General features: G+C 65.5%; 50 protein-coding genes (2 of these 50 only partly in view). 32 read left to right on the top strand and 18 right to left on the bottom strand.

What is annotated here, in order from left to right; translation table 11 throughout:
* On the bottom strand, positions 1–51 hold the beginning of the coding sequence (locus FHW81_RS17315) for an alpha-amylase family glycosyl hydrolase (RefSeq protein WP_071535968.1). The gene continues 177 nt to the left of window position 1, outside the view; the window shows 51 of its 228 coding nt (coding positions 1–51); it begins with the start codon at positions 49–51; its stop codon lies beyond the left edge, outside the window.
* A 236-nt stretch (positions 52–287) separates the two neighbouring features.
* Between FHW81_RS17315 and hcnA the strand changes: the two genes are divergently transcribed.
* The 9 genes from hcnA to FHW81_RS17270 all read left to right on the top strand — a co-directional run bounded on the left by hcnA (position 288) and on the right by FHW81_RS17270 (position 9,069).
* Positions 288–602, top strand: a complete 315-nt coding sequence (hcnA, locus tag FHW81_RS17310; RefSeq protein ID WP_003113684.1) for a cyanide-forming glycine dehydrogenase subunit HcnA — start codon at positions 288–290, stop codon at positions 600–602.
* Entirely contained in the window at positions 599–1,993 is a 1,395-nt protein-coding gene (gene hcnB, locus FHW81_RS17305) for a cyanide-forming glycine dehydrogenase subunit HcnB (protein ID WP_003089027.1), read from the top strand. Before hcnA ends, hcnB begins: the two co-directional genes overlap by 4 nt.
* Before the next feature lie 2 nt (positions 1,994–1,995).
* Entirely contained in the window at positions 1,996–3,249 is a 1,254-nt protein-coding gene (hcnC, locus tag FHW81_RS17300; RefSeq protein WP_003132105.1) for a cyanide-forming glycine dehydrogenase subunit HcnC, read from the top strand.
* A 153-nt stretch (positions 3,250–3,402) separates the two neighbouring features.
* Positions 3,403–3,987, top strand: coding sequence for a TetR/AcrR family transcriptional regulator (locus FHW81_RS17295; RefSeq protein ID WP_003113688.1), 585 nt, complete (start codon positions 3,403–3,405; stop codon positions 3,985–3,987).
* Positions 3,988–4,117: 130 nt separating this feature from the next.
* Positions 4,118–5,155 carry an NADP-dependent oxidoreductase gene (locus FHW81_RS17290; protein WP_016253460.1) on the top strand — a complete coding sequence of 346 codons (1,038 nt, stop codon included), beginning with the start codon at positions 4,118–4,120 and terminating at the stop codon, positions 5,153–5,155.
* Positions 5,152–5,496 (top strand): putative quinol monooxygenase, encoded by a 345-nt coding sequence (locus FHW81_RS17285; protein ID WP_003113690.1) that lies wholly within the window; start codon positions 5,152–5,154, stop codon positions 5,494–5,496. The genes FHW81_RS17290 and FHW81_RS17285 overlap by 4 nt, the downstream gene beginning before the upstream one ends.
* 5 nt (positions 5,497–5,501) lie before the next feature.
* Positions 5,502–6,377 (top strand): NAD(P)-dependent oxidoreductase, encoded by an 876-nt coding sequence (locus FHW81_RS17280; protein WP_003113691.1) that lies wholly within the window; start codon positions 5,502–5,504, stop codon positions 6,375–6,377.
* A gap of 87 nt (positions 6,378–6,464) precedes the next feature.
* Positions 6,465–8,060 (top strand): EAL domain-containing protein, encoded by a 1,596-nt coding sequence (locus FHW81_RS17275; RefSeq protein ID WP_034072040.1) that lies wholly within the window; start codon positions 6,465–6,467, stop codon positions 8,058–8,060.
* A gap of 124 nt (positions 8,061–8,184) precedes the next feature.
* Positions 8,185–9,069, top strand: coding sequence for a DUF1911 domain-containing protein (locus FHW81_RS17270; RefSeq protein ID WP_003113693.1), 885 nt, complete (start codon positions 8,185–8,187; stop codon positions 9,067–9,069).
* Between the two features lie 15 nt (positions 9,070–9,084).
* On the opposite strand, the gene FHW81_RS17265 is transcribed toward FHW81_RS17270, so the two are convergent.
* The 8 genes from FHW81_RS17265 to FHW81_RS17230 all read right to left on the bottom strand — a co-directional run bounded on the left by FHW81_RS17265 (position 9,085) and on the right by FHW81_RS17230 (position 16,327).
* Positions 9,085–9,762, bottom strand: coding sequence for an amino acid ABC transporter permease (locus tag FHW81_RS17265; RefSeq protein ID WP_003113694.1), 678 nt, complete (start codon positions 9,760–9,762; stop codon positions 9,085–9,087).
* Between the two features lies 1 nt (position 9,763).
* On the bottom strand, positions 9,764–10,480 hold the full coding sequence (locus FHW81_RS17260; protein ID WP_003089046.1) for an amino acid ABC transporter permease: 717 nt from the start codon (positions 10,478–10,480) through the stop codon (positions 9,764–9,766).
* Between the two features lie 80 nt (positions 10,481–10,560).
* Entirely contained in the window at positions 10,561–11,367 is an 807-nt protein-coding gene (locus FHW81_RS17255) for an ABC transporter substrate-binding protein (RefSeq protein WP_003089047.1), read from the bottom strand.
* A gap of 298 nt (positions 11,368–11,665) precedes the next feature.
* Positions 11,666–12,142: a hypothetical protein gene (locus FHW81_RS17250; protein WP_003089049.1), complete on the bottom strand. Its 477-nt coding sequence runs from the start codon at positions 12,140–12,142 to the stop codon at positions 11,666–11,668.
* A gap of 81 nt (positions 12,143–12,223) precedes the next feature.
* Positions 12,224–13,171: a LysR family transcriptional regulator gene (locus tag FHW81_RS17245; RefSeq protein WP_003089050.1), complete on the bottom strand. Its 948-nt coding sequence runs from the start codon at positions 13,169–13,171 to the stop codon at positions 12,224–12,226.
* A gap of 67 nt (positions 13,172–13,238) precedes the next feature.
* Positions 13,239–14,759 carry a tripartite tricarboxylate transporter permease gene (locus FHW81_RS17240; protein WP_012614192.1) on the bottom strand — a complete coding sequence of 507 codons (1,521 nt, stop codon included), beginning with the start codon at positions 14,757–14,759 and terminating at the stop codon, positions 13,239–13,241.
* A complete protein-coding gene (locus FHW81_RS17235; RefSeq protein WP_004349699.1) occupies positions 14,756–15,286 on the bottom strand; it encodes a tripartite tricarboxylate transporter TctB family protein in 531 nt (176 codons plus the stop codon). The genes FHW81_RS17240 and FHW81_RS17235 overlap by 4 nt, the downstream gene beginning before the upstream one ends.
* A 27-nt stretch (positions 15,287–15,313) precedes the next feature.
* Complete coding sequence (locus FHW81_RS17230) at positions 15,314–16,327, bottom strand: Bug family tripartite tricarboxylate transporter substrate binding protein (protein ID WP_003089055.1); 1,014 nt, start codon at positions 16,325–16,327, stop codon at positions 15,314–15,316.
* A gap of 266 nt (positions 16,328–16,593) precedes the next feature.
* Between FHW81_RS17230 and FHW81_RS17225 the strand changes: the two genes are divergently transcribed.
* The 11 genes from FHW81_RS17225 to FHW81_RS17175 all read left to right on the top strand — a co-directional run bounded on the left by FHW81_RS17225 (position 16,594) and on the right by FHW81_RS17175 (position 30,880).
* On the top strand, positions 16,594–17,919 hold the full coding sequence (locus FHW81_RS17225; protein ID WP_003111001.1) for an MFS transporter: 1,326 nt from the start codon (positions 16,594–16,596) through the stop codon (positions 17,917–17,919).
* On the top strand, positions 17,912–18,871 hold the full coding sequence (locus FHW81_RS17220; RefSeq protein ID WP_003113699.1) for an amidohydrolase family protein: 960 nt from the start codon (positions 17,912–17,914) through the stop codon (positions 18,869–18,871). The genes FHW81_RS17225 and FHW81_RS17220 overlap by 8 nt, the downstream gene beginning before the upstream one ends.
* On the top strand, positions 18,868–19,881 hold the full coding sequence (locus FHW81_RS17215) for a 4-hydroxythreonine-4-phosphate dehydrogenase PdxA (RefSeq protein WP_003123450.1): 1,014 nt from the start codon (positions 18,868–18,870) through the stop codon (positions 19,879–19,881). The genes FHW81_RS17220 and FHW81_RS17215 overlap by 4 nt, the downstream gene beginning before the upstream one ends.
* Before the next feature lie 172 nt (positions 19,882–20,053).
* On the top strand, positions 20,054–21,304 hold the full coding sequence (locus FHW81_RS17210) for an OprD family porin (protein WP_023084281.1): 1,251 nt from the start codon (positions 20,054–20,056) through the stop codon (positions 21,302–21,304).
* A 185-nt stretch (positions 21,305–21,489) separates the two neighbouring features.
* On the top strand, positions 21,490–22,812 hold the full coding sequence (locus FHW81_RS17205; protein WP_009876400.1) for an MFS transporter: 1,323 nt from the start codon (positions 21,490–21,492) through the stop codon (positions 22,810–22,812).
* 30 nt (positions 22,813–22,842) lie between these two features.
* Positions 22,843–24,018, top strand: a complete 1,176-nt coding sequence (locus FHW81_RS17200; protein ID WP_003113703.1) for an L-lyxonate dehydratase — start codon at positions 22,843–22,845, stop codon at positions 24,016–24,018.
* A 27-nt stretch (positions 24,019–24,045) separates the two neighbouring features.
* A complete protein-coding gene (gene araD1 / locus FHW81_RS17195; RefSeq protein WP_003123447.1) occupies positions 24,046–25,041 on the top strand; it encodes an AraD1 family protein in 996 nt (331 codons plus the stop codon).
* 128 nt (positions 25,042–25,169) lie between these two features.
* Positions 25,170–26,753, top strand: a complete 1,584-nt coding sequence (locus FHW81_RS17190) for an aldehyde dehydrogenase (NADP(+)) (protein ID WP_016851648.1) — start codon at positions 25,170–25,172, stop codon at positions 26,751–26,753.
* Between the two features lie 648 nt (positions 26,754–27,401).
* On the top strand, positions 27,402–28,022 hold the full coding sequence (locus tag FHW81_RS17185) for a paraquat-inducible protein A (RefSeq protein ID WP_003089139.1): 621 nt from the start codon (positions 27,402–27,404) through the stop codon (positions 28,020–28,022).
* Positions 28,015–30,318: a PqiB family protein gene (locus FHW81_RS17180; protein ID WP_023086271.1), complete on the top strand. Its 2,304-nt coding sequence runs from the start codon at positions 28,015–28,017 to the stop codon at positions 30,316–30,318. The genes FHW81_RS17185 and FHW81_RS17180 overlap by 8 nt, the downstream gene beginning before the upstream one ends.
* Before the next feature lie 58 nt (positions 30,319–30,376).
* Positions 30,377–30,880, top strand: coding sequence for a hypothetical protein (locus FHW81_RS17175; protein WP_003089145.1), 504 nt, complete (start codon positions 30,377–30,379; stop codon positions 30,878–30,880).
* Positions 30,881–30,945: 65 nt separating this feature from the next.
* On the opposite strand, the gene FHW81_RS17170 is transcribed toward FHW81_RS17175, so the two are convergent.
* On the bottom strand, positions 30,946–32,898 hold the full coding sequence (locus tag FHW81_RS17170; RefSeq protein ID WP_016851647.1) for a sigma-54-dependent Fis family transcriptional regulator: 1,953 nt from the start codon (positions 32,896–32,898) through the stop codon (positions 30,946–30,948).
* 196 nt (positions 32,899–33,094) lie between these two features.
* Here FHW81_RS17170 and FHW81_RS17165 point away from each other — a divergent pair, with 196 nt between their 5' ends.
* From FHW81_RS17165 to FHW81_RS17135, 7 genes are all read left to right on the top strand, one after another.
* A complete protein-coding gene (locus FHW81_RS17165) occupies positions 33,095–34,150 on the top strand; it encodes a phosphotransferase family protein (protein ID WP_016253453.1) in 1,056 nt (351 codons plus the stop codon).
* A complete protein-coding gene (locus FHW81_RS17160) occupies positions 34,147–34,503 on the top strand; it encodes a DUF6285 domain-containing protein (protein ID WP_003089151.1) in 357 nt (118 codons plus the stop codon). Before FHW81_RS17165 ends, FHW81_RS17160 begins: the two co-directional genes overlap by 4 nt.
* Before the next feature lie 50 nt (positions 34,504–34,553).
* Entirely contained in the window at positions 34,554–35,726 is a 1,173-nt protein-coding gene (locus tag FHW81_RS17155; protein WP_003123439.1) for an acyl-CoA dehydrogenase family protein, read from the top strand.
* On the top strand, positions 35,726–36,493 hold the full coding sequence (locus FHW81_RS17150) for an SDR family NAD(P)-dependent oxidoreductase (RefSeq protein WP_106120663.1): 768 nt from the start codon (positions 35,726–35,728) through the stop codon (positions 36,491–36,493). The genes FHW81_RS17155 and FHW81_RS17150 overlap by 1 nt, the downstream gene beginning before the upstream one ends.
* Before the next feature lie 86 nt (positions 36,494–36,579).
* Complete coding sequence (locus FHW81_RS17145; RefSeq protein WP_029770929.1) at positions 36,580–38,226, top strand: AMP-binding protein; 1,647 nt, start codon at positions 36,580–36,582, stop codon at positions 38,224–38,226.
* 56 nt (positions 38,227–38,282) lie between these two features.
* The gene (locus FHW81_RS17140) at positions 38,283–38,606 is read left to right on the top strand and encodes a DUF485 domain-containing protein (protein ID WP_003089157.1); all 324 of its coding nucleotides are present in this window, start codon (positions 38,283–38,285) and stop codon (positions 38,604–38,606) included.
* Positions 38,603–40,261, top strand: coding sequence for a cation acetate symporter (locus FHW81_RS17135; RefSeq protein ID WP_003158805.1), 1,659 nt, complete (start codon positions 38,603–38,605; stop codon positions 40,259–40,261). Before FHW81_RS17140 ends, FHW81_RS17135 begins: the two co-directional genes overlap by 4 nt.
* A 303-nt stretch (positions 40,262–40,564) precedes the next feature.
* On the opposite strand, the gene FHW81_RS17130 is transcribed toward FHW81_RS17135, so the two are convergent.
* From FHW81_RS17130 to FHW81_RS17095, 8 genes are all read right to left on the bottom strand, one after another.
* Positions 40,565–41,485, bottom strand: a complete 921-nt coding sequence (locus tag FHW81_RS17130) for an NAD(P)-dependent oxidoreductase (protein WP_003122778.1) — start codon at positions 41,483–41,485, stop codon at positions 40,565–40,567.
* Between the two features lie 88 nt (positions 41,486–41,573).
* Positions 41,574–42,827, bottom strand: coding sequence for an aspartate aminotransferase family protein (locus FHW81_RS17125; RefSeq protein ID WP_003089166.1), 1,254 nt, complete (start codon positions 42,825–42,827; stop codon positions 41,574–41,576).
* 45 nt (positions 42,828–42,872) lie between these two features.
* Entirely contained in the window at positions 42,873–44,297 is a 1,425-nt protein-coding gene (locus tag FHW81_RS17120; protein ID WP_021205588.1) for a gamma-aminobutyraldehyde dehydrogenase, read from the bottom strand.
* A 78-nt stretch (positions 44,298–44,375) separates the two neighbouring features.
* Positions 44,376–45,707, bottom strand: a complete 1,332-nt coding sequence (locus FHW81_RS17115) for an APC family permease (protein ID WP_023105329.1) — start codon at positions 45,705–45,707, stop codon at positions 44,376–44,378.
* A gap of 12 nt (positions 45,708–45,719) precedes the next feature.
* On the bottom strand, positions 45,720–46,877 hold the full coding sequence (locus FHW81_RS17110) for an iron-containing alcohol dehydrogenase (protein ID WP_003144185.1): 1,158 nt from the start codon (positions 46,875–46,877) through the stop codon (positions 45,720–45,722).
* 230 nt (positions 46,878–47,107) lie between these two features.
* Positions 47,108–47,983, bottom strand: a complete 876-nt coding sequence (locus tag FHW81_RS17105) for an alpha/beta fold hydrolase (protein ID WP_004349746.1) — start codon at positions 47,981–47,983, stop codon at positions 47,108–47,110.
* Positions 47,980–49,506: a flavin-containing monooxygenase gene (locus tag FHW81_RS17100; protein ID WP_004349748.1), complete on the bottom strand. Its 1,527-nt coding sequence runs from the start codon at positions 49,504–49,506 to the stop codon at positions 47,980–47,982. The genes FHW81_RS17105 and FHW81_RS17100 overlap by 4 nt, the downstream gene beginning before the upstream one ends.
* A 383-nt stretch (positions 49,507–49,889) precedes the next feature.
* Complete coding sequence (locus FHW81_RS17095; RefSeq protein WP_003122773.1) at positions 49,890–50,471, bottom strand: TetR/AcrR family transcriptional regulator; 582 nt, start codon at positions 50,469–50,471, stop codon at positions 49,890–49,892.
* A 448-nt stretch (positions 50,472–50,919) separates the two neighbouring features.
* Between FHW81_RS17095 and FHW81_RS17090 the strand changes: the two genes are divergently transcribed.
* From FHW81_RS17090 to FHW81_RS17070, 5 genes are all read left to right on the top strand, one after another.
* Complete coding sequence (locus tag FHW81_RS17090) at positions 50,920–51,807, top strand: phytanoyl-CoA dioxygenase family protein (RefSeq protein WP_003158799.1); 888 nt, start codon at positions 50,920–50,922, stop codon at positions 51,805–51,807.
* 61 nt (positions 51,808–51,868) lie between these two features.
* Positions 51,869–53,236: an NAD(P)/FAD-dependent oxidoreductase gene (locus tag FHW81_RS17085; protein ID WP_003122771.1), complete on the top strand. Its 1,368-nt coding sequence runs from the start codon at positions 51,869–51,871 to the stop codon at positions 53,234–53,236.
* A 110-nt stretch (positions 53,237–53,346) separates the two neighbouring features.
* Entirely contained in the window at positions 53,347–53,994 is a 648-nt protein-coding gene (locus FHW81_RS17080) for a hypothetical protein (protein WP_031635453.1), read from the top strand.
* A gap of 555 nt (positions 53,995–54,549) precedes the next feature.
* On the top strand, positions 54,550–55,974 hold the full coding sequence (locus FHW81_RS17075; protein WP_060774236.1) for a DUF1329 domain-containing protein: 1,425 nt from the start codon (positions 54,550–54,552) through the stop codon (positions 55,972–55,974).
* A 23-nt stretch (positions 55,975–55,997) separates the two neighbouring features.
* On the top strand, positions 55,998–56,846 hold the 5' portion of the coding sequence (locus FHW81_RS17070; RefSeq protein WP_003089183.1) for a DUF1302 domain-containing protein. The gene runs 798 nt beyond the window's last position; the window shows 849 of its 1,647 coding nt (coding positions 1–849); its start codon is at positions 55,998–56,000; its stop codon lies off the right edge, out of view.

Below are 56,846 nucleotides of genomic sequence, written 5' to 3'. Positions count from 1 at the left end.
CAGGTCGCCGTCGCTGTCGGTGAACGAACGCGGGTAGACCTGGTAGATCACCGCGCGTTACCACCAGGGCGGTTGGAAGGATTGCAGCATGGGGCCTCCACGGGTGAGCCGGCTTTGCTGCTTGGCACCCTGGGGTAGGCGCGGGTTCGACTTTTCCGCGCGAACGCCTGCACCCCACCTACCAGAATTGGCAGGGGAAGATACCCACCTGTCATGGATCAATGTCCGCGCCCGGCCCGACTCCTAGTGTCGCCGGCTCCCGACTCTCTCTCACGGATGAAAGGGCAATGCACCTTCTTGAACGTCAACACGATATCCAGCCCCTCTCGCGGGCAGACATGACCATCCACCTCAATGGCCAGCCCGTCGCGGCGGCTGCCGGTGAGACCGTGCTCAACGTGCTCAATGCCGTGGGCCTGCGCCGGCTCGCGCGCAACGACCATGGCCAGGCCAGCGGCGCCTTCTGCGGCATGGGCGTATGCCACTGCTGCCTGGTCGCCATCGACGGCCGGCCCAAGCGCCGCGCCTGCCAGACCGTCGTCCGGCCGGGCATGCGGGTGGAAACCGAAAGCAACCGCTTCGACCAGGAGGAACGGCCATGAACCTGCGCCCGGTGATCGTCGGCGGCGGCTCGGCCGGCATGGCCGCAGCCATCGAGCTGGCCAGGCGCGGGGTCCCCTGCGTCCTCTTCGACGAGGCCTCGCGTCCCGGCGGGGTGGTCTATCGCGGCCCCTTGCGGGCCGGCGTCGATCCGGCCTACCTCGGCGCGCGCTACACCCGGATGCTGGAAAAACTGCGGCGCGATTTCTCCGCCTGCGCCGGGCACATCGACCTGCGCCTGAACAGCCGCGTGGTCGGTGGCGACGGCCAGCGCCTGATGGTCCTCGACGAGGCGGAACGGCTGCACGAGGTGGAGTATTCGCACCTGCTCCTGGCCACCGGCTGCCATGAGCGCAGCGTGCCGTTTCCCGGCTGGACCCTGCCCGGGGTGATGCTCCTCGGCGGCCTGCAATTGCAGATCAAGAGCGGCGTGGTGAAGCCCCTGGGCGATACCCTGATCGCCGGCAGCGGCCCGCTGCTGCCACTGGTGGCCTGCCAGCTGCATGCGGCCGGGGTACGTGTCGCCGGGGTCTACGAGGCCTGCGCGTTCGGCCGCATGGCCAGGGAAAGCCTGGCGCTGCTGAACAAGCCGCAACTGTTCCTCGACGGCCTGAGCATGCTCGGCTATCTCAAGCTCAACGGCATTCCGCTGCACTATGGCTGGGGCGTGGTGGAGGCCAGCGGCGAGGGGGAACTGACGGAAGTGACGGTAGCGCCCTACGACGAAGAGTGGCGGCCCGACCTGGAAAACGCGCGACCGGTGAAGGCCAGCACCCTGGCGGTCGGCTATGGCTTCATCCCGCGCACCCAGCTCAGCCAGCAGTTGGGTCTGGAGCACGGCTTCAGCGACGACGGATACCTGCGCGCGGAATGCAACGTCTGGCAGCAGAGCAGCCAACCGCACATCCACCTGGCCGGCGACATGGCGGGTATCCGCGGCGGCGAGGCGGCGATGATCGGCGGGCGCATCGCGGCCTTGTCGATCCTCCTGCAACGCGAGGCCATCGCGCCCGCCGAGGCCATCGAACGCCGAGAATCCCATCTCGCCCGCCTGGAGGCGATCAAGCGCTTCCGCGCCGGAGTCGAGCGCTACACCCAGCGCGGCGCCCGCCAGGTCGAACTGGCGCGGGCCGATACGGTGATCTGCCGCTGCGAACAGGTCACCCGTGGCGACATCGAGCGCGCGCTCGAACAGGGCGTGCAGGACATCGCCGGGCTGAAGATGCGCACCCGCGCCGGCATGGGCGACTGCCAGGGGCGGATGTGCATCGGCTACTGCAGCGATCGCCTGCGCCGCGCCACCGGACGCCACGACGTCGGCTGGCTGCGGCCGCGTTTCCCGATCGATCCGATCCCGTTTTCCGCATTCCAGAACCTCGGTACGGAAGCCTGAACATGAACAGAACCTATGACATCGTGATTGCCGGCGGCGGCGTGATCGGCGCGTCCTGCGCCTACCAACTGTCCAGGCGCGGCAACCTGCGCATCGCCGTGGTCGACGACAAGCGCCCGGGCAACGCCACCCGCGCCTCGGCCGGCGGCCTCTGGGCCATCGGCGAATCGGTGGGACTGGGCTGCGGGGTGATCTTCTTCCGCATGATGTCCTCCCGCAACCGGCGCGAGGCCCAGGGCGCGGCGGTGGCGGTGGACGCGAGCACGCCGCACATCCTGCCGCCGGCGTTCTTCGACCTCGCCCTGCAATCCAACGCGCTGTACCCGGAACTGCACCGAGAACTGATCGAACGCCACGGGATGGACTTCAAGTTCGAGCGCACCGGGCTGAAATACGTGATCCAGGACGACGAGGATCGCCAGTACGCCGAGCACATCGTGGCGCAGATCCCGCATCTGGCCGAGCAGGTGCGCTGGCTGGACCGCGAGGAACTGCGTCGTGCCGAGCCGGCGGTCAGCCACGCGGCCCACGGCGCGCTGGAATTCCTCTGCGACCACCAGGTCAGCCCGTTCCGCCTGGCCGACGCCTACCTGGAGGCGGCGCGCCAGAACGGCGTCGAGCTGTTGCTGGGAACCAACGTCACCGGTGTGCTGCGCCAGGGCCGGCGGATCAGCGGGGTGCGCACGGACAATGCCGGGGTGCTGCATTGCCGGACCCTGATCAACGCCGCCGGCGCCTGGGCCGCGGAACTCAGCGAAATGGCCACCGGCCGGCGCATCCCGGTGAAGCCGGTGAAGGGCCAGATCGTCCTCACCGAGCGCATGCCACGACTGCTGAACGGTTGCCTGACCACCAGCGACTGCTACATGGCGCAGAAGGACAATGGCGAGATCCTGATCGGCAGCACCACCGAGGACAAGGGCTTCGACGTCAGCAACACCTTCCCGGAAATCGCCGGCCTGGTGCAGGGCGCGGTGCGTTGCGTGCCGGAGCTGCAACAGGTCAACCTCAAGCGCACCTGGGCCGGCCTGCGCCCGGGCTCGCCGGACGAACTGCCGATTCTCGGTCCGGTGGCTGAAGTGGAGGGCTACCTGAATGCCTGCGGGCATTTCCGCACCGGCATCCTCACGTCGGCGATCACCGGGGTGCTGCTCGACCGGCTGGTCCACGAAGAGACGCTGCCGCTGGACATCGCGCCGTTCCTCGCCGCGCGCTTCCAGCCGGAGCCTGCCGCCGTGGCGGTCGCGGCCTGCTAGGTCCGCGAGGGGTAAATCCGCGGAGCGGGGCGGGCGCCGGACCGGCGTCCGTTCCGCACGGTTCCCGACAGCGGCGCAGTTGCCGTCGGCGCTATACTCATGGCTTCGAATTATTTCTAGACGACTGGTCTAATTCAAGCTACCGTGCGCCCCATGAAAACCAGCTACGACGACACCCGCCAGCATCTGCTCGATACCGGATACCGGATCATGGCGGTCAAAGGCTTCTCCGGAGTCGGCCTCAACGAAATCCTGCAGAGCGCGGGCGTTCCCAAGGGCTCGTTCTACCATTACTTCAAATCCAAGGAACAGTTCGGCCAGGCCCTGCTGGAGGACTACTTCCGCGTCTACCTGGCGGACATGGACCAACGCTTCTCCGCGCCAGGGCTGAATGCCCGCGAACGACTGATGAGCTACTGGCAGAAGTGGCTGGACAACGCCTGCCCGCCCTGCGACGAGCAGCGCTGCCTGGTGGTCAAGCTCAGCGCCGAGGTCGCGGACCTTTCGGAAAGCATGCGCATCACCCTGCGCGACGGCTCCGACGGGATCATCGAACGCCTGGTCGGCTGCCTCGGGCAGGGCCGCGACGACGGCTCCCTCGCGCCCTGCGATGCCCGGCACATGGCCAGCGCGCTGTACCAGTTGTGGCTCGGCGCGAGCCTGCTGAGCAAGCTGCACCGCAGCCCGGGACCGCTGGAGACAGCCATGCAGACCACCCGCAGCCTGCTGGAAATCTGAGGTACCGCCAGGAAATACCCGCCCCGCAAGAGGCGGGTATTTTTTCGACCCGTCAGTAGTTGACTGGTCTAATTTGCCCGGCGCACGGTATGAGCCGTTCGCCACATTCGTCAGACAGAGGAGTCTGGAAATGTCCCAATCCACGCAGGTCAACCGCCGCATCGTCCTCGCCTCGCGCCCCCACGGCGCCCCGACCCGGGATAACTTCCGCATCGAGCAGGTTCCGCTTCCTGAGCCCGGCGCGGGCCAGGTGCTGCTGCGCACCGTCTACCTGTCGCTCGATCCCTACATGCGCGGACGGATGAGCGACGCGCCGTCCTACGCGCCGCCGGTGGAGCTCGGCGCGGTCATGGTCGGCGGCACGGTCAGCCGGGTGGAAGCCTCGAACCATCCCGGGTTCAAGATCGGCGACTGGGTACTCTCGGCCAACGGCTGGCAGGACTACGCGCTATCCGACGGCAGCGGCCTGGCGCGCCTGGGCGAGTCGCCGGAGCATCCGTCCTACGCCCTGGGCCTGCTCGGCATGCCCGGCTTCACCGCCTACATGGGCCTGCTCGACATCGGCAAGCCCCAGGCCGGCGAGACCCTGGTGGTGGCCGCCGCCACCGGGCCGGTCGGCGCCACCGTCGGACAGATCGGCAAGCTCAAGGGCTGCCGAGTGGTCGGCGTCGCCGGCGGTGCGGAAAAATGCCGCCACGCCGTGCAGGTGCTCGGCTTCGATGCCTGCCTCGACCACCATGCCGCGGACTTCGCCGAACGACTGGCCGAGGCCTGCCCGGACGGCATCGACATCTATTACGAGAACGTCGGCGGCAAGGTCTTCGACGCCGTCTTCCCGCTGCTCAACGCCAAGGCCCGGATCCCGGTCTGCGGCATCGTCGCCCACTACAACGACACCGAGCTGCCACCCGGGCCGGACCGCTTGCCGGCGCTGATGGGCACGATCCTGCGCAAGCGCATCAAGGTGCAGGGCTTCATCATCTTCGACGACTACGGCCATCGCTACGATGAATTCCAGCGCGACATGTCGAAGTGGTTCGCCGACGGCCTCATCCAGTACCGCGAAGAGCGGGTCGACGGCCTGGAGAATGCCCCCGAGGCCTTCTTCGGCCTGCTCCAGGGACGCAATTTCGGCAAGCTGGTGGTGCGCGTCGGAGCCGACGCATGAACCAGGCGGTCCGTGTGGTAGCGCTGTTGCAGGCGCGCGAGGGCAGGGCGGCGGAGGTCGAGCGGCTGCTGCTGGCCTGCGTGCAGCCGTCGCGGGCCGAGGACGGCTGCCTGTCCTATGTCCTGCACCGGAGCCTCGACGAGGCCGGGCGCTTCGTCTTCGTCGAGCGCTGGGCCGACCGCGACGCCATCGAGCGGCACCGACGGATGCCGCACTACAGGGCGATGGCCGATGCCGTCGCCGATCTCCTGGCGGACCGCCAGGTGTTCCTCCTCGAGGAACTGCCAGCGGCCAGCCTGTCTCCGGTAGATCCGGAACCTACAAGACCCCATGAGGAGTGAAACGGATGAAAGTCGGATTTCTGGGCCTGGGCGGCATGGGCGCCGCCATGGCCACCCGCCTGGTGCAGGCGGGACTCGAAGTGACGGTGTGGAACCGTTCCGCGGCGGCCTGCGAGCCCCTGGTGGCGCTGGGCGCTGCCAGGGCGGAGGAGGTCGGCGAGCTGTTCGGCCTCGACGTGGTCATCAGCATGCTGGCGGACGACCAGGCGATTCGCGGCGTGCTGCTCGACAGCGGCGCGCTCGAACGGGCGAGGCCGGGTCTCATCCACCTGAGCATGTCGACCCTGTCGCTCGATTGCGTCGAGGCGCTCGACCAGGCGCACCAGCGCCAGGGCCTCGCGTTCGTCGCCGCGCCGGTGTTCGGCCGCACCGACGTGGCGGAGGCCGGCAAGCTGAACATCGTCGTCGGCGGTCCGGAGGAAGCCATCGAGCAAGTCAAGGCGCTGCTGGAAATTATGGGACAGAAGACATGGTTTTTCGGAAAAGACCCGCGCGGGGCAATGGCGGTGAAGATCTCTGGTAACTTCATGATCGCCAGCGCCATCGAAAGCATGGGCGAAAGCGTCGCCCTGGTGAAGCGCCTGGGCGTCGAGCCCGGCCGGTTCATGGAGCTCATGTCCTCGACGCTTTTCGATGCGCCTGTCTATCGCAACTACGGCCCGCAGATCGTCGAGCAGCGTTTCACACCGGCCAGGTTCCGCCTGGTCCTCGGGTTGAAGGATGTCGACCTGGCGCTGTCCGCCGGCAAGCGCCACAACGTGCCGCTGCCGCTGGCCAGCCTGTTGCACGACGTGTTGCTCGAAGCCATCGCCCATGGCGACGGGGAATCGGACTGGACGGCGCTGGCGAAGGTAGCGTTGTCACGATCGGGACAAATCTGAAAAGGTTCTGCGCACGGCCCGGCAGGGCCCGTGAAGCTGTTCGGCAATCTGGCGTGCTTTCCATGGATTCATTAGGCGGAAGAAGGTATGTCCGAGCGTGGAACGGCTGCAGAAGGCCGGATCAACTGGCGACGCATCCTGCCGATACTGCTCACCACCACCCTGGTGGGCGGTGTCTGTGGGATCTTCGTCATCAACGAACTGGATCGCCAGCACGACGGCGCGCACCTGCGCTCGTACACCGAGAGGGCGCTGGAGCGGGCACTGGAGATTTCCTCCGCGGCGGACCAGATGCTCCGCGAGATGAACGCCGGCAGCGCGCCGGCCTGCAGCGACCGGGATCTGGAAATGCTGCGTTCCATCGTGCTCGAGTCGCGCTTCATGAGCGACGTTGGCAGGATCAGCGGCGACCGGGTCATGTGCACGGGCGTCCGGGGCCGGCTGAGCGCGCCCTGGGGATTGTCCGCGCCCGACCGGGTAGATGCCGCCGGCACCCGCTTCTGGACGGAGGGCATGCCCCTGCCGTTGCAGGCGCTGCCCACCGGGCTGGTCAGTCGCGGCAACGCCGTCGTATTCATTGCCCCGCACGCCTATTTCGATGTCGACCACCCGGACCCGGGCATCTCGGCGGCGGCCGTCAGCAGTGGCGGCGACTACATCTACCACCGTTTCGCCTGGGACGACGACCAGCCCCTCGAGGCGCTCGGCCGGCCCGGCTGGCCGCGCTTCATCGGCGCCCGGCAGATAAGCCTGTGCGACCCGACGCAGGACATCTGCGTGGTCTCCCTTCTCCGCGAACGCGGCCTGCTTGGCACCGAGCCCGGACGCGCGGCCATGGCCGCGGCGATCGGCGGCGGGCTGTTGTTCGGCGTCATGCTGCTGCTCAGCTACCTGTTCGGCTTCCTCAACGACGAAAAACTGCCGGCCAGGCTGCTGCGCGCGTTGAAGCGCGAGGCCCTGGAGGTGCACTACCAGCCCATCGTGCGCCTGGCCAGCGGCCGCTGCGCCGGGGTCGAGGCCCTGGCGCGCTGGACCGATAGCAGCCTGGGGCGGGTTTCCCCGGATGTCTTCATCGGCGCCCTGGAGGAGAGCGGCGACATCGAACTGCTGACCCGTTTCGTCTTCCGCCGCGCCCTGAAGCAGCTCGGGCCGTTGCTGAGGGAACAGCGGAGCTTCTACGTCAGCGTCAACGTCACCGGCAAGGACATCGCCGACCCCGGTTTCATCGATTTCGCCATGCGCCAGATGGCCAGGGAAAGCGTGCGCCCGGAACAGGTCGCGCTGGAACTGACCGAGCGCACCACCGAGGCCCAGGGCTGCCTGCTGGCCGGGATGAACCGCCTGCGCGAACTCGGCCTGAAGATCTACGTGGACGATTTCGGCACCGGTCATTCGAACCTGGTCTACCTGGCCAACCTGCCGGTAGACGCGATCAAGATCGACAAGGTCTTCACTCAGTCCATCGGCGACAGCAGCGCCGTCGAACTGATCTTCGACAAGCTCTGCTCGATGGCCGAGCACCTGGAGATCGGCGTGGTCGTCGAAGGGATCGAGACACAGGCCCAGGCCGACCACGTGCTGCGCCGCTCGCCCGAGGCCCTCGGCCAGGGCTGGCATTTCGGCAAGGCACTGCCGCTGGAGGCCTTCCTCGACTACTACCGGAACCAGCCGGCGGGCCGCTAGAACGGACCTTCCGCGGGGCACCACGCTGCGCTAGCATCGGCCGTCCATACCGGATGCGGCCTGGACGGCCGCACTCCGGATCGCACGGAACGGCCGGAAACGGCCGCGATCACCACAGGCCGCCATGCACGCATTCCCCCTCACCCTGGACAACCGACTCGCCGAAGCCCTGCCGCTATGGCGCAACCTGGCCCGCACCGACCGGGCGCCGCGAAGGAACATCGACCTCGCCGACTGGAAAGCCGACTGGCGCGAACTGATCGCCGCGCTCGACAGGTTTTCCCGGAGCCACGGCTATCGCCAGCCGTTCGCCGCGCAAGGGCACGCAGCCCTGGAAAACGCCTGGGCCTGGGGCCAGGCCGCGGAAAACGCCAGTACGCTGCTGCTCAAGGCCATCGACCGGGGCCTGGCCGGCGCCGAACTGCGCTCCATCTACCTGGAGACCGCCGCGCTGTGGCTGGACTACAGCCGGCTGCTCGGCGCCGCCCGCGACAGCCTGCGCGAGCAGGGCGAGGTCGACTTCGAGACGGCGCCGGCCCTGGCGCCGCGCACAGGCCAGTATCCGTTCGCGCTGCAACTGCTCGCCATGGGCGTGCTGCTCGATGCCCAGGAGCTCATCCCGGCGCTGGTCGAGGAGGTCCTGCAGTTCGATACCGACCGCCTGCTCGACTATCTCGGCGCGGCCGCCCTCGGCCTGACTTCCGCCAGCGAGGAAACCTTCCATCCAAGGCCGTTCGGGCAGTTGCGGGCGTTCTTCGAAGAGGCGGACGGCAGCGACGCCCAGGCGCTGGCGCCTTACCTGCAAAGCCAGTACCGGGAGTTCTTCCAGCTTTCCCCCAAGGCGCAGAAGAAGACCCGCCGCCTGACCGGCCCCTACGCCTGGGGCTGGTGGGCCATGGAGGTGTCGGCGCTGGGCGTGCTCTACGGCTGGGACGATGGCGTCCTGCGCGCCTCGCCGCATTACCTCGGCGACCTGGTCGACTACGCGCGGGCGCGCGGCGACGCCTGAGCCACCGGCCGCCGCTCAGGCCCGCCGGCGGCGGGCGAGGAACGCGGCGGCCAGGTCGAGGCTGGTGCAGAGCAGGAAGTAGAGCAGGGCGACGAACAGGAAGATCTCCGTCGGGTGGACCATCACCCGGTTGCTCACCTGGGTGGCGACGAAGGACAGCTCGCCGACGCCGATCACGTAGGCCAGGGAAGTGTCCTTGATCAGCGACACCCACTGGTTGAGGAAGGATGGCAGCATCACCGGCAGCGCCTGCGGCAGGATCACCAGGCGCAATACCTGCCACGGCCGCAGTCCGAGCGCGCGGGCGGCCGCCCACTGCCCGGCGGGGAGGCTGTGGATGCCGGCGTACACCGAGTGGGCGAGGTAGGCGCCGCCGATCAGCGACAGCGCGCAGACCACGGTGGCCAGCGCCGGTACGTCGACATGGAAGACGATCGGCAGCAGGAAGTAGGTCCAGAAGATCAGCATCAGCACCGGGATCGCGCGGAAGAAGCCGAGCAGCGCCACCAGCAGCAGGCGCGGCTTGCCGGGCAGCACCGCGAGGGCCACGCCGAGGACCAGGCCGAGCACCGCCGAAGCCAGTCCGGAGAGCGACGCCAGCAGCAGGGTCAGCGCCGCTCCGCCGAGCGGGCCGTCCGGGTAGGCGCCGAGCAGCAGGTAGGACAGGTTGTCCGAGATGACCGAGAAATCCATCTCAGGCACCTCCCTGGCGGTAGCGGCGGGTCTGCTGCAACGCCTGGCCGAAAGCTTCGATCAGGGCGATGGCGCCGATGTAGAGAAGGGTGGCGATACCGAAGGCCTGGAAGGTCTTGAAGGTCTCGGTTTCCACCTGGCGCGAAGCGTAGGACAGCTCGGCCAGGCCGATGGCCATCGCCAGCGAGGAGTTCTTCAGCGCATTCATGTACTGCCCGAGCAGCGGCGGCAGAGCCGTGCGCAGGGCCTGCGGCAGCACCACCACGCGCCATACCTGGCGCTGGGTCAGCCCCAGGGCGAGGCCGGCGGCGCGCTGCTCGGGGCGTACCGAGGCGATGCCGGCGCGGAACTCCTCGGCGACGAAAGCCGAGGTATAGAGGGTCAGCCCCCAGGCACCGGCGAGGAACTCGAAGGACGGCCAGTCGAGCAAGGGCGTCTCGTGCGGCGTGTTCAGCCAGCTCACCAGCGCCTCCGGCAGCAGCGCGGGAACGCCGAAGTACCAGAAGAACAGCTGCACCAGCAGCGGGGTATTGCGGAACAGCGCCAGGTAGGCGCGCGCCGGCCAGGACAGCAGGCGCCGGCGCGACAGCCGGGCGATGGCCAGGGGGGCGCCGATCAGGGTGGCGAGCAGGCAACTGAGCAGGGCAAGACCGAGGGTCAGCAGGAAGCCGTCGAGCAACCAGCGCAGGTACTGCGGGGCGAGAAGTTCGCCGAACATGTGCGGGATTCCGTCGGGTAGAACGAAAAACGCGCCTCAGCGAAGTGAGGCGCGCGGGTCGTGCGGGCGAAGCGGGCCGCTCAGCTCTTGTCGCCGATCTTGTACAGGCGCGCCAGCGGGGTCTTGGTCTGCGGACCGAACCAGGTGTCGTAGATCTTCTGCGCCTGGCCGTCCTGCTCCAGCTCGCGCAGGCTCTTGTCGACGAACTCGGTCAGGGCCTTCTCGCCCTTGGGAATACCGACGCCGATCAGGTCGTTGGAAATGGTGAAGGGCGGCACTTCGTACTTGTCGCGGTCGGGCACGTTGGCCAGCAGGCCGATCAGCTTCGGACCGTCCTGGGTGATGGCCTGGACCTGGCCGTTGCGCAGGGCGGTGAAAGCGAAGGGCGTGTCGTCGTAGGCGATGACCTTGGCGCCGGGGAACTTCTCGCGCAGCACGCCTTCGTTGACCGTGCCCTTGTCCACGCCGACCCGCCACTTGTTGAGGACTTCCGGCGAGGTCAGGGTGCCTTTCTTGACGATGAACTGCTGTCCGGAGGAGAAGTAGGGGATGCTGAAGTCCACCTGCTGCGCACGCTCCGGGGTGATGGTGAAGTTGGCCAGGACCAGGTCGACCTTGTTCGCCGTCAGCAGCGGGATGCGGTTGGCCGGGTTGGTCGGCAGCACTTGCAGCCGGACGCCCAGCTTGTCGGCCAGGGCCTTGGCATAGTCGACGTCGAGGCCTTCGATCTGCTTGCTCTTGGCGTCGACGAAACCGAACGGCGGGTTGCTGTCGAAGGACGCGACGCGCAATACGCCGGCCTTGCGGATGTCCTCCAGGCGGTCGGCCTGGGCCAGGCCGGAGATCAGGGCGAGGGCGAGGGCGGTGATGGCGGGGAGTTTCTTCATGAAAGTTCCAGCTCCTTGTCGGCCGCGATCGACGATCAGGGCCTTGCAATGTGGGGCGGACATTCCGGATGGGAATGCCGCCATGTCGGCGCGGGGGTATCCCGTGGCGAGGGGAGTTTGGCAGGGGCCAAGGGTCGGGAGAAAAGAATGAATCGATCTATCTTATTTCCAGACGAAATAAGAGGTATGAAAACAAGGATTCAAGGAAATAAAAAACGATAGCGTAACGCCATGATCCGCAGGGCTTCCGCGTTGGGGGTTCGTCGTCGAGAAGGAAGGCCGGGGCCCGGCGGCCCCGTCAGCGGCTGTCCCGGCAGTCGATCACGCTGGCGTTGGTGATGATGTCCCGGCTGTCGGTGTACAGGGTGATGCTGCAGAAATAGTCGAGGATGGTCTCGTTCTCGTAGTAGCCGGTCTTGCGATAGACCGCCTCGCTACTCACCGGCGCCATGCCGGCGACCCCCTGGCCACCGACGCCGACCCAGGTCTCGCGCTGGCCGACGTACTCGGTGCCGGTCTGTATGAAGACCTTGTCCGGCCCCATGTGGGTCCGCACGCGGTTCCAGGCGTAGAAGCCGCCGCTACCGTAGGACGAAGGGCCGAGGCCCTGGTCGGGCTTGCCGAACAGTTCGAAGGCCTTGCCGGCGGGCTGGCCGATGAGCTTCTGCGCGGCGACCTTGACCTCGTTGTCGCGATTCCCCGACTGACCGAGGGAGGCGCAGGCGCTGAGACCGAGGACGAGCAGGGCGAGACCGAAGGGCTTGATCGAGGGCATGGCATTCACTCCGTTGAAATGCCGCAGGATGTTAGAGGTCCAGCCGGCTCGCGGCTATTAGCTCATTTGTGCTAGTGCCGCTCACTTCGCCAGGTGCCGCGCCTGTTCGGCATGTACGCTGGCCATGAAGGTCTGCATGGCCGAGGAGTGGACCCGGTTGCGTCGGGTGATCAGGCCGTAGGGCGGCAGGCGCGGCTCCAGCTGGATCGGCAGGATCGCCAGCAGGTGCTTGCCCGGGTAGTCCTCGATCACCGAGCGTGGAGTGATGCCGATCATGTCGGTCTGTTGCAGCAGGGAGAGCAGGGTCATGATCGAGGTGGTCTCGACGATACTGCTCGGCAGGTCGATGCGCGCATTGTGGAAGGCCTGGTTGACGATCCCGCGCATCGGGCTGGGGTGCTGCTGCAACACCCAGGTCAGCTCCTGCAACTCGCCCCAGTCCAGCTTGCGTGCCTGCGACAACGGGTTCTGCGCGCCGACCACCACGCAGAGTTCTTCCTCGCCGAGGCTGTCGAACACCAGGTCGTCGGTGCGCGCGCCGCTGGGGATGCGTCCGAGCACCACGTCCAGTTGGTCCTGTTGCAGGGCCTGGACCAGCACGTCGCTGGTGTCCACCTGGATGCTCATCGACAGCCGTGGATGACTCTGCTTCAGGGTGGCGATGGTGCGCGTCAGCAGGCTCGAGGCCAGCGCCGGGATCGCTCCGACGGTGACCCGGCCGAGGTTGCCGGACTCCAGCGCGACCAGTTCCTCGCGCATCCCGGACAGCTCGGCGAAGATCATCCGCGAGTAATAGATCAGCGTCTCGCCGAAAGGCGTCGCGCGCATGCCGCGCGGCAAACGCTCGAACAACTCGACGCCGAGCAGGTCTTCGGCCTCGTGGAGCATCTTGGTCGCCGCCGGCTGGGTCATGCCGATCTCGTCGGCGGCGCGGCGCAGCGAGCCGAGTTCCTCCAGGGCCAGCATCAGGCGCAACTGGCGCAGGCGCAGGCGGCTGTGGATGATGCTGGCGTCGGGAATCCGGGACATGGCGTATCTCGCTGGCGGCGGGGAGACCCAGGGTGACAAGAAATCCACCCCGCCGCCAGACGCAGGCTCAGGCGGCATGCCGGAGACTCCGCCGGCCACGCCGGAACAGCGCCCCGGCGCACCGCGCCAGCAACGGCCAGAGCAGCATCGCCAGCGCCGCGCCGGTCAGGCCGGCCACCAGCGGGTTGGACCAGAACACCGAGAGTTGCCCGTCGGAGAACAGCATCGACTGGCGGAACGCGTCCTCGGCCTTGTCGCCGAGCACCGCGGCGAGCACCAGCGGGGCGATGGGGTAGCCGAGTTTCTTGAACAGGTAGCCGAGCGCGCCGAACAGCAGCATCAGGACCACGTCGAGCATGGCGTTGTGCACCGAGTAGGCGCCGATGGCGCAGACCATGACGATGATCGGTGCGACGATGGCGAACGGAATCCGCAGGATCGAGGCGAACAGCGGCACGGTCGCCAGTACCACGATCAGGCTGACCACGTTGCCCAGGTACATGCTGGCGATCAGGCCCCAGACGAAGTCGTGCTGTTCGACGAACAGCGTCGGCCCGGGATGCAGCCCCCAGATCATCAGGCCACCGAGCATCACCGCGGCGGTCGCCGAGCCGGGGATGCCGAGCGTCAGCATCGGCAGCAGGGCGCTGGTGCCGGCGCTATGGTCGGCTGTCTCCGGAGCGATCACGCCTTCCACCTCGCCCTTGCCGAAGTTCTCGCGGTTCTTCGAGAAGCGCCGCGCCAGGCTGTAGCTCATGAACGAGGCGGCGGTGGGGCCGCCCGGAGTGACGCCCATCCAGCAGCCGACCAGCGCGCTGCGCAGCCAGGTCAGCCAGTAGCGCGGCAGCCTGGCCCAGGTACGCAGGATCACCATCGGCGTGATGCGTGCGCGCTCGCCGCGAAACACCAGGCCTTCCTCCACCGTGCAGAGGATCTCGCCGATGCCGAACAGGCCGATCACCGCCACCTCGAAACTCAGCCCGGAAAGCAGCCAGGGCTGGTCGAAGGTCAGGCGCAGGTCGCCGGACACGGTATCCATGCCCACGGCGGCCATGGCGAAGCCGATGGTCATTGCCACCAGGGTCTTCAATGGCGGGTTGCGGCTCATGCCGATGAAGGTGCAGAACGCCAGCAGGTAGACGGCGAAGAACTCGGGCGAGCTGAACGCCAGGGCGAAGCGAGCGATATGGGTGGACAGGAAGGTCAGCAGCAGCACGCCGACCAGCGCCCCGAGGAGCGCCGAGGTGAAGGCGGCGGTCAGCGCTTCGCCGGCCTGGCCGTTGCGCGCCATCGGGTAGCCGTCGAAGGTGGTGGCCACCGACGACGGCTCGCCGGGGATGTTGAACAGGATCGAGGTGATCGAGCCGCCGAACAACGCGCCCCAATACATGCAGGAAAGCAGGATGATCGCCGACACCGGCGACATGCTGAAGGTCAGCGGCAGCAGCAGCGCCACCCCGTTCGGCGCACCGAGGCCCGGCAGCACGCCGACCAGGATGCCGAGCAGCACGCCGATCACCATCAGGCCGAGGTGATGGGCGCTGAGGACCAGGCTCATGCCCTGCATCAGGGAATCGAATTCGCTCATGGCCTGGCGCTCCCGACGAAGGCCGCGAGGTCGGCCAGTATTCCGGCATCCAGCGGCACCTTGAACCAGACGGCGAAGACCAGGTAGCTGGCCAGCGCCGCGCCGCAGGACAGCGTGACGATCAGCGGCACGCCGTAGGGTTTGTCGCGGCTACGGTCGCGCCACATGAACCAGGCGATGAACAACGCGGAGGCGAGGTAGATCCCGGCGAACGGCATGGCCGCCACGTAGGCGGCGATCGGCAGGAACACCGCAAGCACCCGGCGAAAGGCCGTGCGGGCGACGAACGAGGTACCCAGCGCCCGCCAGCGGCACAGGGCCAAGAGCAGGTTGCCGAGGCTGGCGGCGCTCAGCAGCAGGCCGATGTAGAAGGGGAAATAGCCGGCCTCGGGGCCGCTGTCGCCCCAGCCGATGCCGATATCCTGGCTGCCGTACATGACGATCGCGCCGAGCGCGGCGGTGAACAGCGCCAGGCCGATCTCCACCCAGCGGGTGGCGACCAGCGGCGCATCGGATGAGCTGGACATGTTCGTCTCCTGGTCGCGCTACGCGGGTTACTGGCGAAGCCAGCCGGCTTCCTGGAACAGCGGGATGACGCGCTGGCGGTCCTTCTCGATGTAGCTCACCAGGTCTTCGCCAGCGAGGAAGGTCGGCGCCAGCGCCGAGCGTTCGACATAGTCCCTGAACTCGGCGGTCTGGCTGACCTTGCGCATCAACTCGACGTAGAAGGCGCGCTGCTCGTCGCTGACTCCGCCGGGCAGGAACACGGTGCGCGGGAAGCGGTACTGGTCGATGCCCAGGCCCTGCTCGTGGCAGGTGGGGATGTCCGCCCAGGACTGCTCGGCAGCGACCTTGGCGGTGTAGATCATGCGCTCGTGGCTGAACACGCAGAGCGGCCGGACCTGGCCGCCGCGCCACTGGCTGAGGCTTTCCGCCGGGTTGTTGAGGTTGGCGGCGATGTGCCTGCCGGCCAACTGGATGGACGCCTCGCTGCCGCTCTTGAAGGGGATGTAGGTCAGCTTGCCGCCGACCTGCTTGCCGAGCAGCAGGCTTAGAGTCTGGTCGACGTCCTTCGACTGGCTGCCGCCGAAGCGCATGCCTGTCGCGTCCTTCTTCAGATCGGCGAGGAACGCCGCGGCGTCCGCCCACGGCGCCGCCTGGTAGGTCCAAAGGATGAAGTCGTCCTCGGCCACCGCCGCCACCGGCGTCAGGTCGGTCCATTGGTAGCCCAGCCGGGCCACCAGCGGCAGCAGGTAGACATTGTTGGTGCCGATCACCAGCTTGTGCGCGTTGCCCTTGGCCAGCTTCAGGTCGAGGAAGGCTTCGGCGCCGTTGCCGCCGCCCTTGTTCAGCACCACGGTGTTGACGTCGAGCAGCTTGTTCTGGCTGATCGCCGACTGGACCAGGCGGGCGAGTTGGTCGGTGCCGCCACCGGGACCGCCGGCGACGACGATCTCCAGGTTCTCTTCGGGTTTCCAGGCAGCCGCCAGGGCGGGCAGGGCGGTGCAGCAGAGCAGGGCGCAAGCGGCCAGGAAGGAGGGGACGGAGCGCGCATATGCGGTACGCATGGAGGACCTCTGGTTGTCATTGTTGTTATGGGTAGAGCGGAGTGTGCGAAGCGCACCGATAAGCGTCCACTCAAAATAAGGCATACACCGATAGCCTGGGGTTATGAGTGGAAGCGGATGTCGGATACCTGGAGCGATAACCGTAGGAAATGGCCGTATGAGCAGCTTTGATTAGACGGTTATCGATGGAAAGCCGGATAGTGGGCGTGCCGGACCTGCCAACCCAGTTCCGCAGCACAAGAACAACAATAAAAGAGGTACGACCCATGGCTCAGGCACAGACCGCCGTGCTCCAGGCTGATCCTGCCCAGGACAAGGCCACTGCCGCAAAACCCAGCAACGTCCGCTGGCGCATCTTCGCCATCGTCTTCGCCCTGACGGTGATCAACCTGGTCGACCGGGTCTCGCTGTCCATCGCCATGCCCACCATCGCCGGTGAATTCCAGCTCACGCCGAGCATGCAGGGGCTGATCCTCAGCAGCTTCTTCTGGGCCTACGCGCTGTTGCAGATTCCCGGCGGCTGGCTGATCGACCGCTACGGCCCGCGCCGGGTGATCGGCTGGTCCACCGGCCTCTGGGGAGCCTTCCAGACCCTCGCGGCCTTCGCCAGCGGCGGCCTGTCGCTGATGTTCGCCCGGGTCGCCCTGGGCGCGGCGGAAGCGCCGCTGTTCCCCTCCGGCGGCAAGCTCAACTCGCTGTGGCTGGGCTCCAGCGAACGCAGCCGCGGCGCCGTGCTGATGGACTGCGGAGGGCCGCTGGGCGTCGCTCTCGGCGGACTGGTCATCGCCTACCTGATCGCCGTGCTCGGCTCCTGGCGCAGCGCCTTCTTCATCGCCGGCATCGCCACCCTGGCCATGGCCTGGCTGGCCTGGCACTACCTGCGCGACGACCCGGCCGAGCATCCCGGGGTCAACGCCGCCGAGCTGGACCGGATCAACGCCGACCGCACCACCCCGCTCGCCGAAGCGGACTGCCAGGCCGGCGGAAGACTGGGCATCGCCGGCCGCTCCCTGGTCGGTATCGTCCTCGGCCGCGCCAGTTGGGCCATGGTGTTCTTCGGCCTGCTGACCTGGGGTCCTAGCTACCTGGCGCAGGCGCGCGGCTTCGATATCAAGGGTATCGGCGCCGCGACCTTCGTCATCTTCCTCTGCGGCGCCGTCGGTTCCCTGGTCGGCGGCTTCCTCTGCGACCTGCTGATCCGCAAGGGCGTGCGCCGCGGCCTGGCGGCCAAGGGCCTGCTGACGGTCTCGGGCCTCGCGGCGCTGGTCGCCTTCCTGCTGTTGCCGAGCCTGGAAGATGCCTATGCCGCCGTGACCCTGCTGGCGCTGACCGCCTTCTTCCTGATGTGGGGCAGCCTGTACTGGAGCTTTCCGGCCTTGCTCGCCGCTCCGGCCCGGGTCGGCCTGGTCGGCGGGGTGATGAACATGGCCGGCAGCCTCGGCGGCATCGCCGTGCCGATCCTGGTCGGGCTGCTGCTGCAACACCTGGGCGGATATGCCGCGGTGCTGGGCTTCTTCGCCCTCTGCTCGGCAGCCTTCATCGCCGGCACCCTGCTGATTTCCCTGGACAAGACCGAGGCAAAGCATGGCTGAGCTGTACGACGGGCCGATCGTCGACGCCCATCATCATTTCTGGGACCCGCAGGCGAACTACCACCCCTGGCTCGCGGAGGACGCCAAGATTCCGTTCCGCTACGGCGACTACAGCGCGATCAAGCGCCGCTACCTGCCGGCGGACTACTTCGGCGACGTCGGCGCACACCGGGTGGTCGAGACGGTCTACGTGGAAACCGAGTGGGACCCGCGCGATCCGCTCGGCGAAACACGCTTCGTGCATCACCTCGCCGAACGCCATGGCGCGCCCCACGCAGTGGTGGCGCAGGCCTGGCTGGACGCGCCGGACGCCGCCGAGGTGCTGGCGGCGCAGGCGGGCTTCGCACGGGTCCGCAGCGTCCGCCACAAGCCCGGCGGTCCGCAACGCCCGCAACAGGTCGGCGAGCTGCGCAGCCTGATGAGCGACGAGCGCTGGCGTCGCGGCTATGCCGAGCTGGCCCGGCACGGCCTGCACTTCGACCTGCAGACACCCTGGTGGAACCTCGCCGAGGCCGCATGCCTGGCGCGCGACTTCCCCGATACGCTGATCGTGCTCAACCACGCCGGCCTGCCGTCCGATCGCAGCGAGGAGGGGCTGGCCGCCTGGCAACGGGCCATGGCGCGCTTCGCCGAATGCCCCAACGTGGCGTTGAAGATCTCCGGCATCGGCCAGGCCGGCCGGCGCTGGAGCGTCGAGGACAACGCCTGGATCGTCCGCGAAAGCATCGCCCTGTTCGGCGTCGAGCGGGCGATGTTCGCCAGCAACTTCCCGGTGGACAGCCTGTGCGGCTCGTTCGACGACATCTATGGCGGTTTCAAACGCATCGTCGCCGACCTGCCGTACGCCGACCAGGAACGGCTTTTCCATAGCAACGCGCGGCGCATCTACCGCACCGTACCCGACACCGTGCGCCTGCAGCAGGCGTCGCCCGACCCGAGGACTTCCCCATGAACGCTCCATCCCTACCGCGACTGGCCATGGTCCTGGGCGATCCGGCCGGCATCGGCCCGGAACTGATCGCCCGCCTGCTGGCCGACACCGAGGTGCGCGAGAAGGCGCACATCGTGCTGATCGCCGACGAAGCGGAAATGCGCCGCGGCATGCGCATCGCCGGCTGCGAATTCCCCTACCGGCGCATCGACGCGCTGGAGACCCTGGATTTCGCCGACGCCACGCCACTGCTGCATCCCTGGCTCAGCCAGGGCGGGGACGAGTTCCCACGCAGCGAAGCGAGCGCCGTCGGTGGCCGCTACAGCCTGGAAACCCTCGCGCTGGCCCTCGAACTGACCCGCAGCGGCAGGACCGACGCGATCCTCTTCGGCCCGCTGAACAAGACCTCGCTGCACATGGCCGGCATGGACCACAGCGACGAGTTGCACTGGTTCGCCGAGCGCCTGGGGTTCGGCGGCCCGTTCTGCGAGTTCAACGTCCTCGACGACCTCTGGACCTCGCGGGTGACCTCCCACGTAGCCCTGGCCGAGGTGCCGGGCCTGCTCAGCCAGGAGCGGGTAGGGGAGGCGATCCGCCTGATCGACGACGCGCTGCGCCGCAGCGGCCTGGCGCGGCCGCGCATCGGCGTCTGCGGACTGAACCCGCACAACGGCGACAACGGCAGCTTCGGCCGCGAGGAGCTGGACATCATCGCTCCGGCGGTGCAGAAGGCGCGCGAACAGGGGATCGCCGCCGACGGCCCGTATCCCGCCGACACCATTTTCCTCAAGGTGCAGGGCGACGCCCGTGCCTTCGACGCGGTGGTGACCATGTACCACGACCAGGGGCAGATCGCGATCAAGCTGATGGGCTTCTCCCGCGGCGTGACCGTCCAGGGCGGCCTGCCGATCCCCATCGCTACGCCGGCCCACGGTACCGCCTTCGATATCGCCGGGCAGGGAAGGGCCGACGTCGGCGCCACCCGCCAGGCGTTCGAGATCGCCTGCCGGATGGGCAGGCGCAAAGCCTGATCGCCTGCATGCGACGCGACAACCAGAGCGCCGCCCCTTCGTAACGCGCTCCCTGGCGCCTCCCTGTACCGTCGCGGCGGGGCAGGAGGCGTCGCACCTTCGACGAGAGACACATCGCCTGGAGCCGCAGCGCTCCACGGCTCGCTTCGGCCTGGGAAAAGGAAAAACAACAATGACCCGTTCCGCTCCGAACCTGCTGAAATCCGCCTCGCTCGCTCCGGTCCTGCTGGCCGGCCTGCCGTCGCTCGCCGGCGCCGAGGGCTTTATCGAAGACGCCAGCGTCAGCCTCGGCCTGCGCAATCTCTATTTCAATCGCGACTTCCGCCAGCCCGGCGCGGCGCAGTCGAAACAGGAGGAGTGGGCCCAAGGCTTTCTCCTACAGGCGAAGTCCGGCTATACCCAGGGCACCCTGGGCCTCGGCGTCGAGCTGATCGGCCAGCTCGGCCTGAAGCTCGACAGCAGCCCTGATCGTGCTGGCTCCGGGCTGCTGCCACGCCACGCCGACGGACGCGCAGCGGACGACTACGCGCGACTGGGCGTGGCGCCGAAGCTGAAGCTGTCGAATACCGAGCTGAAGCTCGGCGAACTGCTGCCGGAACTGCCAATCCTCCTGCGCAACGACGGCCGCCTGCTGCCACAGACCTTCCAGGGCGGCATGCTGACCTCCAGGGAAATCGCCGGCCTGACCCTGCACGGCGGGCAGATGCGTTCGCTCAGCCAGCGCAACTCCAGCGACCACCAGGACCTCTCGGTGGATGGGCGCGGCGGGGCGTTCTCCGACCGTTTCGACTACCTGGGCGCGGAGTACCGCTTCAATGCCGAGCGCAGCCAGGTCGGGCTGTGGCAGGCGCGACTGCAAGACATCTACCGGCAGGACTACTACAGCTTGAGCCACAAGCAGAGCTTCGGCGGCTGGCGCCTGGGCGCCAGCGTCGGGCTCTTCGACACGCGCGACGAAGGTGCCGCGAAGCTCGGTGATCTGGAGAATCGCGCGCTGACCGGTTTCTTCAGCGCGACCCGCGGCGGCCACAGCCTCGGCGCCGGCTACCAGCGCATGTACGGCGACGACGGGATGCTCTACATCGCCGGCACCAGCACGCCGTTGGTCAACGACATCCAGGTGCGCAACTTCACCAGCGCCGGCGAGCGCTCCTGGCAACTGCGCTACGACTACGACTTCGTCGCCCTGGGCATTCCCGGGCTGACCGCCATGGCCCGCTACGCCAACGGCGCCCATGCCCGGACGAAGGCGATGGACGACGGCCGCGCCTGGGAACGCGACGTGGACGTCGCCTACGTGATCCAGAGCGGCCCGCTGAAGAACCTCGGCCTGCGTTGGCGCAACGCCATGCTGCGGTCCAACCATGCCGCCGATGTCGACGAGAACCGCCTGATCCTCTCGTATTCCCTGCCGCTGCTCTGAGCGCAGGGCCGTTCTCGCTGCTGCCCGATAACCGGCGATTGGCTGTTTGGTTAAAAGGTATTGCCTGGGGTTATCGATGAATGCGCAGAAGTGATTATCCGCGCGGGAGCGGCCTGGCTACAGTCGGCCCAACGCAAGCGGCCATGCCGCCTCCGCGTCGAACAACAACAAGAAGGAAGCCCTCCATGAGCGCCATGAACGACCACGCCAGGCTGCTGTCCTCGGCGATCGCCACCAGCCGCCTGCGGCTCCTGCCTTTCCTGGTCCTGATGTATGTACTGGCTTTCATCGACCGGGCCAACGTCGGTTACGCGCGGGCCTTCCTGCAAGCCGACACCGGCCTCGGCGATGCCGCCTTCGCGTTCGGCGCGAGCATCTTCTTCATCGGCTATGCCTGCTTCGAGGTACCCAGCAACCTGATGCTGCACCGCCTCGGCGCCAGGGTCTGGCTGTGCAGGATCATGGTCACCTGGGGCCTGGTCTCGGCGGCGATGATGTTCGCCGACGACGCCATGACTTTCTATGTCCTGCGCTTCCTGCTGGGCGTCGCCGAGGCGGGCTTCTTCCCCGGCATCATCCTCTACCTCACCTACTGGTTCCCGCAGCGCAGCCGTGCCCAGGCGCTCGGCCTGTTCTATTTCGGCCTGCCGCTGGCGCTGGTGCTGGGCGGTCCGCTGTCCGGCTGGCTGCTGGAGTTCCACGGCATCTTCGGCCTGGCCAACTGGCAGTGGCTGTTCGTCACCGAGGGCCTGCTGGCCTCGCTGGTCGGCATTGCCGCCTACTTCTACCTGGTCGACCGCCCGCGCGATGCCGGCTGGCTGAGCGACGAGCAGAAGCGGGCGCTGGAAGGCGAGCTGGCCGAAGAAGACACCCGCAAACAGGCACGCGGCCCGCACGGCTTCCTCAGCGCCCTGCGCAGCGGCCAGGTGCTGAAGTTCTGCCTGGTCTACTTCACCATCCAGATGAGCGTATACGGCGTGGTGTTCTACCTGCCGACCCGCATCGCCAGCTTCCTCGACGGCCAGGTCGGCCTGAACGTCGGCCTGATCACCGCGATTCCCTGGGTCTGCGCCCTGGTGGTAACGCGCCTGGTGACCCGCCAGGCCGACCGCTGCGGCCAGCATCGCCAGCTCGCGGTGGCCATGCTGGGCATGGCCGCAGCCGGTATCGCCGCCTCGGCGCTGGCCGGCAACCTGGGCCTGGCGGTGATCGCCTTCTGCTTCGCCGCGTCCGGCTTCGTCTCGGTGCAGCCGCTGTTCTGGACCCTTCCCACCGGCTACCTGAGCGGTGCGGCCGCGGCCAGCGGCATCGCCCTGATCAACTCCCTGGGCAACCTCGGCGGCTTCGTCGCGCCGAACCTCAAGACCCTCATGGAAAGCCAGTTCGCCGACCCGCGCGCCGGCATGTTCGCCCTGGCCGCCGTCGGCCTGCTCGGCGCCTGTCTGCTGGCCCGGCTGAAGACTTCCGGATCGTCGTCCGTCCCGCTGCGAGCGCGGCAGGCCGGCTGACCCACACTACGCACCGATAGGAGCTGCGACATGAAAATCAAATCCGTCCGTACCCGCGTCTTCGAATGGAAGGGCAAGGTCGTCCCGCCGCAGGCGCACTTCTGCACCAATGCCAGCGACATCCTGTTCGAGAAGGGAGACGCCATGGGCTCGTTCCGCTTCCACGGCTGGCTGGTGGTGGAGATCGAGACCGACGACGGCCTCGTCGGCATCGGCAACTGCGCCCTGGCGCCGCGCGTGGCGAAGGAAATCGTCGACCTCTACCTGGCGCCGATCTGCATCGGCGAAGACCCGTTCGACAACGAGTACATCTGGCAGAAGATGTATCGCCGCACCCACGCCTGGGGCCGCAAGGGCATCGGCATGGCAGCCATCTCGGCGGTGGACCTGGCGATCTGGGACATCATGGGCAAGGCGGTGAACAAGCCGGTGTTCAAGCTGCTCGGCGGCCGCACCAAGGAGAAGATCTGGACCTACGCCTCGAAGCTCTACGCCAACGACAACCTCGACGCCTTCCTCGAAGAGGCCCAGGGCTACCTGAACCAGGGCTTCACCGCGCTGAAGATGCGCTTCGGCTATGGCCCCAAGGACGGCCCGACGGGCATGCGCAGGAACATCGAGCAGGTCCGCGCGCTACGCGAACTGGCCGGGCCGGACATCGACATCATGCTCGAATGCTACATGGGCTGGACCCTGGAATACGCCCGGCGGATGCTGCCGAAGCTCGCCGAGTTCGAACCGCGCTGGCTGGAGGAGCCGGTGATCGCCGATGACATCGAGGGCTACGTCGAGCTGAAGAAGATGGGGATCATGCCGATCTCCGGCGGCGAGCACGAATTCACCGGCCACGGCTTCAAGGACCTGCTGGAGCGCCGCGCGGTGGACGTCATCCAGTACGACACCAACCGCGTCGGCGGGATCACCGCCGCGCGCAAGATCAACGCCATGGCCGAGGCCTGGTCGGTGCCGGTGATCCCGCACGCCGGACAGTTGCACAACTATCACCTGACCATGGCCAGCACCGCCTCGCCGATGGCCGAGTTCTTCCCGGTGTTCGACGTCGAGGTCGGCAACGAGCTGTTCTACTACGTGTTCAAGGGCGAGCCGCAGCCGGTCGACGGCTATATCCAGCTGGACGACCACAAGCCCGGCCTGGGCCTGGAGATATCCGAAGAGCACCTCAAGGATTTCATCATCATCGAGTGATAGTCGGAGCCCACAGGAGGAGCCGAGATGCGGCTGATTCAATTCGAGGACCGGGCAGGGCAGCGCCGGGTCGGCGTCGTCGAAGGCGCCGGGATACAGGTGCTGCGCGGCGTGCGCAGCACGCGCGAACTGGGGCTGGCGGCGATTCGCGCGGGCAGCGGCCTGCAAGACGAGGTGCTGCGCCGAGGCAGCGAGCCAGGCCCGGACTATGCCGGGTTGCTGGAGGAGGGAAGGGTGCTGCCGCCGCTGGATCATGACGACCCGGCCCATTGCCTGGTCAGCGGCACCGGCCTGACCCACCTGGGCAGCGCCGCGACGCGCGACCGCATGCACCAGCAGAACCAGGGCGACGAGACCGCGCTGACCGACACCATGCGCATCTTCAGGTGGGGCCTGGAGGGCGGCAAGCCACCGGCGGGCCAGGTCGGCGCGCAGCCCGAATGGTTCTACAAGGGCGACGGCGGCATCGTCGTGCGCCCCGGCGCGGACTTCCCGCTACCGGCCTTCGCCGAGGACGCCGGCGAGGAACCGGAGCTGGTCGGGCTCTACCTGATCGGCGATGACCGCCGGCCTTACCGGCTCGGCTACGCCCTGGGCAACGAGTTCTCCGACCACCTGATGGAGCGCCGCAACTACCTGTACCTGGCGCATTCCAAGCTACGCGCCTGCTGCTACGGGCCGGAGCTGCGAGTCGGCGAACTGCCGCGCCACCTGCAGGGCGAGAGCCGGATCCTGCGCGACGGCGAAGTGCTCTGGCAGCAGGCGTTCCTTTCCGGCGAGGACAACATGTGCCACAGCCTGGAGAACCTCGAGTACCACCATTTCAAGTACGCGCAGTTCCTCCGTCCGGGCGACGTCCACGTGCATTACTTCGGTACCGCCACGCTGTCCTTCGCCGACGGGATCAAGGCTGCTCCGGGGGATGTCTTCGAGATCGCCATGGCCGAGTTCGGCGCGCCGCTGCGCAATGGCATCGCCGCCGTCGAGACCGCACTGACGCCGGGGCGGGTGGTAGCGCTCTGAAGCCCCACCGCCGTGCATAGGCCGGAGCTCCACGAGAGACCCGCGGCACGGTTTCCTTCATTCCTGCAGAGCCTTGGCTCCAACCCCGCCGGCCATCCCCGGCGGGGCTTCCCCTGTATGAGGTCGACATGACAGCCATCCTCGGACACAACTTCATCGGCGGCGCCCGCAGCGCGGCCGGCACGCTCTTCCTGCAAAGCCTCGACGCCGCCAGCGGTGAGGCGCTGCCGTACCGCTTCGTGCAAGCCACCCCGGAAGAAGTGGACGCCGCCGCCGAAGCCGCCGCCAGCGCCTACCCGCACTACCGGCAACTGCCGGCCAGCCGCCGCGCGGAATTCCTCGATACCATCGCCGCCGAACTCGACGCGCTGGACGACGATTTCGTCGCCATCGTCTGCCGTGAAACCGCGCTACCGGCCACGCGCATCCAGGGAGAACGCAGCCGCACCAGCGGCCAGCTGCGCCTGTTCGCCGAAGTCCTGCGGCGCGGCGACTTCCATGGCGCGCGCATCGACCGCGCCCGGCCCGAACGCAAGCCGCTGCCACGCGTCGACCTGCGCCAGTGCCGGATCGGCCTCGGCCCGGTGGCGGTGTTCGGCGCGAGCAACTTCCCCCTGGCGTTCTCCACCGCCGGCGGCGATACCGCCGCGGCCCTGGCCGCCGGCTGCCCGGTGGTGTTCAAGGCGCACAGCGGACACATGGCCACCGCCGAACGGGTCGCCGCGGCGATCCTCCGCGCGGCCGAGCGCACCGGCATGCCGGCGGGCGTGTTCAACATGATCTACGGCGGCGGAGTAGGGGAGCGGCTGGTACGCCACCCCGCGATCCAGGCGGTCGGCTTCACCGGTTCGCTGAAGGGCGGCCGCGCCCTCTGCGACATGGCGGCCGCCCGGGCGCAGCCGATCCCGGTGTTCGCCGAGATGAGCAGCATCAACCCGGTGGTGCTGCTGCCGGCGGCGCTGAAGAAGCGCGGCGAGGCCGTGGCCGACGAACTGAGTGCCTCGGTGGTGCTCGGCTGCGGCCAGTTCTGTACCAATCCCGGGCTGGTCATCGGCATCCGCTCTGCGCAATTCTCGGCGTTCCTCGAACGCTTCGCCGCCCGCATGGACGACCAGCCGGCGCAGACCATGCTCAACGCCGGCACGCTGGCCAGCTATGAAAAAGGCCTGGCGGCGCTGCACGCCCACCCGCGCGTCCGCCATCTCGCCGGGCAACCGCAGGAGGGCCGCCAGGCCCGGCCGCAACTGTTCCAGGCGGACGTCAGCCTGCTGCTGGAGGGCGACGAGTTGCTGCAGGAAGAAGTCTTCGGCCCGGCCAGCGTGGTCGTCGAGGTCGCCGACCACGCCGAACTGAAACGCGCGCTGCATGGGCTGCACGGGCAGCTCACCGCGACCCTGATCGCCGAAGCGGAAGACCTGGCGTCCTTCGCCGACCTGGTACCGCTCCTGGAACAGAAGGCAGGACGCCTGCTGCTCAACGGCTACCCGACCGGCGTGGAAGTCTGCGACGCGATGGTCCACGGCGGCCCGTACCCGGCCACTTCGGACGCCCGCGGCACCTCGGTGGGCACCCTGGCCATCGACCGTTTCCTGCGCCCGGTGTGCTACCAGAACTACCCGGACGCGTGGCTGCCGGAAGCGCTGAAGGATGGCAACCCATTGGGGATTGCGCGGTTGGTGGACGGGGTTGGGACGCGGGCGGCGATTGACTGAAAGAGGAACCGGGCAAAGACGAGGTTCGGAGGATATCGGAGCCTCAGAGGTGTGCAGCAGGACACTGGAGGAGCCCCGGAAGAGGCCCGCCGGTGTTCCTGCCTGTAAAGCGAGTATCGATCCAGGGCTACCCGAGTGCTCCTATCGTCCCATGCCTGGACGCGGAAAAGCCGCTTCTCGGTGTCGAGGGATTCTCGGCCGATACCGCCACTTGCATCGGCATGAGACAGGAGGCGCGCCACAATCTCTCCGGGGGTCCTTCCTTCCGTGGCGAATGCCATGATGCCTCCCTGGCAGGATCGCCGCTTGGCTCCGTATAGCGCGATGGAGAAAAACACATGAGACAATATTGACTCATGTGAACTATATAAGCATCATACGATCCCAGCGCTCGATCGCCGTCCAAGCGGCATGAATAGCGAGTCCGGCCCAGCCTGGCCAGATCGAGCCGAGCGGACAACTGATGCGCGTGAGTGGCCGAACCCATGCCATCGCTGTAACGCCCCGGACAGAATCGTCTTCCGACGGCAGCTTCCCCCGACAGGTGGTTTCCCCGTGCCCATTCCCTGCCGGGCAAGGCACAGGTTGGCCGCCGCGCTGGACGACGACAAACCATCACCGTCCCGGCAGAGATCCTGGAGAACGACAATGCGTGCGATCGATGCCGGCATTCTGGTCTGCGGCGAGTGCCACCAGTTGAATCGCGCCGACGGGAACGAGCATCCGCGTTGCAGTCGCTGCGGCGCGAAGCTGCATCCTCGGCGGCCGAACAGCATTGCCCGTACCTGGGCGTTGCTGATCTCGGCGATGATTCTCTACGTTCCCGCCAACCTGTTGCCGATCATGACCGTCAACATGCTCGGCAAGGGCTCCCCGGCGACCATCATGGGCGGGGTCGTGACCCTGATCCAGGCCGACATGTTTCCCATCGCCCTGGTGGTGTTCGTCGCCAGTATCGTCGTCCCCACCTTCAAGCTGGTCGGCATCGCCCTGCTGCTCTATTCGGTGCAGCGGCACCAGCCGATGTCGGCCCGCCAGCGAATCATGATGTACCGCTTCATCGAATGGGTCGGGCGCTGGTCGATGCTCGATATCTTCGTCATCGCCATCCTCGTGGCGCTGGTCAATTTCGGCAACCTGGCGAGCATCGAGGCCAATCTCGGCGCCGCCGCCTTCGCCAGCGTGGTGGTGCTCACCATGCTCGCCGCCGTGACGTTCGACCCCCGGCTTATCTGGGACAACACCAATCTGGACGACGAGAATGAGTGATTTGCCAAGCCCGAAGAAACACAAGACCTCGAACTGGTCGGCGATCTGGGTGCTGCCGCTGGTGGCCCTGGCTATCGGGGCCTGGCTGGGCTGGCGCGCCTACGACCAGGCAGGGGTGCTGATCCAGGTGCGCTTCGAGAGCAGCGATGGCATCCAGGCGAAGAAGACCGAGGTGCTGTACAAGGGCATCGCGGTCGGCAAGGTCGTCGCGCTGGATGTCAGCGAAGATATCAAGGGCGTGGTGGCCACCATCGAAATGGACAAGGAGGCGCGCCAGTACCTGAGCAAGGGTACCCGCTTCTGGCTGGTCAAGCCGCGGGTTTCCCTGGCTGGCGTCACCGGCCTGGAAACCCTGGTATCCGGCGTCTACATCGCGGTCGATCCGGTGAAGGGCGAGAAGGAAGAACGCAACTTCACCGCGCTGAAGCAGCCGCCCCCCCTTTCCGACAGGCTGCCCGGCCTGCACCTGACCCTCAAGGCCGATCGCCTGGGCTCCCTGGAGCAGGGCAGCCCGGTGTTCTACCGGCAGATCCAGGTCGGCCAGGTGAAGAGCTTCCAGCTGGGCGATGACCAGAGGACCATCGAGATCAAGGTGCACATCGAGCCGGCCTACGCCGACCTGGTGCGCAAGCACACGCGATTCTGGAACGCCAGCGGCATCTCCATTTCCGGCGGCCTGTCCGGCTTCAAGGTGCGTAGCGAATCGTTGCTGACCCTGGCGGCCGGCGGCATCGCTTTCGCTACTTCCGATAGTCGAGGCGACAGCCCGCCGACCGATCCGAGCAAGCCGTTCCGTCTGTACGACGACTACGACGCGGCCCAGGCCGGTCTGCGCGTGAAGCTGAAGATGAACGACGTCAGCGGCATCGATCCGGGCCGCACCCCGGTGATGTTCAACGGCGTGCAGGTCGGTCTGGTCAAGTCGATCGACATGGACAAGGACTACAGCAGCGCCACTGCCGACCTGGCGATGGATCCGCGGGTCGAGGACATGCTGCTGGAAGGCACCGAATTCTGGACCGTCAAGCCAAGCATCTCCCTGGCCGGCATCACCGGCCTCGAGGCCCTGGTGAAAGGTAACTATATCGACGTGCGCTTCGCCAAGAGCGGCGCGCCGAGTCGCGAGTTCACCATCCGCCCGAAAGCGCCGCCGCTGAACACCGACGCGCCCGGCCTGCACCTGGTGCTGACCAGCGACAAGCTCGGCTCGATCGATATCGGCGCGCCGATCCTCTACCGCCAGGTCCGCGTCGGCAGCGTGCAGAGCTACCAGCTATCGCGCGACCGCCAGCGAGTGGTGGTGGGTGTGCACATCGAGCCGGAGTACGCGCACCTGGTGAATACCTCGACGCGCTTCTGGAACTCCAGCGGGATCACCCTGACCGGCAACCTCAGCGGCGTGCAGGTGAAGAGCGAGTCGCTGCAGACCCTGATCACCGGCGGGATTTCCTTCGACACCCTCGATCCGAAGGCGCCGACCGTGACCAAGGTGCGTCGCTTCACCCTCTTCGACAGCGAGGAGGCGGCGATGGCCCGTGGCGTGGAGATCCAGCTGAGCATCGACAATGCCGACGGCCTGCGCGAAGGCACGCCGATCCGTTTCAAGGGCCTGGACATCGGCAAGATCGAAAGCGTCGAGCTGAACCCGGACCTCTCCGGGGTACTGATGAAGGCCCGCCTGACTTCCGCCGGCGAGCGCGTCGCCCGCAGCGGAACCCGCTTCTGGGTGGTGCGTCCGGCGCTCGGCCTGCTGCGTACCGAGAACCTCGGAACCCTGGTCAGCGGCCCCTATATCGAGGCGCTGCCGTCGAGCACGCCGGGCGAGCGCCAGGCACGCTTCCAGACTCTCGCCGAAGCGCCCAACCTGCTGGGTCGGGAAAACGGCCTGCGGCTGACCCTCAGCGCGCCGCGCAAGGGCTCGATCAAGCCGGGCAACCTGGTGACCTACCGGCAGATCCCGGTGGGCAAGGTCGTCGACCTGGCCTTGGGCGAACAGGCCGACCGGGTGCTGATCAGCATCCTCATCGAACCGCGCTACGTACCGCTGGTGCGTACCGGCAGCCGTTTCTGGAATGCCAGCGGCTTCGGCGTCGACGCCAGCCTGTTCAAGGGTCTGTCGCTACGCACCGAGTCGATGGAGGCGCTGATGGAGGGCGGCATTGCCTTCGCCACCCCGAACAATGCGCAGATGGGCGAGCCCGCCAAGCCGGGGCAGACCTTCGCCCTGTTCGATTCGGCCAATGACGAATGGCTGGAGTGGGCGCCCAGGATCGCCCTGAGGAGCGGGGCCCGTTGATGTCGCATCGCACCGCGGCAGCATGAATCCATTCGATCAACCCAGAAGGAGAACGCCGATGTCCAGGCGCTTGCTTTTCGTGGCCACCCTGGTCGCGACCCTTTCCCTTGCCGCTCATGCCGACGAACCCCTGCCATCGGTCGAGCAGGTGATGAACGAGCACAAGGAAAAGATCAGGAACCAGCTGGAAACCATCAACTACAAGCGCAAACGGATGGTCGAGGCAAACATGGCGCTGGACGGCACCGAAGCCGAGACGTTCTGGCCGATCTATTCACGCTACCGAGGCGAGACGGACAGCCTGCACAAAGAGACATTCCAGCTCCTGCTCGAATATGCCCGCGCCTATGGTTCCGGCAGCATTACCGACGCGGAAGCTTCGAGGATGGTCGACCTCTATCGGGGATTGCAGGAGAAACAGCTGGCCGTGCTGCACCGGTACGTGCAGGAAGTGGCCGAGAAGATGTCACCTCGGCGGGCCATGCGCTTCCTGCAGATCGAAGCGCAGCTGGACGCGCTGGAGGCGTTGCAGATCGGCAAGCAGGTTCCGCTGATCAATTGAGTTTCACGGCACCGGCCGCGTCCATGCCTGGGCGAGTTCCGCATCGCCCAGGCGCATCGTTTTGCTCAGCGTGCCGAGCGAAGCCGCCGCCACAGCGTGGTCCGGCTGATCCCGAGCCGACGCGCAGCCTCGTCAAGGCTGCCCTGGCAGCTGTCCAGCGTCTCCTGTATGTAGCGCAACTGCGCGGTTTTGCCGATGGCGTGCAAATCCTTTGTGCGCGATGGCTCTTTCCGGGACCTGGGCTGAGGCTGGCCTTCGAATAGCTCGGGCAGCACGCGAGCCAGGTAATGCTCATCCACGCCGTGCTCATGGAAGATTTCGCTGGCGGAGAGCATCGCCCGTTCGATGACATTCTCCAGTTCCCTGACGTTTCCGGGCCAGGAATGGCGGACGAGGTAGGGTAGCAGGAGCGTCGTTATGCCTGCGGCACCCGGTGGCTGGCCCTGGACCAGCAGGCGCTGGCTGATTCCCTGGCAAATCAGAGGAATGTCCTCGGGCCGCTCGCGCAGGGGAGTGGTCTGCAAGCGCAGGATATTCAGCCGGTAATACAGGTCGGTGCGAAACTCGCGATCCTTCATGGCGGCCCCCAGGTCCTTGTGGGTGGCGGCGATGATGCGCACGTCGATGGAGATCGGCTCGGTGCCGCCCAGGCGCAAGACCTCTCGCTCCTGCAATACACGAAGGAGGCGAGTCTGCAGCGACACAGGCATGTCGCCGATCTCGTCGAGGAACAGCGTGCCACGGTGAGCCGCCTCGAACAGGCCGGGCTTGCCGCCTTTGCGCGAACCGCTGAAGGCGCCTTCCTCGTAGCCGAACAGTTCGCTTTCCAGTAGCGACTCGGGAAACGCCGCGCAGTTGATGGCGACGAAAGGCCCGTGCCGGCGAGGGCTCTCGTTATGGATCCCTTGGGCGAGCAGTTCCTTGCCGGTGCCGCTTTCGCCAGTGATCAGGATGGTCGAATGGCTGGCGGCAAAGCGCTTGGCCAGCTGCAACATCTCACGGTTGGCCTTGCTCGCGCCGTTGAGTTGTTCGAGCCGGTAACGCGCGGTGAAGGCACCTGGACGGCGAGTGGAGCGGATGCGTTGATCCGCGCGCTGCACGGCGGTGATGTCCTGGCAGGTGAGCACCAGGCCGGTACGCTCGCCATTCTCCAGGATCGGCAGGAGATTGCTGACCACGGCGTGCGAGCCCAGCCGGATCACCCGGTTTTCCTCGCCACCGCCATCCTCTAGCGCCTGTTGCAGGTCAAGCTCCGGGCATAGCTGCTGTAACGGTCGACCCAGAGCCGAGCTGACCGGCAACTCCAGCAACTGGGCAAGGGCAGGGTTGAGCGATTGCACCACACCCTGGTTGTCGACCGCTGCCACACCGCTTGGAATGTGTTGCAGCACCGCGTCCAGATGCCGCCGCTTGGCGATCTCCAGGCGCTGGCTGTCGAGGACTCCCATGGCCTCCTCGAGCGCCTTGCGCGCAGTGTCTTCGCTCAGCGACAGCACGCCGTGCAGGCCGGCCTGTTCCGCCAGCTCCACCACCGTCGACGAACCGATGATGCTGCGGCAACCCAGCCGGGCTACCTCCAGGACAGCCTGGCGAGCCTCTTCCAGGGTGGTGTAGGCGACCTGGTGAACCTGCACCGTGAACAGCGTTCGCATGGCTTGCAGGTCCCGGTCGATGCGGTTGTAGCTGAGCAGGGCGACATGGGAGGAGTGTTCGCGAGCTTGCTCCAGCGCACGCAACAGGTCTCCGCCGCCAACACGCATCGTCAGAACCGGACGTGCCAGGTGTCTACGCAGGTAGGCGGCAGTGGCGCCAGCACAGACGAACACGTCGGCCTTGCCGCGCTGTTCGAGATCGCGGGCGGTTTGCAGGGCTTCGGATACCGAGGTGTCAAGCACCTCGATATGGACGTCCGGGTAGCCCGCCGCCAGGCCGGCCACCAGGCTGGCGAGGCGACTGCGCTGCCGAGGTCGTTGAAGGTGACTGACCAGCACGACAACCTGGGAAAGGGGAGGACGCATGTCGAGACCTGTTCAGGATTGAATTGTTTCGATACTGAATCAGTTCGTTGCAAAAGTGAAACCCGGATTGCTTCGTCGAGCGCCATGGAAAAACCTGGCGCCAGAGAGCGCGCGGGTTACAGGCATATCCCGAAAATTGGCCCAGGCGTTGCTAAAGCTGTCTGACAACATGACTACAGGCAGGCCCTACAACCCCATGAGCACTCCTCCTACGACCGTACGGGACGGCGAGACATTCGTGGCCCCGGACGACCAGCCACTGGTCGAGTTCATCCGCGAGCACGCCGCAGCGAAGCGGGTGGTCATCCAGGCACGCCAGCGCCTGAGCGGCGGCGCCATCCAGGAAAACTGGCTGCTGGACCTGCTGATCGAAGGCGGCCCCTGGGCTGGCGCCCGGCGTTGGGTGCTGCGCAGCGACGCGCTTTCCGCGCTACCCGCCAGCCTTGACCGCGAACAGGAGTTCGCGGTGCTGCAAGTGGTTCATCAAGCCGGTGTGAAAGTACCGCGCCCGCTGTGGCTGTGCCGCGATATGCGCGTGCATGGGCGGGTGTTCTTCCTGATGGAGTACGTGCCGGGTGTCGCCGCCGGTCGCTTGCTCAGCGCTGGCGCCGGCACCCAGGGCCGGGCGCAGCTGGCGGCGCAGCTTGGCGCCAACCTGGCGCGCCTGCATCAGGTTCGCCCGCCGTGCGCCGCGCTGGATTTCCTGCCGATGCCAACCCGCTCACCGGCCTTGGCGACCATCGACGCCTATCGCCACTACCTCGACACCCTCGCCGATGCCTATCCGGTGCTGGAGTGGGGCCTGCGCTGGTGCGAGCTGCACGCACCGCGCAACAGCATCCTGTGTCTGTTGCACCGTGACTACCGCACCGGCAACTACCTGGCCAGCGAACAGGGACTCGAAGCCGTACTCGACTGGGAGTTCACCGGCTGGGGCGACCCTTGCGAGGACCTAGGCTGGTTCACCGCCCGCTGCTGGCGCTTCACCCGCCCAGACCTCGAGGCCGGCGGTATCGGCCAACTGGAGGACTTCCTGGGGGGCTACCACGAGGTGTCTCCGCTGCGTATCGAGCGCAGCCAACTGCACTACTGGCAGGTCATGGCCACCCTGCGCTGGGCGGTGATCGCCCTGCAGCAAGGCCAGCGCCACCTGTCCGGCGAGGAGCCGTCCATTGAGCTGGCACTGACCGCACGACTGCTGCCGGAGCTTGAGCTCGACATCCTGCACATGACCGGAGCCGAAGCGCCATGACCCAGCCCGATGCCCATGAACTGCTCGACATCGCTCGCTCGACGCTTCTGGAGCAACTGCTGCCAGCGCTGCCCGGCGAGCTGCGTTACCCGGCCCTGATGATCGCCAATGCCATGGCCATCGCAGCCCGCGAAAGCCGCCTGGGGGCTCTGGCCGAGGACCAGGAGCGGACACGTCTGGCCGCCTTGGTCGACGAGGCGCCCGCAGCCTTGCCCGACCTGCGCCGCCAACTGGCACGGGCCATTCGCCTGGGCAGCCATGACGCCCCGCAAAACCATAGAACCCTGGTCGAGACATTGCGCCAGGTCACCCTCGCCCGATTGGCCATCAGCAATCCCAAGGCCTTGCCCTGAACGGCGTCAGCCATCTCATTCCCGACAGACAAGCACCCAGAAGGACAACCATGAACTTCACCCTCCCGGACGAACTGCTCGCCTTGCAGGCCAAGACCCGAGACTTCATCGCCGAACAGGTCATCCCGCTCGAGAACGACCCCCGCCAGGACAGCCACGGCCCCAGCGACGCCCTGCGCCAGGACCTGGTGGCCCGCGCCCGCGCGGCCGGCTTGCTGACGCCCCACGCCAGCCGCGAAATGGGTGGCCTGGCGCTGAGCCACGTGGCCAAGGCGATCGTCTTCGAAGAGGCCGGCTACTCGCCGCTGGGCCCGGTGGCGCTGAACATCCATGCCCCGGACGAAGGCAACATCCACCTGATGGACGTGGTCGCCACCGAGGCGCAGAAAGACCGCTGGTTGCGCCCGCTGGTCCAGGGCCATGCCCGTTCCTGCTTCGCCATGACCGAGCCTGCGCCAGGCTCCGGCTCGGACCCCTCGATGCTGCGCACCACCGCCACCCGCGATGGCGACGACTACCTGATCAATGGCCGCAAGTGGCTGATCACCGGCGCAGAAGGCGCCGACTTCGGCATCGTCATGGCGCGCATGGAGGATGGTACGGCGACCATGTTCCTGACCGACATGAAACGCGACGGCATCATCCATGAGCGTCAGCTGGACTCGCTGGACAGCTGCTTCACCGGTGGCCACGGGCAGCTGCGTTTCGACAACCTGCGTATTCCGGCGAGCGATGTGCTCGGCGAGATCGGCAAGGGGTTCCGGTATGCCCAGGTGCGCCTGGCGCCGGCGCGGCTCACCCACTGCATGCGCTGGCTGGGCGCCGCGCGTCGCGCCCACGACATCGCCTGCGACTATGCGCGCACCCGCGACGCCTTCGGCAAGCCGCTGGGCGAGCACCAGGGTGTGGGCTTCATGCTGGCCGACAACATGATGGACCTGCACGTGGTGCGCCTGGCGGTGTGGCACTGCGCCTGGGTGCTCGACCAGGGCCGGCGGGCCAATGTCGACTCCAGCATGGCCAAGGTGATCAGCGCCGAGGCGTTGTGGCGGGTGGTCGATCGTTGCGTCCAGGTACTGGGCGGGCGCGGGGTGACCGGAGACACCGTGGTGGAGCGGATCTTCCGCGACATTCGCCCGTTCCGCATCTATGACGGCCCGAGCGAGGTGCACCGCATGAGCCTGGCGAAGAAACTGCTCGACCAGCGCCTGGAGGCCCGCTGATGCAGCCGAACCTGACCCGACTGTTCGCCCTCGACGGGCGCCGCGCCCTGGTGACCGGAGCCTCCAGCGGCCTGGGCCGCCACTTCGCCATGACCCTGGCCGCCGCAGGCGCCGAGGTGGTGGTGACTGCCAGGCGCCAGGCGCCGCTGCAGGCACTGGTGGAGGCCATCGAGGTGGCGGGAGGGCGGGCGCAGGCCTTTGCCCTCGATGTGACCTGCCGTGAGGATATCTGCCGGGTGCTCGATGCCGCCGGCCCGCTGGATGTGCTGGTCAACAATGCGGGGGTGAGCGACAGCCAGCCCTTGCTGGCCTGCGACGATCAAAGCTGGGACCGCGTGCTCGACACCAACCTCAAGGGCGCCTGGGCGGTGGCCCAGGAAAGCGCCAGGCGCATGGTCGCGGCGGGGACGGGCGGCAGCCTGATCAATGTCACTTCGATCCTCGCCAGCCGTGTGGCCGGCGCCGTCGGCCCCTACCTGGCGGCCAAGGCCGGCCTGGCCCACCTGACCCGCGCCATGGCGCTGGAGTTGGCGCGCCATGGCATCCGGGTGAACGCCCTGGCGCCCGGCTACGTGATGACCGACCTGAACGAGGCCTTCCTGGCCAGCGAGGCCGGCGACAAGTTGCGCTCGCGTATCCCCAGCCGCCGCTTCAGCGTGCCGGCGGACCTGGACGGCGCCTTGCTGCTGCTCGCCAGCGATGCCGGGCGGGCCATGAGCGGCGCCGAGATCGTGGTCGATGGCGGCCACCTGTGCAGCAGCCTGTAACGCGCCCTGGCGCAATAACAACAAGAACAGGAGGTATGTATGTGCGTGCAAGACCCGAGCAATGTGTCGATGAGGTGGCTGCCATGATGGTTCCGACCCTCGAGCACGAGCTTGCTCCCAACGAAGCCAACCATGTCCCGCTGTCGCCGCTGTCGTTCCTCAAGCGTGCCGCGCAGGTGTACCCGCAGCGCGATGCGGTGGTCTATGGCGCAAGGCGCTACAGCTACCGCCAGTTGCACGAGCGCAGTTGCGCCCTGGCCAGTGCCCTGGAGCGGGTCGGCGTACAAGCGGGCGAGCGGGTGGCGATACTGGCGCCGAATATCCCGGAAATGCTCGAGGCCCACTATGGCGTACCCGGTGCCGGGGCGGTGCTGGTATGCATCAACATTCGCCTGGAGGCACGCAGCATCGCCTTCATCCTGCGCCACTGCGCGGCCAGGGTGCTGATCTGCGACCGTGAGTTCGGTGCCGTGGCCCAGCAGGCGCTGGCCATGCTCGATGCGCCGCCCTTGCTGGTGGGCATCGACGATGATCAGGCCGAGCGAGCCGACCTCGCCCACGACCTGGACTATGAGGCGTTTCTGGCCCAGGGCGACCCGGGGCGGCCGCTGAGTGCGCCGCAGAACGAATGGCAGTCGATCGCCATCAACTACACCTCCGGCACCACGGGGGATCCCAAGGGCGTGGTCCTGCATCACCGCGGCGCCTACCTCAACGCCTGCGCCGGCGCGCTGATCTTCCAGTTGGGGCCGCGCAGCATCTACCTGTGGACCTTGCCGATGTTCCACTGCAACGGCTGGAGCCATACCTGGGCGGTGACGCTGTCCGGTGGCACGCACGTGTGCCTGCGCAAGGTCCAGCCAGATGCGATCCACGCTGCGATTGCCGAGCATGCGGTGACCCACCTGAGCGCCGCGCCGGTGGTGATGTCGATGCTGATCCATGCCGAGCATGCCAGCGTCCCTGCCGTGCCGGTATCGGTGATCACCGGCGGCGCCGCGCCGCCCAGCGCGGTCATCGCCGCCATGGAAGCACGCGGCTTCAGCATCACCCACGCCTACGGCATGACCGAAAGCTACGGCCCCAGCACCCTGTGCCTGTGGCAGCCGGGGGTCGACGAATTGCCGCTGGAGGCCCGGGCCCAGTTCATGAGCCGCCAGGGCGTCGCCCACCCGATGCTCGAGGAGGCCACGGTGCTGGATACCGACACCGGCCGTCCGGTCCCGGCCGACGGCCGCACCCTTGGCGAACTGGTAGTGCGGGGCAACACCGTGATGAAAGGCTACCTGCACAACCCCGAGGCCACCCGTGCCGCGTTGGCCGACGGCTGGTTGCACACCGGCGACCTGGCCGTGCTGCACCCGGACGGCTACGTGGAAATCAAGGACCGGGCCAAGGACATCATCATTTCCGGCGGCGAGAACATCAGCTCGCTGGAGATCGAGGAAGTGCTCTACCAGCACCCCGAGGTGGTCGAGGCCGCGGTGGTGGCGCGCCCGGATTCGCGCTGGGGCGAGACACCCCACGCGTTCGTCGCCTTGCGGGCGGATGCCTTACCCAGAACCACGGGTGACGATCTGGTCCGCTGGTGCCGCGAGCGCCTGGCGCACTTCAAGGCACCGCGGCATGTGACGCTTACCGAACTGCCCAAGACCGCCACCGGCAAGATCCAGAAGTTCGTCCTGCGCGAGTGGGCCCGGCAGGAGGAGGAGGCCGGCGACGCCGGCCGCTGATGGCGCTGCCGCACCCGCATATTCCATAACAATAACTAGGTTGCCCGAGGTGTCCCATGTCCAGCCTGCTATACGCGCGTATCCGCGCCAGTGCCCGGTTCCAGCAACTGGTGGCGCGCCGAAACCGTTTCACCCTGAGCCTGCTCCTGCTGATCCTGGCCACGTTCCACGGCTACATCGCGCTGGTATCGTTCTGCCCCGAGCTGATTGCCAGGCGTCTGGCGCAGGGCTCGAACATGACCTTCGGCGTCGCGGCCGGCGTGTTCCTGTTCGTGTTTTTCTGTGCCTTGTCGGCGCTCTATGTGTACCGCGCCAACGGCGAATTCGATCGCCTGACCCAGGCTCTGGTCGCTGGGCTGGAAGAGGAGCAGGGCGCATGAAGAAGCTCCTTCCCCTGGCGTTGTCGCTGCACTCCGGCCTGCTGTTGGCCTCGCCCGCGTTGGACGCTGGCCAGCGCCAGCCGCTCAACCTGCATGCCATCGGCATGTTCATGGTGTTCGTGCTGTTCACCCTGTGCATCACCTGGTGGGCGGCGCGACGGACCCATTCGACGGCGGATTTCTATAGCGCCGGTGGCGGTATCCGGGGCTGGCAGAACGGCCTGGCGCTGGCCGGCGACTACATGTCCGCCTCCACGCTGCTGGGAATCACCGCGCTCATCTACAGCTCCGGGATGGATGGCTACATCTATCTCATCGCCTTCTTCGCGGGCTGGCCGGTACTGCTGCTATTGATGACCGAGCGGCTGCGCAACCTGGGCCGCTTCACCTTCGCCGACATCACCTCGTACCGTCTCGACCAGGGCAAGGTGCGCACCATGGCCGCCATCGGATCGCTGACCGTGGTGTGTTTCTACCTGGTGGCGCAGATGGTCGGGGCCGGGCAGTTGATCAGGCTGCTGTTCGGCCTGGACTACCAGATCGCCCTGGTGATCGTCGGTGCGCTGATGATGCTGTATGTGACCTTCGGCGGTATGGTGGCAACCACCTGGGTGCAGATCGTCAAGGCATTCCTGCTGCTGGTCGGCGGCTCGCTGGTGCTGTTCCTGGCGATGCGCGAATTCGACTTCAGCTATGACAGGCTGGTCAGCCAGGCGATGGATAGCCATGCCCTGGGCGAACGCCTGCTGGCCCCTGGTGGCTTGCTGGCCGACCCGTTGACCGCGCTATCGCTGAGCCTGGGGCTGGTGTTCGGCACCGCCGGGCTGCCGCACATCCTGATGCGTTTCTTCACCGTCGGCGATGCCCGGGAGGCGCGCAAGTCGGTGCTCTACGCCACCGGGTTCATCGGCTACTTCTTCAATGTCATTTTCCTGCTGGGCCTGGCGTCGATCGTGATCGTCAGCCAGCAGCCCCGGTTCTTCGAGGGCGGGGAAGCGGGAGGCAAGCTGCTGGGCGGGGGCAACATGGTGGTCATGCACCTGGCCCAGGCAGTGGGAGGCAACCTGCTGCTGGGCTTCCTCTCCGCCGTGACCTTCGCCACCATCCTGGCCGTGGTGTCAGGCCTGGCCCTGGCCGGGGCGTCCGCCATCGCCCATGACCTGTATGCGCGGGTGATCATGAAGGGCGCGGCCAGCGAGGCGCAGGAGCTGCGGGTAACCAAGCTGGCAACCCTGGGCCTTGGCTTGGTGGCGATAGCCCTGGGCATCGTGTTCGAGAACATCAACGTGGCCTTCATGGTCGCCCTGGCCTTTGGCATCGCCGCTTCGGCCAACTTCCCGGTGCTGTTCCTGTCGATGTTCTGGTCGGGGCTGACCACCCGTGGCGCGTTGGCCGGTGGCTACGTCGGGTTGTTCAGCGCCATGGGCTTCGTGGTTTTCTCCAGGCTGGTGTGGGTGGATGTGTTGCACTTCGCCGAGCCGCTGTTCCCCTATACCCAGCCTGCGCTGTTCTCCATGCCGTTGGCGTTCCTGGTGGCGTATGGCGTTTCCCGCCTGGACCGGACCAAGCGGGCCATGGCGGAAAGGGCAGCCTTCGCCGACCAATACGTACGAGGCCAGACCGGCCTTGGCGCCAGCGGAGCCATAGACCACTGAGGCGCACACGGTCGCTGTCGAACGGGTGGCAGCGACCGCATGGCAGGCTTTGAGGCTGTCTGTCGCCCGAGGCCTGGCTAGTGCCCCCGGAAGATGTCTCCGATACCGACGGTGGGGTAGTGCTCCATGCGCTGAGCCGTCCCGCGGTTGACGACGGAAGGCTTCGAAAACAGTGCACTCAGGAAGATGACCAGTACAAGGACAGCCAGTAGAAAACCGAATCGGCGCATATGATTCTCCAGCGATTTTTTATAGTTGTTGTCTTCGGGCGCTATCCACGAGGACCTTAGAAGCGCAGCGCAGTCACTGTCCCGCCGCGCTTGCGGTGTCGCATTCGCGGGCGAACAGGCGGGTGACGGCTACGATGTCCTGGTCGCCATAGCCCATGGCTGCCGCGCGTTGCACGGCCTGGCACAGCGCGTCGAAGACCGGCGTCCAGGCCCCTTGTGCGTGCAGGGCTCCGGCGATATGGGCGAAGGCCTGGGCATGCACATCGAGCCTCGCCTGATCGCCTGCGAAATCCTGCGCTTCCAGCCGACGGACCGCTTCCTCGAGTGCATCGGCGACGAAAAAGCGCGACGTGTCGAGCATGAGCCGAGCGGTCTTCGAAGGCGGCAGGCCGAAGTGGACACCAGCCCCCACGGCCTCGAAGAAAGCCACCATCGCGGCAAACGCATGCGCGTGGAGCACGGTGGCGAAGGCCAATGCTTCGTCCCAGGGGAGGAACGTCGTATGACCGGCAAGCCCCTCAAGCAGCGCCCGATGCCGTTCGAAGGCCTCAGGATCACCGGTATGAATGCTGTGGCTTTCGCGACGACCAACGTTGCGCGGGTAGGCCACGATCATCCCTTTGACGTAATGGCCGCCCGCGCGGTTGACGAGACTCTGAAGCGCCAGGCCCTCGTCCCGGGCGTTGGTCGTGTAATCGACGATCGTACGGTTGGCCAGCGCCTGCATCACACCTGGCATCCCGAGCACCTCGTGGGTCGCCTGGTTGTCCAGGAGCACGAAGATCGTGGCCGGGCTTGCAGCCAGCGCGGCTTCGGCGCTCTCGCACAGGTGAGCGCCAGCGGCGACGAGCGCCGCGGCCTTGCCGGGCGAGCGGTTCCAGATCGCCACGCGCCTGCCTTGCCTGAGCAACGCTTGGGCCATGATGGTTCCCATGGCTCCGAGCCCGATCACGGACACTTCGAACTCGAAGCTTTCATCATTGTGTTCACGCACGCTCGAGGTCTCCTGATTATTGTTCTGGCTGATGTCCAACAGGTCTCCGGCCTGCGCTTCAACACAGGCCGAAGGGTGACCCTGGCAGCTATTCTCCCAGCGCTGCCGCGACCGATTCGCCGAAGGCCCTGAGGCCGTCTTCGAGTTGGTCGGTCGGAGTGTTCAGCGGTGGCATCAGCTTGATGATTTCGCCATTCGGGCCGCAGCGGTCGACCAGCACGCCCGCTTGCAGCACGCGCTGCTGGGCGTCCTTGGCGACCTCGACGTTGCCGCGGCCGAAATCGATGCCGGCGATCATGCCGCGACAACGCGCGGACGCGACGCCTGGAATTTCCGCAAAGCCGGCAACTGCGCGCTCCATGGCCGCGCAGTTGTCGGCCAGCAATTTCAGGAACTGCTCATCGTGCCAATAGCTGAGCGCGATGCGGGCGGTCAGGAACGCCAACTGGTTGCCGCGGAAGGTGCCGATGTGATCGCCCGGTTGCCATACATCCAGCCCGGCACGAAGCAACACGATCGCCATCGGCAGGCCGAAGCCGCCGATCGATTTGGCGCAGGTGATCAGGTCCGGCACCACCCCGGAGCGCTCGAAGCCGAAGAAGTCGCCGGTGCGGCCGCAACCGGCCTGGATCTCGTCGCAGATAAGTAGCACGCCGTGGTCGGTGGTCCACTTGCGCAAGCGTTGCAGCCATTGGTTGGAAGCCGGGTAGACGCCGGCCTGGATCTGCACCGACTCGACGATCACCGCCGCCGGCAGCTCCGAGCCGCTGCCCTGGTCGTTGGCCAGGCGCTCGAGGAAGCCAATGCTGTCGAATTCGCCATAGGGGCTGTCTTCGTAGGGCACGAACACCACGTCGGTGGAAAGCCCGGGGCCACGGCGAGTGCGGTTGCCGGTGACGGCCAGGGCGCCGGCGGTCATGCCGTGGTAAGCCCCGTAGAACGATACGACCTTGGTACGCCCGGTCGCCTTGCGCGCCAGCTTCAACGCCGCCTCGACGGCGTCGGCACCGGTCGGGCCGGTGAACTGGACCTTGTAGTCCCAGCCGCGTGGCTTGAACAGGTCGCGCTCGATCGCTTCCAGGAACTGGCGCTTGGTGGTGGTGTGCAGGTCGAGGGCGTGGGTCACGCCGTTGGCCGACAGATACGCGATCAGCGCATCGCGCATGCGCGGGTCGTTGTGGCCATAGTTCAGAGCGCCGGCGCCGGCGAAGAAGTCCAGGTATTCGCGGCCATCTTCGCCGCGGATCCTGCTGCCTTGGGCGGTATCGAACACCAGGGGCAAGTCGCGGCAGTACATCCGCACGTTGGACTCGAGCCTTTCGAACGTCTCGATGTTGTTCATGCAAACCTCTTGAAAAATGATCTGGGTAGTCCGGGGTGTGGGCGGTCAGTGCTTGAACATCACGTGGCGCACCACGGTGTAGTCTTCCAGGCCGTACATCGACAGGTCCTTGCCGTAGCCGGACAGCTTGACCCCGCCGTGGGGCATTTCGCTGACCAGCATGAAGTGGGTGTTGACCCAGGTGCAGCCGTATTGCAGGCGGGCGGCCAGGCGATGAGCGCGCCCCACATCGGCGGTCCATACCGAAGACGCCAGGCCGTAATCGGAGTCGTTCGCCCAAGCCAGCGCCTGGGCTTCATCCTCGAACGACGAGACGGTCACCACCGGGCCGAAGATCTCGCGGCGCACCACCTCATCCTCCTGCGTAGCGCCGGCCAGGACCGTTGGCTCGAAGAAGAAGCCGGCACCCTCGGCGCGCTTGCCGCCGGTGACCACTTCGATGTGCGGCAACTCCCTGGCCCGGTTCACGAACCCCTCGACACGCTCCAGATGCTCCTTGGTGATCAGCGGTCCCATCTCGGTCGCCGGATCGTCCGGCAGCCCGCACCGGATGTTGGATACGGCCTCGCCGAGCTTGCGAACGAACTCCTGGTAGACCCCTTTCTGCACATAGAGGCGGCACGCGGCGGTACAGTCCTGGCCGGCGTTGTAGAAGCCGAAGGCGCGGATGCCTTCGACGGCGGCATCGATGTCGGCATCGTCGAAGATCAGTACAGGAGCCTTGCCCCCCAACTCCATGTGCATGCGTTTCACGCTCTCGGCCGTACCTTCGATGATCCGGCTGCCGGTGCGCACGGAGCCGGTCAGCGACACCATGCGCACCTGGGCATGGCTGGTCAGCGGCTCACCCACCGAGGCACCTCGACCGTGGACGATGTTGACCACGCCGGCGGGGAAGATCTCGGCAAGCAGCTCGCCCAGTTTCAAGGTACTCAGCGGCGTGTGCTCCGACGGTTTCAGCACCACGGTGTTTCCGCCGGCCAATGCCGGGCCGAGTTTCCACGCTGCCATCAACAACGGATAGTTCCACGGCGCGATGGAGGCGACCACGCCCACCGCGTCGCGGCGGATCATCGAGGTATGCCCCGCGACGTACTCTCCCGCCGCCGAGCCCTGCAGGCAGCGCACGGCGCCGGCGAAGAAACGGAACACGTCCGATACGGCGGGCAGTTCGTCCAGCAGCACGGCGTTGAAAGGCTTGCCGCAGTTGTCCGCCTCCAGGCGAGCGAACACGTGCGCCTGGGCATCGATGCGCTCGGCAAGCTTGAGCAGCAGGGCCGCGCGATCCTTGGGCGGCGTTTGCGACCAGGCGTCGAAGGCCGCATCCGCGCTCTGCACCGCGGCATGGACCTGGGCGCCGCTGGCCTCGGTAATTCGCACCAGGACGTTGCCCTGGGACGGGTTGTACACCGCGTGGCTCTCGCCTTCGCCGGCCACCAGGGCACCATTGATCAGAAGTTTGGTTTGCATATCGATTCTCGCCATTGAAGGGCAGGCTCGAAGCCGGCCTTGTGGTTGTTGTCAGAGCGTTCGATAGAAGGGTGGTCACTACGCCAGCGCGTCGGGCACCGGGTTGCGGAAGAAGCTGGTCCGGCAAGCGAGATAGACCGCCCCCAGGCCCAGCCAGCTACAGCCCATGATCAGCGCGTCTTTATCCAGGCTGACCAGCATCCACCCGGCCGTGACCAGGCCAACGAGCGGGCAGAGCACCCCGCGCAACAAGCCCGCCCCGTCTCCGAGGCGGGTATCGAAGGAGAGCCGCAACGCGCAAAGGTTGACTGCGCTGAAGGCGAGAAACGCGCCGAAATTGACCAGGGACGTCGCGGTGGCGATCGTCAGGGCAAAACCCGCGCAGCCGAAAATGCCGCAGAGCAGAATGTTGAAGGCCGGGGTCTTGTAGCGAGGATGCAGGACACCGAACAGCTTGCGCGGCAGTTGGTTGTCCCGCCCCAGGGCGTACAGCAGCCGGCCCACGCTGGCCTGGAACGACATGCCTGCGGCGAAGTGGGCGATGATGATCCCCGCCAGGACCACGGCGAAGAACAGGTCGCCGCCGATCATGCGGGCGATCTCGAAGGCGGCGCCGTCCACATGCTCGAAGGCGGGGGAGGGGTGCGCCAGGTACATGAAGTACGACGAGCCGACGTAGACCGAGCCGCCGGTCAATGCGACCAGCAGGATCGCGCGCGGCAGTGTCCGGCCCGGGTCGCGGGTCTCCTCGCTGAGCGTGGACAGCGCGTCGAAGCCCAGGAACGAGTACGCGGCAATGGCGGCGCCGGCCATGCTGGTGGCGAAGGACACGTCCGGGTTGAAGAACGGCTTGGCCGACAGCAGCCCGCCAGGGCCGTTGGCCGCGACGATGTAGTGCACGCACAGGCTGATGAACACGACGATGATGGCCAGTTGCGCGACCATCAACAGCACGTTGAAGCGGTTGGCGACCTGGATGCCCAGGATATTAAGCAGCGAGGTGGAGACGATGAAGCCGATGATCCACACCCATTGCGGCACCTCTGGAAAGGCCATGTTGAGGTAGCTGGCGCCGAGCAGCCAGATCAGCATCGGGATGAAGAAGTAATCGAGCAGGGCGGCCCAGCCCACCATGAAGCCGAGGTTCGCGCTCAGCATCTTGCGGGTATAGGTGTAGGCCGAACCGGCGACCGGGAACACCCTGACCAGCCGGCCATAGCTCAAGGCCGTGAACACCACGCCGATTGCCGCGATCAGGTAGGCCATCGCAGTGGTGTTGCCGCTGGCCTGCGTGATCACGCCATAGGTGCCGAACACGATCAACGGAGCGAGGAACGCCAGACCGAACAGCAGAACGGAAAACGGACCCAGCGTGCGCTTCAATGAAGCGCCGGCGATTGATTCGCTCATGACGGGCCTCCTTCACGCTACGTAGTGGTAAGCGGCGGCGACGATTTCACGGTAGGTCTCCACCGTCATTTGCTTGGCATTGCTGCCGTCGGAGAAATTCTTCTTCGACTTTTCGGCGATGCTCAGGAAGTCTTCCTCGCGCACGCCTTTCACCTCGGCGAAGCGGGGGATGCCCAGGTCCTTGCTCATCTGGAACAGGTAGCCAACGGCGGCCTCGGCGGCCTCGGCCGGCGAGAGGTTGGGGTCGATACCCAATGCGTAGGCGACCTGCGCGTGGCGGGTGATGTCGGCGTCGCGGTTATGGCCGAACACGAAGGGCAGGAAGATCGCGTTGCCCACGCCGTGTGGCGTGTCGTACATGCCACCGATGGCTTCGGAAATGCAGTGCACGCTGCCGACGTCCGCGTTACCGAAGGCCATGCCGGCGATCAGGCTGGCCACCAGCATTTGCTCGCGTGCATGCAGGTTGCCCGGCTCCAGTACGGCGGGCCTGAGGTATTGGCTGATCAGGCGGATGGCATGCAGCGCCAGCCCGTCGCTGATCGGATTCGACACACGGCAGGTGTAGGCTTCGATGGCGTGGGTGAGGGCATCCATGCCGGTTGCGGCGGCAATCGATGCAGGCAGCGTGTCGAGAATGCGGGAGTCGAGCAATGCCAGAACGGGGCCCACCCGGTAGTCCTGGACGCTCATCTTGAAATGCCGGGCGGTATCGGTGATCACCGAGAAACAGGTCACTTCGCTGCCGGTTCCGGCGGTGGTCGGGATGGCGACGATAGGCGGGATGGCGTGCCTGAGGGTGAAAGAGCCCTCGTAGTCTTCGATCCGACCCTCGTGGGTCAGCAGCAGGCTGATCGCCTTGGCCGCGTCCATCGCGCTGCCGCCGCCGATGGCCAGCAGGCCTTGGATACCTTTGCCGCGATACAGCTGCGCCGCCTGGTTGATGTCTTCGCTGCGAGGGTTTGCCTTGACCTCCGATATCTCGTCGAACGCGATCTCCCACTCATTCAGGCTGGCATACACGCCATTCAACAGGCCTGCGGCCTTTACCCCGGCGTCCGTCACGATCAGCACATGCGCCATGCCGAGTTCCCGCAGGTATTCGCCGGTGCGCTCACGCAGGTCGGGTCCCATCACGACTTTGGCGGGGAGTAAGAACTTGAATTCCATACGTACCTCTTGCTCGATTTTTGTCGTTGTTGAACGGCAGTGGAGGAATTCACGCGCAGGGCGAACCAACGGCTCCGGCGTGTGATGCATGGCTCTGCGGTCGAGAATCAACCGGGAACCTTTTTGTCTTATGTGGGCCTGGATAAGCACGAACTTCGAAAAGCCCCATGCAAGTCCCGAGGTGTAAAAAGAGGGGCGGCACCCACCCGCCCCTGAAGGGATGTTCCGTACTAATGCATTTGGCCTGCGAGCAGGGAAAGCAGCGTTCCTGTCAGGCAGGCGGGGAAGTCATGCCCCATTCCCGGCAACAGCACCAAGCGTGCCCTGGGAATGGCCGCCGCCGTGGCGAAGCCTCCGCTGGTGGCGACCATGAGGTCTTTCTCAGCATGGATGACCAGCGTGTTGCAGCGAATTCGCTGGAGTTCCTGCGTTCGGTCGCCCGAGTTGATGATGGCGCCGATCTGCCTCGCCATCCCGAGGTTGCTCGCTTCCCCGCCGCCTCGCTCCCAGGCTTGCATGGCGTAGTCGCGATGGGCCTGCTCGTCCCATTCCAGCGTCGTACCGACGGAACGCATGATCTCCACATAGTCGCGAACGCTCTCCCGCTGGTTCCGGGGAGGACGCCGGAGAAGCTGCAAGATGGTCTTGAACGCTGGCTGGCCTACTCGCAGCGATCCTGTCGTCGAGAAGATGGACGCCAGGCTCATGACTCGCTGCGGATAACGAGCGGCAAGTGTCTGGGCGATCATGCCGCCCATCGACATCCCTACGACGTGCGCCGCACCCAGACGCAGGCCATCCATGAGGCCGATCACATCGTCGGCCATGTCGCCCAGGTCATACCCCGCAGTCGGTTTGCGGAAGAACTGTTGCAGGGTCGAGGGCGGGGTAACCTCGGTGAAGAAAGACCTGCCCGAGTCACGGTTGTCCAGCGTGATCACGCGCAGGCCCCGCTCGACCAGGCCGGCGATGAGCGCTTCAGGCCAGTAGATCAATTGCAGCCCCAGGCCGACGATGAGGATGACCGCAGGCGCGGTTTCCGGACCGTGGCTGCGATAGCAGAGGCTACGCTTGCCCGGTAGCTCGCAGAACCGATCCGCAGTCATCGCCCGCCGCCCTGAGTCTGAAGCGCCACGCTTCTGTGCAGGTAGGCGTCAGGCACCGTGCTGAACCGGAGGCATTCGTCGGCGACCTTCCCTCGGCGCAAAAGCTTGATGTCACGGAAGTAATCCATCGACATCACCCAGGGCTCACGAGGCCCCTGGCGCGGCATGCTATCCAATGCCCGCTGGACATATCCGGCCCCGAAATCCAGCAGGGGACGGGTTTCGACACCATCCGGCGCCTTCGGCTCGCAGACGTTATGGCCCTGGCTGTCCATGAAGCCCAGCAAGCGACAGAAGTGGTCGCACAGCAGGCATACTTTCAGCGTCCAGGATGAGTTGGTATAGCCCACCGCAAAGGCAAAATTGGGTACGCCGGAAAGCATCGTGCCCTTGTACGCCAGCGTCTGGCTCAACACTACCGGCTCGCCATCCTTGTGCAGGGCGATACCGCCGAACAACTGCACGTTCAGACCGGTGGCCGTGATGATGATATCGGCCTTCAGTTCCGTGCCGGACTTGAGCAAGACACCGGACTCGGTAAAGCGCTCGATATGGTCGGTAACGACCGAGGCTTTACCTGCACTGATGGCCTTGAAAAGATCGCCTTCGGGAACCGAGCACAAGCGTTGGTCCCAGGGCTTGTAGGGCGGGTTGAAATGAACGTCGACCGGATAGCCCTTCGGTAATTCTCTACGGGTCAGCCATATGAGCAGCTTGCGGGCGAGCCCGGGGAAGCGCTGGCAGAATCGCCAGAAGACCAGGGTGATCTTGGCATTCTTGTAGCGCGTCAGTGAGTAGGCGGTTTGCGCCGGCAGAATCTTGCGAAGAAAAGCGGCAACGGAATCGTTGGCGGGCTGGTTGACGATATAGGAGGGCGTCCGCTGCAACATGGTGATGCTGGCGACCTCGTCGGCCATGGCGGGAATCAGGGTCACCGCCGTTGCGCCGCTGCCGATGACCACCACATGCTTGCCCCGATAGTCCAAGCGCTCGGGCCAGTGTTGCGGGTGGATGATTTGCCCCTTGAACTGCTCCGCGCCCTCGAAGCGTGGGCTGAAGCCTTGGTCATAACGGTAGTAGCCGCCTGCGCTGAACAGCCAGCGGCATTCGATGGTGCGGGTTTCTGCCGTGTGGCCGTCCTCGACGCATACTGCCCACAGCCCTTTGTCGCTCTGCCAATTCGCCGAGACCACTTTCTGCCGGTACTGGATGAAAGGGTCCAACTGGTATTCAGCGACGGCTTCTCGCAGGTATTCGAGAATGTCGGCGGCATCCGCCAGAGATTTCGCCTTGGTCCAAGGCTTGAAGTCGAAGCCGAAGGTGTACAGGTCCGAGTCGGAGCGTATGCCGGGATAGCGGAACAGGTCCCAGGTGCCGCCCATTCGCTCCCGGGACTCGAGAATCGCAAACACCTTGTGCGGCTGGTGACGTCGAAGGTAAGCCGCAGCGCCGATGCCAGACACACCGGCTCCTATGATCAGAACATCGAGCGGCTCAATTGGAAGAGCAGTGTGAGAGGACATGTCGCCTCCTATTGTTGTGTTATAGAGACTTGATCTTTTGACTTGATCGTTTGACCAGAATAGGCGCGAGCGAGTTGCTGGTACAAGGTGCGAAATGCACCAGGTTTCCATCGGTTTGGGTTTATTTGCACCTAGGTGCCGCAGCCAGTTCCCGCCAGGCCATGGCGGAAGGCCTGTTGCATGGACGAGAAGCGCACAGTCAACTTGCAGGACTATGAGGGGGAAGGACCGGCGAGATAGCCGCCCAGGATTCCGCTGGAAGCGGAGGCGGGGAGAGGAGAACTAGAAGAGGCGCCGCACCTGAACTGGCAAGAGGCCCGAAGAGCAGGGGCACGGCGAACCGTGTCACCATGCCCCTCTCTAGAGATGCGCCTTCGAAAAGATCAGAAGCTGGCCACCAACAGCTTCACAGCCTGGCAGGCGGCTTCGGTCTCGGCATTCAGCCGCTCCTGGTCACCATGGGCGGACCAGGCGAGAAGCAAGCCATCGAACAGGTTGATGAGCAAGCGACTGACAGTGGCCAGCGCTTCCTGGTCCAGCACCGAGCCAGCGACCTGTTCAATGGCCTGCTTCGTCGCTTCGACGGAATCGGTGTAGATCTTGCTCGCCATCGCGGGGTTGTTACGCAGATTCCAGAAAAACAGCTCGAACTGCGTAGTCGCCAGTTCCGGATGCGTGGTGAACCACCCGACCAACTGGCGCAATATCTCTGCTACCGAGTCTGCCGCCGTGGCTCCCGCCGTAACATGCAGCAAGGACTGCTGTGGCTTGTCTATCAGGGACTCATAGACCGCGTCGAACAATTCGTCCTTGGTGTGGAAGACATAGTGCAGGGAGGCCAATGGAGAATTCGCCGCGGCCGCGATGCGACGGGTAGTGGCATTCGCCACACCATATTCCGCGATCACCTTCACGGCGGCCTCAATAAAGTCTTGCCTGCGCACTTCGGCGCCCACTCGAGCCATTCAGCTTCTCCTTCTTCGGTGTTGCCGCCAGGCGACTGGTCCGCTGTCGACCGGGACGAATGCTAACGCATGGCCGTCCCCCAATCCATGAGTCGACACGCTTGAGGACCGAGGCAGCGACCCTTTGTCTCTCCAGATGTTTCGCTCCGACCGCCGGCGATGCGTAGCCGAAGCGAAACAGGATCGAGCCTGGGCAATCCGCTATCGCCAGCGCGAACCCGCGTAGAGCCGGATCTTGATTCGGCTGGCCTTTCCTGAGCGCCGAGATGCCACGCAGAATTATTAATCGTTTGACTTGATCACGTGATCATGTCGTATGATCAAACCTCCTTTCCTCGCCAGGCGCAAGGAGAGGGCGGTCTGACCGCATGAGAGTGAACGCTCATGGGCTGAGGTTGATTGCGGAAGCTCTGCAGAACAATGACAACACCACACAGGTAGGCATCAGATGAGTACGCGAAGATTGACGACAGTCAGCTGCGACACCCCGATCGAGCAGGTAGTGGAAATCATCAGGCGTGATGGCGCTGTCGCTATTTGCAACTTCGTCTCGGAAGAAACCTTGAAGTCTCTTACCGAGGACCTGGACAGCTATCTGGGCGTTACCCCCTGCGGCATGGACCCTTACTTCGCCGGCACCCAGACTCGACGTACCGCGCGGATCCTGGCGAAAAGCGACTCCGCCGTGGAAGTGGCACTGAACCCCCTGTTCCTCGAGACGGCAAAGCAGGTATTGCAGACTCCCACCCATGTCTGGGTAGGGAACGATCGGGTCGAGATCACGCCCGATATCCAACTGAGCATGACCCAGGCGATACAGATCGGGCCTGGACAAGGTCTTCAACCCCTGCATCGCGACGATGCCACTTCGCTCTGGCGGCATCCGCAGTATGGTCGCGAGGCTCGCTTGCAGCTCATGCTGGCGATTACCGACTTCACCGAAGAGAACGGCGCGACGCGGGTCATTCCTGGCAGTCATCAATGGGATGACGAACGGATGCCCACCCAGGAAGAAACCATCGGCGCAGAAATGAAGGCAGGCACTGCGCTTCTCTGGCTGGGATCGGTATATCACGGCGGTGGCGCCAACAGATCCGACGCTCCTCGCACAGGCCTGACCATGGCCTATGACCTGGCCTTCCTGCGCCTGGAAGAAAACCACTTCCTTTCCATACCCGTCGAGCGCGTTCGGCAGCTCCCCTCGCAAATGCAGCGTCTGCTGGGGTGGAGTGCCAGTTCCACGCTACTGGGTTGGGTGGAGATCGATGGTCAGATGCGTGACCCGCAAGAGCTGTTGGGCATGCCCTCCTTTTCCGAGGCGGGGAAGGGGTTCTAGCGGCACTGCCATGGATCGGCCCATGAGAGGAACAACGTCCGGCAACCCGGGAGTGATGTGAATGAATGCCTTCAACGGAGCGGCACGCAACAATGCAGAACCCATGAGATTCCGCAGCCTTGGCGGATGGGTGGAGCAGCCAGACGACCTGCAGCCGGCGCTGAAAGGCCACGAGCACGCAGACGTAGTCGTGGTCGGCGCCGGGTTCGCCGGCCTGTCAACGGCGCTGGAACTAAGGGCGCGTGGAGCGAACGTCATCGTTCTGGAACAGCAGTTCGCAGGCTTCGGGGCCAGCGGGCGCAATGCCGGCTATCTGCTCGGCAGTATGGGCATAGAATGCGAGGTTTTCGTCAAGCGAGTGGGGCTTGAGCAGGCACGTAAGTTCGTCGGTTTCTATGACGAGGCCGTCACCTATGTGGAAGAGCGTTTGGCTGCGCTGGACATCGATTGCGATTACACGCCCTCGGGAATCATCCGGGCCGCCGTCCATCCCAGCCAGGAAAAGCGACTGCGAGCGAACATGGAGCTTGGCCACGCGCTGGGCTCTGTCACGCGCTTCGTGGATAGCGCCGAGATGCGCGCGCGAGGCATACCGCCCGCATTCCTGTTTGGCAGCGAGCAGCGTGGCGGCACCTTGAATCCGGGAAAGTACGTCAACGGCCTGCGTCGTGCGGCAATCAAGGCTGGCGTGAAATTGTACGAACGCACGCCGGTGCTTTCCTACTGTGAAGGGCAGGTGATTACCTGCAATACGGCCCAGGGTATCGCCACCGCCCCTGTAATGGTTCTGGCGACCAACGCCTACACGCCTCAGCTGGGAGTGCTACGCAACAAGGTTGCACCGATCCGGGTTTCGGCAATCGAAACCCAGCCACTATCGGCGGAGCAACTGGCGTCCCTGGGTTGGCAAGAGCGTGAAGGCCTCATTACGCCGCACTACACCATGGAAAGTCATCGCCTGACGGCCCATGACACCCTGCTGCTGACCGTGAAGCAATTGGGTTATGCCTACGGCTCGAAGACACCCAATGTTCCGGACCACGCCGCCTACGCCGCGTTGTCGAGAGTGTTGCGCGAGCGTTTTCCTTCCTTGCAGGGCCTTGCCATTCGGCATTGCTGGAGCGGGTATATCAGCGGGGCCTACGACTTCCTCCCCGTGGTCGGGGTGACAGGGGCCAGGCAGAACATCTTCTATACGGCGGGATGTTCAGGGCATGGCCTTGCCACTCAATCGCTCATGGGCGCGCTTTTCGCCGAGCGAATCGGCGGTGGAGAGCCTCCGCTGCTAGCGGCGCTGGAACACAAGACGCCATCCATGCTACCCGAGCCACTTCAATGGTGCGCCATAAAGACGGCCTTTGCGGCCGCCAGGCTACTGGATGCATGGACCGACAAGAAAGTGCGCAAAGACAAAGCCTTGAACGGCTGATAACGATGCGGGGAGTTAATGGGGTTATGCCCGTACTCCCTTGCACCGATTAGACACAAGGCATCGATACAACTCTATCTGAAGGGGCAGTTAACGTGGAACCGAGAGACTTGTTCGCTCTGCTCTCATGTATTCTCCTGGTGATTTCCGGATTGTTTTATGGCGCTGCATTCATCAGGCGGAAAAACTATTTGCTTGGTCTGGAGTTCTTGATCGTAGGTATCTCGGCATCGAACTTCACTACATTCATAGCCACCGGCTGGCAAGCCAACTACAACATCGCGATCTTTCTCGACGCCTTTTCGCGAGGGGTGGGAGTGCCAGTTATCGCTACGCTCGGGCTAATGGCAGTTACCCACGATTACAAACCGTCGCCCGCCAAGGACATCCTCATTTTTGTAGCTGGCTTTGCCGCTACCGGCGTCTATTTCCTGTCTGGAATCATCAAGGGATTCCTCCCTTATTTCTATGTATTCATGTGGTCAGCCTATACCTTGTATCTTTGCTACTTCACCTTGCAACTGGCCCGTGCAGGCGAAGCCCTCCATACTCTGGCCACCATCGCTGGCGGGCTGGCGGGCCTGGTAGTAGCGCTCAGGTATGACTTCTTCCCGATTCCGGGAGACGACACGAAGATGGTCTTCATGACCATGGCCTTCCTGGCTTGGTCCTATTCCATGGTGCAGTTGTACTATGCCTATGGTGCGCTGGAGCGTTCGAACAAGGTATACGGCCAAGCGTTTCCTCGTCCACGCTAAACAATACGGCGCGACAAGTTTTTCTTTCTGATCCGACAACCTGGCAGAACTGTTCTGCTGTAACTCCATGGCAGGCCCTGGCCCTGCCTTTTACCGCCCTTCGGGGCGGTTTTTTTTTGCAGGCATTACATCCGCTATAGTCCCGCTCCGCCGCGGAGCGTGCATTGTCGGATAAAGTTGCTCGATTCATGACCGGTCATATCCGATCGCTCCCTCTGACCCGAGGCGAAACGACAATTAAAAATGCCCGAGCCGATATCTACGAAAGTTCCCCTCAAGCTCTCTTGTGCCCTGTTACCAAGCATCTCCAGGTAACACATGTTTCTTTACTTCCCAAGGTGGTGCACAGGGCACTGGGCCTGGAACAGAACTTTTTCCATAACCGCCTGATTTATAACAATTAAAAAAACATGAAAGAGAACTGGCATATGGTTTGCCTCATGATCGTCCGACATGGTCAATTGATCAGGTCAAATGATCATTATCGACAGGAGCCGACTTCTTCCCTTTGGGAGGTCGAGCAACCGGTCCATGCCCTGTGTGAGGAGCCATCCAATGAAAGATGTAACTGAACGGCTGGAAGGTGAAGCGCCCACCCGTCGTGTTTTCCAGCAGCAGTTGTTCATGACCCTCGCGGTATCGACCGTGCTCTGTTCGGTCCAGGCGGCGCCCCAGGGCCCCGAGGCGCTGGGGTCGAAACTGACCCCCTTGGGCGGGGAGATCGCAGCGAGTGCAAGCGGGGACATTCCTGCCTGGACGCAGCCTGGACAGCAGGACGAGGGATGGAGCTACGGCCAGGTGCGAGGAGAGCACTGGAAGTTCAAGGGCGACAAGCCGCTCTACAGCATCGACGCGAACAATCTCGCGCAACACTCGAGCAAGCTGTCCCCCGGACAGGTCGAGCTGTTCAAGAGGATTCCCGGCTATCGCATGGATGTGTATCCGACCCGTCGGACCTGTAGCGCTCCGGACTTCGTGGTCGAGAACACCCGGCAGAACGTTGGTTTCGCCAAGCTCGATGCTGCCGGCCTCGCTCTGGACGAGGCTCACGTTCCGGGCATCCCGTTCCCCATGCCGAATACCGGTGCCGAGGTGATGTGGAACATGAAGATGCGCTACCGCGGCGTTGGCGTCGAAATTCCCCGGACCATTTCCGGAATTTCTCCACGCAAAGGGGGGGAATGGTTACGTCAGTCGACAGATACCTTCTTCTTCACGCCCTGGGGGAAAAAGGGGAGTGCGCTCTTCTCGTCAGTTGGCCGCCTGGAGAATGCGACCTTCTTCAACTACCTCGAGCCGGCTGCTCTGGCCGGCCAGTCCGCGGTACAGACTGCCGTGGCCGGCGAACAGGCCACGACCTTCTACTACTTCCCCGGCCAGCGCCGCGTGCGGCGAATGCCGTCGTACTCCTACGATGCGCCACAGATCGGCCTGGATAACCAGTACACCGTCGACGAGGCGAACGTCTTCTTCGGCACCATGGACCGTTTCGACTGGAAGCTGATCGGCAAGCAGGAGTTGCTGGTGCCTTACAACGATTTCGGTGCCTACGACACTGGTGCCAAGGTGGAGACGTTTGCCGGCAACGACTCGATCGCGCCGCAGTCGCGTCGCTATGAGCTGCATCGGGTCTGGGTCGTCGAGGCCAATGTCCGTCAAGGCATGCGCCATCAGGCGCCGAAGCGCATGTTCTACATCGACGAGGACAGCTGGAACCCGTTGCTGGCGGTGGACTACGACAAGCAAGGGCAGATCTGGAAAGTGCGCGAAGGGTTCTCGATTCCCGTGTACGAGACAGGCGCCTGCGACGTCCAGGCCCAGGTCCAGTACAACCTGGCGGATGGCCGCTACCTCTTCGACATGACCTCGATCGGTGCGGGCAAGAACGATATTCGCTGGCTCACCGAAGACAACGGCTCCCCCCGCCTGAAGCGTGACTTCTTCACCTCCGACAATCTGCGAGCCATCAGCGAGCGCTAACCGACGCCAGATCGAGAGCCAGCATGAAAAAAATAATTACGAAAGCCTCAGGCCTTGTCATCGCGTGCACAACCCCACTGGCAATGGGATTCACGTTCGAAACCGAAACCCTCAATGGCTCCTTCGACTCCACGATCACCGCAGGCATGGGTCTGCGTACCGAGTCACGGGGCTGCAACCTGATCAACCAGGGACCGACCGGGCACAACGCGCCCTCCGGCTGCCTGGCGCAGAGCTCCGGCGTGGCCGACCAGGGCGACCTGAACTACGACCGCGGCGACATGTTCACCAACTACCTCAAGGGCACCCATGAGCTGTTGCTGAAGATGCCCGAGGACATCACCTTCATGGCGCGCGGCACCTGGATCCGCGACTTCGCTGCCACCGATACCACCGGCACGCTGTCGTTCAACACCCCGGAGAGCGTCGGCAGCAACGGGCTGAGCGACGACGCTCGCGACGACCTCGCGTTCAAGGCCCGCCTGCTGGACCTGTGGGTGAGCAAAGGCTTCGACGTGGGCGGGCAGCGGGTCCGCGCACGCCTGGGCAACCAGGTGATCAACTGGGGCGAAAGCCTGTTCGTGGCCGGTGGCATCAACAATACCAACGCCTACGATTACCAGGCCTTGGCGCGCCCCGGCGTGCAGCTCAAGGAGGCCGTGCTGCCGGCGCCGATGCTCAGTGTCGCGTCGGGTCTGGGCTCGGGTGTCAACGTCGAGGCCTACTATCAATTCCGCTGGAACAAGAGCGAATTGCCGCCGGTAGGCAGCTACTGGTCCACCACCAACGCGCTGGGTGAGGGCAGGGGGGACTATGGATTCTCCGAAAAGGACGCCCGCGACAGCGGCCAGTGGGGCCTTTCGCTGCGCTGG

It is taken from the genome of Pseudomonas sp. RC10-4-2 (genome assembly GCF_050433085.1).
Lineage (GTDB): Bacteria > Pseudomonadota > Gammaproteobacteria > Pseudomonadales > Pseudomonadaceae > Pseudomonas > Pseudomonas aeruginosa.
Note: the sequence above shows the minus strand (reverse complement) of the source record. Positions and strands in the feature narration are given on the sequence as shown.

Excerpts from the sequence above, each read along its gene's own strand:
- FHW81_RS17280 (WP_003113691.1), top strand. The coding sequence starts at position 5,502 with ATGAAAGTCGGATTTCTGGGCCTGGGCGGCATGGGCGCCGCCATGGCC.
- FHW81_RS17215 (WP_003123450.1), top strand. The coding sequence starts at position 18,868 with ATGAACGCTCCATCCCTACCGCGACTGGCCATGGTCCTGGGCGATCCG.
- FHW81_RS17090 (WP_003158799.1), top strand. The coding sequence starts at position 50,920 with ATGAGTACGCGAAGATTGACGACAGTCAGCTGCGACACCCCGATCGAG.
- hcnA (WP_003113684.1), top strand. The coding sequence starts at position 288 with ATGCACCTTCTTGAACGTCAACACGATATCCAGCCCCTCTCGCGGGCA.
- FHW81_RS17225 (WP_003111001.1), top strand. The coding sequence starts at position 16,594 with ATGGCTCAGGCACAGACCGCCGTGCTCCAGGCTGATCCTGCCCAGGAC.
- FHW81_RS17075 (WP_060774236.1), top strand. The coding sequence starts at position 54,550 with ATGAAAGATGTAACTGAACGGCTGGAAGGTGAAGCGCCCACCCGTCGT.
- hcnB (WP_003089027.1), top strand. The coding sequence starts at position 599 with ATGAACCTGCGCCCGGTGATCGTCGGCGGCGGCTCGGCCGGCATGGCC.
- FHW81_RS17185 (WP_003089139.1), top strand. The coding sequence starts at position 27,402 with ATGCGTGCGATCGATGCCGGCATTCTGGTCTGCGGCGAGTGCCACCAG.
- FHW81_RS17105 (WP_004349746.1), bottom strand. The coding sequence starts at position 47,983 with ATGACTGCGGATCGGTTCTGCGAGCTACCGGGCAAGCGTAGCCTCTGC.
- FHW81_RS17145 (WP_029770929.1), top strand. The coding sequence starts at position 36,580 with ATGGTTCCGACCCTCGAGCACGAGCTTGCTCCCAACGAAGCCAACCAT.
- FHW81_RS17120 (WP_021205588.1), bottom strand. The coding sequence starts at position 44,297 with ATGCAAACCAAACTTCTGATCAATGGTGCCCTGGTGGCCGGCGAAGGC.
- FHW81_RS17150 (WP_106120663.1), top strand. The coding sequence starts at position 35,726 with ATGCAGCCGAACCTGACCCGACTGTTCGCCCTCGACGGGCGCCGCGCC.
- FHW81_RS17295 (WP_003113688.1), top strand. The coding sequence starts at position 3,403 with ATGAAAACCAGCTACGACGACACCCGCCAGCATCTGCTCGATACCGGA.
- FHW81_RS17290 (WP_016253460.1), top strand. The coding sequence starts at position 4,118 with ATGTCCCAATCCACGCAGGTCAACCGCCGCATCGTCCTCGCCTCGCGC.
- FHW81_RS17210 (WP_023084281.1), top strand. The coding sequence starts at position 20,054 with ATGACCCGTTCCGCTCCGAACCTGCTGAAATCCGCCTCGCTCGCTCCG.
- FHW81_RS17160 (WP_003089151.1), top strand. The coding sequence starts at position 34,147 with ATGACCCAGCCCGATGCCCATGAACTGCTCGACATCGCTCGCTCGACG.
- FHW81_RS17095 (WP_003122773.1), bottom strand. The coding sequence starts at position 50,471 with ATGGCTCGAGTGGGCGCCGAAGTGCGCAGGCAAGACTTTATTGAGGCC.
- FHW81_RS17260 (WP_003089046.1), bottom strand. The coding sequence starts at position 10,480 with ATGTTCGGCGAACTTCTCGCCCCGCAGTACCTGCGCTGGTTGCTCGAC.
- FHW81_RS17240 (WP_012614192.1), bottom strand. The coding sequence starts at position 14,759 with ATGAGCGAATTCGATTCCCTGATGCAGGGCATGAGCCTGGTCCTCAGC.
- FHW81_RS17245 (WP_003089050.1), bottom strand. The coding sequence starts at position 13,171 with ATGTCCCGGATTCCCGACGCCAGCATCATCCACAGCCGCCTGCGCCTG.
- FHW81_RS17100 (WP_004349748.1), bottom strand. The coding sequence starts at position 49,506 with ATGTCCTCTCACACTGCTCTTCCAATTGAGCCGCTCGATGTTCTGATC.
- FHW81_RS17135 (WP_003158805.1), top strand. The coding sequence starts at position 38,603 with ATGAAGAAGCTCCTTCCCCTGGCGTTGTCGCTGCACTCCGGCCTGCTG.
- FHW81_RS17265 (WP_003113694.1), bottom strand. The coding sequence starts at position 9,762 with ATGGATTTCTCGGTCATCTCGGACAACCTGTCCTACCTGCTGCTCGGC.
- FHW81_RS17180 (WP_023086271.1), top strand. The coding sequence starts at position 28,015 with ATGAGTGATTTGCCAAGCCCGAAGAAACACAAGACCTCGAACTGGTCG.
- FHW81_RS17220 (WP_003113699.1), top strand. The coding sequence starts at position 17,912 with ATGGCTGAGCTGTACGACGGGCCGATCGTCGACGCCCATCATCATTTC.
- FHW81_RS17115 (WP_023105329.1), bottom strand. The coding sequence starts at position 45,707 with ATGAGCGAATCAATCGCCGGCGCTTCATTGAAGCGCACGCTGGGTCCG.
- FHW81_RS17285 (WP_003113690.1), top strand. The coding sequence starts at position 5,152 with ATGAACCAGGCGGTCCGTGTGGTAGCGCTGTTGCAGGCGCGCGAGGGC.
- FHW81_RS17190 (WP_016851648.1), top strand. The coding sequence starts at position 25,170 with ATGACAGCCATCCTCGGACACAACTTCATCGGCGGCGCCCGCAGCGCG.
- FHW81_RS17085 (WP_003122771.1), top strand. The coding sequence starts at position 51,869 with ATGAATGCCTTCAACGGAGCGGCACGCAACAATGCAGAACCCATGAGA.
- FHW81_RS17175 (WP_003089145.1), top strand. The coding sequence starts at position 30,377 with ATGTCCAGGCGCTTGCTTTTCGTGGCCACCCTGGTCGCGACCCTTTCC.
- FHW81_RS17205 (WP_009876400.1), top strand. The coding sequence starts at position 21,490 with ATGAGCGCCATGAACGACCACGCCAGGCTGCTGTCCTCGGCGATCGCC.
- FHW81_RS17270 (WP_003113693.1), top strand. The coding sequence starts at position 8,185 with ATGCACGCATTCCCCCTCACCCTGGACAACCGACTCGCCGAAGCCCTG.
- FHW81_RS17140 (WP_003089157.1), top strand. The coding sequence starts at position 38,283 with ATGTCCAGCCTGCTATACGCGCGTATCCGCGCCAGTGCCCGGTTCCAG.
- araD1 (WP_003123447.1), top strand. The coding sequence starts at position 24,046 with ATGCGGCTGATTCAATTCGAGGACCGGGCAGGGCAGCGCCGGGTCGGC.
- FHW81_RS17155 (WP_003123439.1), top strand. The coding sequence starts at position 34,554 with ATGAACTTCACCCTCCCGGACGAACTGCTCGCCTTGCAGGCCAAGACC.
- FHW81_RS17170 (WP_016851647.1), bottom strand. The coding sequence starts at position 32,898 with ATGCGTCCTCCCCTTTCCCAGGTTGTCGTGCTGGTCAGTCACCTTCAA.
- FHW81_RS17110 (WP_003144185.1), bottom strand. The coding sequence starts at position 46,877 with ATGGAATTCAAGTTCTTACTCCCCGCCAAAGTCGTGATGGGACCCGAC.
- FHW81_RS17250 (WP_003089049.1), bottom strand. The coding sequence starts at position 12,142 with ATGCCCTCGATCAAGCCCTTCGGTCTCGCCCTGCTCGTCCTCGGTCTC.
- FHW81_RS17200 (WP_003113703.1), top strand. The coding sequence starts at position 22,843 with ATGAAAATCAAATCCGTCCGTACCCGCGTCTTCGAATGGAAGGGCAAG.
- FHW81_RS17125 (WP_003089166.1), bottom strand. The coding sequence starts at position 42,827 with ATGAACAACATCGAGACGTTCGAAAGGCTCGAGTCCAACGTGCGGATG.
- FHW81_RS17255 (WP_003089047.1), bottom strand. The coding sequence starts at position 11,367 with ATGAAGAAACTCCCCGCCATCACCGCCCTCGCCCTCGCCCTGATCTCC.
- hcnC (WP_003132105.1), top strand. The coding sequence starts at position 1,996 with ATGAACAGAACCTATGACATCGTGATTGCCGGCGGCGGCGTGATCGGC.
- FHW81_RS17235 (WP_004349699.1), bottom strand. The coding sequence starts at position 15,286 with ATGTCCAGCTCATCCGATGCGCCGCTGGTCGCCACCCGCTGGGTGGAG.
- FHW81_RS17165 (WP_016253453.1), top strand. The coding sequence starts at position 33,095 with ATGAGCACTCCTCCTACGACCGTACGGGACGGCGAGACATTCGTGGCC.
- FHW81_RS17230 (WP_003089055.1), bottom strand. The coding sequence starts at position 16,327 with ATGCGTACCGCATATGCGCGCTCCGTCCCCTCCTTCCTGGCCGCTTGC.
- FHW81_RS17275 (WP_034072040.1), top strand. The coding sequence starts at position 6,465 with ATGTCCGAGCGTGGAACGGCTGCAGAAGGCCGGATCAACTGGCGACGC.